We start from the raw sequence: 56,076 nt of genomic DNA on the forward strand, positions 1-56,076 counted from the left end.
ACCCGATCCCATCCCGAACTCGGAAGTGAAACGCAGCTGCGCCGATGGTAGTGTGGCTCAAGCCATGCGAGAGTAGGTCATCGCCAGGGTTTACACCCAAAACCCCGCTGCTCACGCAGCGGGGTTTTTCTTTGTGCGCAGGAAACCCCGGTAGTGCCGGCCACTGGCCGGCAACCCGATGGCGTTGCATTGCCCGGTAGATCCACGCCATGCGTGGGTGCTCCGCGAGGAAGCATGGCGCCAACCAAGGTTGGCCGCTACCAATCGATTGCCGGCCAGCGGCCGGCACTACCGGCAGATCCACACCAACCGTGGATGAGCCGCCGACGGTACACAAAAGAAAAGCGGCGCCCCGTGGGGCGCCGCTCTGCTCTCAACGATGTTCAGTCGAGCATGGCCCGGCTTTACTTTGCCGAAGCCTTGTCCTTCATCATCGCGTCGCGGGCTGCCTTGAACGGGTTACCTTCGTACCAGTTCGGCCAACGATCGCCACCGGCCAGTTCCTTGCCGACGCCGTACATCAGCTGCAGGTCCTCGACAGTCCCGTCCAGCTTCCAGGTGGACGCGTCGAACTCGTCCTTCGGACCGTGGTAGCGGTTGGCGCCGTAGTCCGCCGCGGCCTTGCGGCCGGCGTCCACGCCACCCTCGCGCAGGTCCTCGCCACCATCGGCGTACAGGGCCGGCACGCCGGCCTTGGCGAAGTTGAAGTGATCCGAGCGGAAGTAGAAGCCGCTCTGCACCGAGGTCTCACCATGCAGCGTGCGGTCCTGGGCCGCAGCCAGCGGCTTGAGGATGTCCTCCAGCTCCGAGCTGCCGAAGCCGGTGACGGTCACGTCCTTGGCACGGCCGGCCACCGACATCGCGTCGAGGTTGATCACGCCGGCGATCTTGTCCAGCGGGAAGGTCGGGTGGGAGACGTAGTACTTCGAACCCAGCAGGCCGGACTCTTCCAGGGTCACCGCCAGGAACACCACCGAGCGCTCCGGCTTCGGATCCTGGTGGGCCATGGCTTCGGCCACCTCAAGGATGCCGGCCACGCCGGTCGCGTTGTCGACCGCACCGTTGTAGATGTTGTCGCCGGTTTCACCCTCGTGCTTGCCCAGGTGGTCCCAGTGCGCCATGTACAGCACGGCCTCGTCGGCACGCTTGCTGCCTGGCAGCACGCCCACCACGTTGCGCGACTGCTTCTGCGCGATCTGGCTCTTCAGGTCGACCGTGGCGGTGGCCTTCAGCGGCACCGGCTTGAAGCCGCGCTTGCTCGCATCCTTGTAAGCCTGCGCCAGGTCCAGGCCGGCACCGGCAAACAGCGCCTTGGCGGCGTCGGCGCTCAGCCAGCCCTGCACCGGGATGCGGGCTTCCGGGTCATCCTTGGCCGGCAGGTCGTACTGCGGGCCGGCCCAGGAGTTCTTCACCACGTCCCAGCCATAGGAGGCACCGGCGGTGTCGTGCACGATCAGCGCCGCGGCGGCGCCCTTGCGCGCGGCCTCTTCGAACTTGTAGGTCCAGCGGCCGTAGTAGGTCATGCGCTTGCCGTCGAACAGCTTCGCGTCGTCAACATGGAAGCCCGGATCGTTGACGAACATCACGACCGTCTTGCCCTTCCAGTCCTGGCCGGCATAGTCGTTCCACTTCTGCTCCGGCGCATCAACGCCATAGCCGACGAACACCAGGTCGCTGGCATCGACTTTCACCTCAGCCTGGCCGGTACGGGTGCCGACCACCATGTCGGTACCGAACTTCAGCTCGGTGGTTTTGCCACCCTGGGTGATCTTCAGCACGGTCGATGCGTCGGCCGTGGTCTCGGTCATCGGCACGTCCTGGAACCAGCTGTCACCGTTGCCCGGCTGCAGGCCGATGCGCTGCATCTGGTCGCGGATGTAGTTGACCGTCAGTTCCTCGCCCTTGCTGCCCGGCGCGCGGCCTTCGAATTCATCCGAGGCCAGGGTCTTGACCATCTCGGCGAAGTCGCCGGCGTTGATCTCCGGGGAGAACTGATGAGCCGCCGGCTTCGCGGCAGCGGTGTCGGTGGCTGACGCCGGTGCGGTGGCCGGCGTGTCTTCGCCTTTGCAGGCACTGAGCGCGGCCGCGGCGGCCAGGCACAGAAGGAGTTTGCGGGGCATCGTCGATTCCTGGAAAACAAAGGGCGGCCGCGCGTCGTGCACGGCCGGTGTCAGCGAGTATCACCGAACCCGAAGGCGCGGTGCGCTCAGTCCGCCGGAGCGGTTTCGGTGTCGAACGGGATCGGCTCAGCGCCGGTGACCGGACCGATGCGCGCGGTGCGATGCACATAAAGCACCACCTCGCGTTCGAACTGCAGGGGGCCGTTGACCACGGCATTCGGGCCGACGATCACGCGCGGCTTGCGGCTGGCGGTGAGCGAGACGCTGAAGTTCGGCTTGCGCACGTGCACACCGCCGTTGACCTGGGAACCGATGCCGACGGTGATATCGCCGTTGACGGTCTCCACGTCCTTGCCGACGCGGCTTTCGACCAGGCCGATGCCACCGTTCACGGTTTCGACGCCGCCTTCGATCTGGCTGCCGCGATCGGTGAAGATGCTGCCGTTGACGGTGCTGACGCTGCCGTGTGCAATCACCTCGCGGCCCAGGCGTACGCCGCCGTTGACCGTTTCAATCTTGCCGGTACGTGCACGGTCGGCCACCTTGACCCCGCCGTTGACGGTGTCGATGCTGCCGGTCTCGACGCCTTCACCAACCCGGATACCGCCGTTGACGGTATCCAGCTTGCCGTAGCGCTGGCCAGGCTCGGCGCTGATGCTGCCGTTGACCTTGCTGATGTTGTCCTGGGCACCGGCGGGGCCGGCAACGAGCAGGACGCCCAACAACAGCGGAATGGAAAGAGTTTTCATGGGACCTCGATGGATGTGCGGCTGGCAGGCCGCGTGCGGAGATGTCACCATTCCCCGGTACCCCCTGCAACTGCCTGAAGTCACTGGAAAGCCCTTGCGCGACAACGCCTTCCCATCACGCCGACATCACATCGCCGTCATCCGCGGCGGGCGCTGCCTGCTGTTGGGGCTGGCCATCGCCTTGGCGCTGCCGTTGCAGGGCGCCGCTCAGACCACCCGCGAGACCGAGCGCAAGCTGCAGAAGCTGCGTAGCGAGTTGAAGGGCGTGGCGCAGGAGCGCAGGCAGATCGAGGGCCAGCGGGGCCAGGCCTCGCAGCAGCTGCGTGAGGCGGACGAGAAGGTGGCCCGCACCGGCCGTGCGCTTGCGCAGACTGAAACTGCGCTGCGCGAGCAGGGAAGGGCCCTGGCCGAGGCCGAACAACGCCGCAGCACGCTGCAGGCCAACCTCGCCCAGCAGCATCGCGAGCTGGCCGGCCTGCTGCGTGCGGCCTACCAGCTGGGCAACCATGCACCTCTGAAGCTGCTGCTGTCGCAGGACACGGTGGCCGATGCCAATCGTGCCCTGGCCTACCACCGCTACCTGCAACGCGAGCGGGCACAGCGCATCACCACGCTGACAGCCGACCTGAAAGAGCTGGAAGTGCTGCAGGCGCAGATCGCCGAGCGCAAGCAGAAGCTGCAGGGTGCGCAGCAGGACCAGAAGCAGCAGGCTGCGGCGCTGGAAGCCGACCGTCGCGATCGCGCCAGGACCGTCGCCTCGCTGGATGAGCGCTTCAAGGACCAGCGCGAGAAGGAACAGGCGCTGGGCCAGGACGCCAAGGCACTGGAGACGCTGCTGGCCAACCTGCGTGCCGCTGCGGCAAGGGCCGAAGCCGAGCGCCGCGCCGCGGCGCGGCGAGCAGCCGCTGAAAAGGCCGCCGCCGAGCGTGCCGCACGCCAGGCCGCCGCGCAGGGCCGCCCGCCACCGCCGCCCACCAAGGTCCCGCCTGCCGTGGCTTCCGCGCCGGCGCCGAAGGTCGGTGGCCTGGGCTGGCCGTTGTCGGGAAACCTGTTGGCCCGCTATGGCGGCAAGCTGCCCGACGGCCGCACCAGCAGCGGTGTGCTGATCGGCGCGCCCGCCGGCAGCACCGTCACCGCCGTGGCCGACGGCACCGTGGTGTTCTCCGACTGGATGACCGGCTACGGCATGATCCTGATCGTCGATCACGGCAACGGCTACATGAGCCTGTACGCGCACAACGACACCCTGCTGAAGGATGCGGGTGCCCGGGTCAGCCGCGGCGATGCGGTGGCCAAGGTCGGCAATTCCGGTGGCCAGGGCGTGACCGCGCTGTACTTCGAACTGCGCCGGGGCGGGCAGCCGGTCAACCCGGACAGCTGGCTGCAGCGGCGCTGAATCCGGCGCTGTCGCGTGGCGGACGGATTCAACGGGAATTTAGCTGTGCTTCGCGCATAATCGACGCATGTGCCTTGGGCACCATGCCACCGTCGACAGGAGTGATCCATGCGCGCAGCCCGTACCGCCACCCTCTTGCTGGCCCTGTTGCCGGCGCTGTCCTGGGCGCAGCAGACCGCGCCCGCCCCGAGCCAGGAAACCAGCGGGCAGGCAGCGAACAGCGAGGAGGCGGTGACCTCGAAGGTGCCGCTGGAGGACATCCGCCGCTTCGTGGCGGTGTACAACGCGGTGCGCGCGGCCTATGTCGACCCGGTCGATGACAAGAAGCTGATGCAGTCGGCGGTGCGCGGCCTGCTGCTCGACCTCGACCCGCACAGCACATACTTCAACAAGGAAGACGCGCAGGCCTTCGACGAGCAGGCCAACGGCGCCTACGAGGGCATCGGCGTGGAGCTGCAGCAGCAGCCCGACAACGCCAGCATGAAGGTCATCTCGCCGATCGACGACACGCCGGCGGCCAAGGCCGGCATCCTCGCCGGTGACCTGATCATCGCCATCGACGGCAAGCCGATCAGTGCCATTGATGCGAGCGAACCGTTGCGTGGCCCGGCCGGCAGCAAGGTGGTGCTGACCATCGTGCGCGCGGGCAAGCCGAAGCCGTTCGACGTCAGCCTCACCCGCCAGACCATCCGCGTGACCAGCGTGCGCAGCCGCCTGCTGGAGCCGGGCTACGGCTACATCCGCCTGAGCACCTTCCAGGCCGACACCGGGTCGGACTTCCAGAAGCACCTGCAGCAGCTGCAGAAGCAGTCCGGTGGCCAGCTCAAGGGCCTGGTGCTGGATCTGCGCAGCAACCCGGGTGGGCTGCTGACTGCCGCGGTGCAGGTGGCCGACGACCTGCTCGACAAGGGCAACATCGTCAGCACCCGCGGCCGCATCAGCATCAGTGATGCACGGTTCGATGCGACGCCGGGCGACCTGCTGAAGGGCGCACCGGTGGTGGTGCTGGTCGATGCGGGATCGGCCAGCGCCTCGGAAGTGCTGGCTGGGGCGCTGCGCGACAACAAGCGCGCGCGCGTGGTCGGCAGCCGCACCTTCGGCAAAGGCTCGGTGCAGACCGTGCTGCCGCTGGACAACGGCGATTCGGTGAAGCTGACCACCGCGCGTTATTACACGCCGAGTGGCAAGTCGATCCAGGCCACTGGCATCGTGCCGGAAGTCGAACTGAAGCCTGCGGCGCGCCCGGAAGACGAGGCGCTGCCGGCCAGCCTGAGCGATTACAGCGAAGCGACCCTGCCAGGCCATCTGCGCGGCGATGACGAAGGCACCGAGGGCTACCACGCCGGTGCGGTGCTGCCGGGCGACGGCCCGATCAATGACGCGCTGGCCGAGCTGAAGAACCCGGGTTCGGTGGCTGCACGCTTGAAGGCCGAAGCGGCGAAGGCGGATGCGGCCAAGGCCGCGAAGGCCGCTGCGGCGAAGCCGGAAGCGAAGGTCGAACCTAAGCCGGAAGCACAGCCGGAAGCAAAGCCGGAAGCAAAGCCGGAAGCAAAGCCGGAAGCAAAGCCCGCACCGGCCCCAGCCAAGCCGTGAGGTAGCGCCGGGCCATGCCCGGCGTCGGCTCAAGGGCGGAAGAAGAAACCAAATGCCGGCCAGCGGCCGGCACTACCCGGGCGGTCAGAAGCCGTGGCGCTTGCGCAGCCGGCGGGCGATCGCCGCGCGCACGTAGACCCCGTACACCAGGCCGAACACGAAGCCGCCGATGTGGGCCCACCAGGCCACCATGCCGAAGCTCGGGCCGATATGGGCGAACACCACCTGCAGCGCTGCCCACACCCCGATCAGCAGGTAGGCCGGGGCACGCACGAATTCCAGGAACAGGCCAAGCGGGATCACCACGCCCAGCCGCGCCCCCGGGAACAGGGCCAGGTAGGCACCGATCAGTGCCGAGACCGCGCCGCTGGCACCGATGATGATCTGGTCCGGGCTGCCCATGGTGTAGATGGCCACCAGATTCGATACCGCGCCGCCGACCAGGAACAGCAGCAGCAGGCGCCAGGGCCCCAGCACCCGCTCGGCGGGCAGGCCGAAGATCAGCAGGAACACCAGGTTGCCCAGCAGGTGCGACCAGTCCGCGTGCAGGAACAGGGCGGTGAACAGGCGCAGCACGCTGCCGTCCTGCAGCGTCGCCCACCAGTCGAGCGGGTGGGTCAGGCCGGTGGACAGGGCGCCCCAGTCCAGCCAGAGACTGCCGCGGGCATCGTCCGGACGCGAGATCGACCACAGGAACGCCAGCCACAGTGCCGCAAACAGCACGGGCGTAGCCCAGCGGAGGGCCGCCTTCTTGCGGGACGGGAGGGAGACGAACATGGCACTAGCCTAGCGTGCGGGCGCTTGCGACGGGGATTGTCCTGTTCAGCTTTTGAGACGGAAAAACCGCCTGCGTCGTTATTGTTTCATTAACGGCTCTGGGTAATACTCGCATACGGCGTCGTATGTCGGGAGGGGAATCCGGCGCGCTTCGACGGGCCTCTGGGCCTGCCGGGCGCAGGCGCACTCAGAGCACCATCACCGCTTACCGGAGAGAGAGAACTACGATGCAAACCGCTTCCACCATTGCCCGACTGACCCTGCTGGCCGTCGGCGTTGCCGGTGCGCTGGCCGCCGCCGATGCCAATGCTGCCGCCTTCCAGCTGAAGGAAAACAGCGCCAAGGGCCTGGGCCGCGCGTTCGCCGGCTCCGGCAGCGCCGAAGGCGACGCCTCCATCATCGCCGTCAACCCGGCCGGCATGCGCCAGCTTGATGGCACCCTGATTCAGGGTGACCTGAGCGCCATCAGCTTCAAGGCCGAGTTCAAAGGCCAAGGCCGTAAGCCGACCGGCGCCGCGCAGACCGGCGGTGACGGCGGCGACGCTGGAATGATCGCCCCGGTTCCGGCCGCATACTTCCATATGCCAGTCGGCGAGAAGGCGCACTTCGGTGTGTCGCTGACTGCTCCGTTTGGTTTCAAGACCCAGTACGACAATGGTTGGGTGGGTCGCTACAGCGGCCTGAAGACCGATTTGAAGGCGATCGACCTCGGCTTCGCCGCATCCTATGACGTCAACCCGTACGTTTCCTTCGGTGCGTCGGTGTTCGTCGAGCACCTGACTATCGAGCTGAGCAACAACATCGATTTCGGTACTGCGCTGGCCCAGGCCCGCGTGCCGGGTTACGCCCCGGGCAGCGCCGACGGCAAGCTGACCGTTGAAGGCGACAACAATGCAGTGGGCTGGACGGTCGGTGGTCTGTTCTCGATCGATGAGAATACCCACATCGGCCTGAGCTACCGCTCCAAGGTTACGCACAAGATCACCGGTGGCGATGCCACCTTCCTGATGCCGAACGACAATGGCCGCACCGCGACCATCCTGGGACAGACTCAGCCGGGCCAGTTCGTCAGCACCAGCGGGAAGGCAACCGTAAAGCTGCCGGCGTCGGCAACCCTCAGTGTGACCCACAAGGTCAACGACCGCTGGACCGTGATGGGTGACGTCACCCGCACCGCTTGGTCGACCGCATTCGACGCTGTCACCATCGACTATGCTTCGGCCCAGAAGGACTCTGTGCTGGACTTCGGCTATCGCGATACCACCTTCGTGTCGCTGGGTGCGGACTACAAGCTGAGCGATACCGTCACCCTGCGCGGTGGTGTCGCGCTGGACCAGACCCCGACTACCGACGCTCATCGCGATGTGCGCGTGCCAGATACCAGCCGCAAGTGGCTGTCGCTGGGCGTGGGCTGGACCCCGTCGGCTAACACCGAATACAACTTCGGCTACACCCACCTGTTCACCAGCGACCCGAACGTGAACATCAAGCCGACTACCAACAACCAGGGCAACTCGCTGGCTGGCAAGTACAAGGTTCGTGGCGACGTGCTGGCAGCTTCGTTCCAGTACAAGTTCTGATCCAGGCGATTGCCTGAAGCAAGACACGGAAGGCCCCGCGTAAGCGGGGCCTTCTTTTTGCAGTGCGGCCCAGGGCATCCACGTCGGGCGTGGCTACGCCCGGTTGTGTACGCAGGGGGCGAATCCATGACAATGGCGTCATGAACCTGTCCGATCCGAACTTCCAGCTGGAGCTGGCTGCCAACATCGCCGTCGCTGGCTCGATCCTGCTGGCCGGTCGCAACAACGTGCACACCTGGTGGCTGGGCATCGTCGGTTGTGCGCTGTTTGCTGCGGTTTTCGAGCGCTCGCACCTGTATGCGGACATGGTGCTGCAGTTCTTCTTCATCGCCATCAGCGTGCTGGGCTGGTGGCAGTGGCTGCGTGGTGACCATGGCGCGCCGCTGCCGATCACTGCGCTGCGCCCACGTGCCTGGGCCTGGCTGGCGCCGCTGGCGGTAGTGGCCACCTTCGGCTACGGCTGGATGCTGGCCCGACTGACCAACGCCTATGCGCCCTACATCGATTCGGCGGTGCTGGTATTGAGCGTGATCGCGCAGATCCTGATGATGCGCCGCAAGCTGGAATCGTGGTGGGTGTGGCTGCTGGTGAACAGCGTGGCGGTGCCGCTGTACTACAGCCGTGGCCTGCACCTGACCTCGATCCTGTACATCGGTTTCTGGATAAACGCGCTGGTCGCCCTGCGCCATTGGCGCCATCTGATGCGGACCGAGGCCAAGGCAGCCGATGCCGCCGCCTGAGCGCGTTGCGCGGGGGTTGGTGGTGGGCAAGTTCTGCCCGCTGCACCTCGGCCACGAACGCCTGATCGAGTTCGCCGCCACGCGCTGCCGGCAGCTGCTGGTGATTGGCTGGTCGCAGCCGGGTTTCCCAGGCTACAGCGCCGAGCGTCGCGAGCGCTGGCTGCGAGCGCGCTTCCCGCAGGCGACGGTGGCGGTGCTCGATGATGCGCGCCTGGCGGCATTGTGCACCCAGCACGGTTTGCACGTGCGCTCGCTGCCGCAGGACAGCGACAACGAGCACGTGCAGCGCGAGTTCACCGCCTGGCTGTGCCTGAGCCTGTTCGGCGGGCCGGTGCAGGCGGTGTACACCGGCGAGGAATACGGTGACGGCTTCGCGCAGGCGTTGGCCACGCACTTCGGTGCGCCAGTACGCCATGAGCGGTTCGATCGCGCACTGGACGTCGGGCAGGCGTGTGGCACCCAGCTGCGCGCCGATCCGCATGCGCACCGTCATGGCCTTGCACCGAAGGTCTATGCCGGCTATGTGCAGCGCGTGGCGTTCATTGGTGGCGAGTCCAGCGGAAAGACCACGCTGGCGCGCGTGATGGCCGAGCGACTGCAGACCGCCTGGGTGCCGGAGTATGGCCGCACGCTATGGGAGCAGCAGGGCGGAGAGCTGACGCCAGATGATCTGCTTCGCATCGCAATGGCACAGCCGCAGCACGAAGACGAGACCGCACGGCATGCGCATCGCTGGCTGTTCTGCGATACCACGCCGCTGGTGACGCTGGGCTACAGCGGTTGGATGTCTGGTACGGCGCCGGAGGCACTGCGGCAGGCTGCATTGCGACCGTATGACCTGCTGTTCCTGTGTGCGCCGGATATCCCGTTCGACCAGGACGGCACGCGGGTGGGCGAGGCCTTCCGGGCGCAGCAGCATGCGTGGTACGTGCGCGAGCTGGAGGCGCGGGGAGTCGAATACGTGCTGCTGGAGGGGGGCCTGGAAGCGCGCATCGCGCGCGTGCACGGCGAGCTGGCGAAGCGTGCGGACAATCGGTTCAGTGTGGCCCAGCCTCTGTAGAACGAGCCCACGCTCGGCTGTGCGAGGAAAACCGAGCGTGGGCCCGGCTCTACAGGAAGCAAGGCATAAAAAACCCCGCTTTCGCGGGGTTTTTTCGTTCACTGCATCAACCGGGCGATCAGTCGCCCAGGGTCAGCAGCGAGGCGTTGCCGCCGGCGGCGGTGGTGTTCACCGTCACCGTCTTTTCGGTGGCGAAGCGCAGCAGGTAGTGCGGGCCGCCGGCCTTCGGGCCGGTGCCGGACAGGCCCTGACCGCCGAACGGCTGCACGCCGACCACCGCACCGATCTGGTTGCGGTTGACGTAGACGTTGCCGACATGGACGCCGTTGCTGATGCGGTCGACGGTCTCGTCGATACGCGAATGCACGCCCAGGGTCAGGCCGTAGCCGGTGGCGTTGATCTGGTCGATCACCGCGTCGAGCTGGTCGCCCTTCCAGCGGATCACGTGCAGCACCGGGCCGAACACTTCCTTCTGCAGCTGGCCCAGGTCCTTCAGTTCGTACGCGCGCGGTGCGAAGAAGGTGCCGTTGGCGGCCTCGGCCGACAGCTCGGCGGCGGCGATCAGGCGCGCTTCGCGGTCCATCCGCTCAGCGTGGTCCTGCAGGATCTTCAGCGCATCTGCGTCGATCACCGGGCCGACGTCGGTGGACAGCAGGCCGGGGTTGCCGACCTTCAGTTCCTTCATCGCACCGGCCAGCATGGTCATCACCTTGTCGGCGATGTCGTCCTGCACGAACAGCACGCGCGCGGCCGAGCAGCGCTGGCCGGCGGAGGTGAAGGCCGAACCGATCGCGTCCTTGACCAGCTGTTCCGGCAGCGCCGACGAATCGGCGATGAAGGCGTTCTGGCCGCCGGTCTCGGCAATCAGCACACCGATGGCGGCGTCACGCGCCGCCATCGCGCGGTTGATCGCACGGGCGGTGTCGGTGGAGCCGGTGAAGGCCACGCCGGCCACGCGCGGGTCGGCGGTCAGCGCGGCACCGACGGTAGCACCGTCGCCCGGCAGGAACTGCACCACCTCGGCCGGCACGCCGGCGTCGTGCAGCAGCTTCACCGCGTAGTAGCCGATCAGGTTGGTCTGCTCGGCCGGCTTGGCGATCACGCTGTTGCCGGCGGCCAGGGCGGCAGCGACCTGGCCCAGGAAGATCGCCAGCGGGAAGTTCCACGGGCTGATGCAGACGAACACGCCGCGGCCGTGCAGCTGCAGCTCGTTGGACTCACCGGTCGGGCTCGGCAGCTTCTCGGCGTGGCTGAACTGCTCGCGCGCCTGCTTGGCGTAGTAGCGCAGGAAGTCCACCGCTTCGCGCACTTCGGCGATGCTGTCGGGCAGGCTCTTGCCGGCTTCCTTCACGCACAGCGCCATGAATTCCGGCATGCGTGCTTCCAACTGGTCGGCGGCGTGCTCGAGGATGGCGGCGCGGCTGGCGGCCGGGGTGCGGTTCCAGGCCGGCTGCGCGGCTACGGCGTTGGCCAGGGCCTTCTGCACGGTGGCGGCGTCTGCGGCCAGCCACTGGCCAACCACTTCACGGGTGTCGGCCGGGTTGGTCACCGGCAGCGCGGCGCCGGTCGGGTTGGCACCCGGCACCAGCGGGGCGGCCTGCCAGGGCTTCACAGCCGCGTTGATCTGCTCGGCCAGGGCGCGCAGTTCGTTGTCGTTGGCGAGGTTGGCGCCCATGGAGTTCTTCCTGTCGTGGTTCTGGCTGCGCAGCAGGTCAACCGGCAGCGGGATCTTGGGATGCGGAATCGAAGCGAACGAGGCGACCATCTCGACCGGATCGCGGATCAGGTCGGCGATCGGTACGCGTTCGTCGGTGATGCGGTTGACGAAGCTGGAGTTGGCGCCGTTTTCCAGCAGGCGGCGCACCAGGTACGGCAGCAGGTCTTCATGCGAACCGACCGGTGCATACACGCGGCAGGGCAGGCCCAGGCGGTCAGCCGGCACCACTTCGGCGTACAGGTCGTCGCCCATGCCGTGCAGCTTCTGGTGCTCGTACACGCCGCCGTTGGCGATGCTGCGCACGGCCGCGATGGTGTGCGCGTTGTGCGTGGCGAACATCGGGTAGATCGCGTCGGCATGGGTGAACAGCCGCTTGGCGCAGGCCAGGTAGGACACGTCGGTGTTCTGCTTGCGGGTGAACACCGGGTAGCCCGGGTAGCCTTCGATCTGCGCGCGCTTGATCTCGGCGTCCCAGTACGCGCCCTTGACCAGGCGCACCTGCAGGCGGCGACCGGCGCGGCGCGCCATGTCGGCCAGGTGGTCGATCGTGTACGGGGTGCGCTTCTGGTAGGCCTGCACGACCACGCCGAAGCCATCCCAGCCGGACAGCGACGCGTCAGAGAACACCTGCTCGATGATGTCCAGCGACAGTTCCAGGCGGTCGGACTCTTCGGCGTCGACAGTGCAGCCGATGCCGTAGCTCTTGGCCAGCTGTGCCAGTTCCAGCACGCCCGGTACCAGGTCCTTCAGCACGCGCTCGCGCTTGGCGTGCTCGTAGCGCGGGTACAGCGCCGACAGCTTGATCGAGATGCCCGGGGCATTGTTGACGTCGCCATCCGGACGGCCGCCGCGTGCCTTGTGATCGCCGCCGATGGCGTGGATCGCACGACGGTAGTCTTCCAGGTAGCGCAGCGCGTCCTTCATGGTCAGCGCACCTTCGCCGAGCATGTCGAAGGAGTAGCGGTAGCTGGCGTTGTCGCCCTTGTGCGAGCGCGCCAGCGCTTCGCTGATGGTGCGGCCCATGACGAACTGGTGGCCCATGATCTTCATCGCCTGGCGCACGGCCAGGCGCACCACCGGCTCACCGACGCGGCCGACCAGGCGCTTGAACGCGCTGGGCGCATCGGCGCGGGTGGCGTCGTTCATCTGCACCAGCTTGCCGGTCAGCATCAGGCCCCAGGTGGAGGCATTGACCAGCACCGAGTCGCTGCCGCCCAGGTGCTTTTCCCAGTCGGCATCGGCCAGCTTGTCGCGGATCAGCTTGTCGGCGGTGTCCTGGTCCGGAATACGCAGCAGTGCCTCGGCCACGCACATCAGCAGCACGCCTTCCTCGCTGCCCAGGTCGTATTGGCGCATGAAGGCTTCGATCGCGCCCTGGTCCTTGGCGCGCACGCGCACGCGGCCGACCAGGTCGGCCGCCAGTGCCTGCACCCGGGCCTGCTCGTCGGCGGGCAGGCGGGCCTGCGCCAGCAGCTCGCGCACGTGGGTGGCCTCGTCCTTCAACCAGGCGTCGGTGATGGCCTGGCGGAACGGGTTGGGGGGCGCCGGCAGTTGCGGCGACAGCAACGCGCCGGGACGCGGGGCGTCGTGGGCTGCAGGGGAGGAGGAAGGTGCGTTCATGCCGGTCCGGCCAGTGGAAAACTTGGCGATTTTAATCATTTTTGCGGGTTGCGGAAGTGCCCAGCAGCCACCTTCGTGAAGCGCTGATAGCCAATAGCTGCGGTGGATTCAGCGTGTTCAGCAAGTGCGTAGGAGTTTATGCCGAATTCGTCATTCGTACCGCCGACCTCATGCTGTGTTGCAGCATCGGAAAATGTGTGAATGCACCCTTGCTACCGGCGAGAGGGCGGGGCTACCATCGAGGCGTTTCCCGCGGCAGGAACGCGGTTGCGACATGATCGAGGTGCTTCCAGCTCCGGATGGGTCAGGTACGCAGCTGCGGCTGCGTCCCCCACGGGCGCTCGATGCCCGGCAGTTCGTCCTGTTGTTCACCGTGTTGTCGGGTGCGATGTGGCTGGTGTCCGCCCTCGGGTGGTGGGCCGGCAATGCATTCGCCCCCCTGTTCGCGCTGCTGTACAGCCTGGTGCTGGCGGCCGCGCTGCGTGCCTTGTGGCGCAGCGGTGAACGGCAGGAGGAGATCCGGGTAGTGCCGGCGTACGTGGAGGTCATCCCCGTACCCGGTGGATCGCCGGTGTTCCGGGCCCATCCCCACTGGGTGCGCCTGCTCACCGACGATGAGAGGGTCCGGCTGGCATCCAGCGGCCGGCAGGTGGAGGTGGGGAGTTTCCTCGCGCCGGCCGAACGTCAGACGCTCGCAGAGACACTTGAAAGCTTGCTCGCCGCCAGCGATGGCGGCAACCGACGACGCTAAGGGTCTAGGCAATGAAGCAAAGCAGCAGGTGGGGCACGAAGTGCGTGAACGCGGTCGCCGCGATGCTGGCGACCGGGGGACTGATGCCGGCGTTGGCCTGGGCCCAGGCGGCCGATCCGAAGCCGTGGCAGCTGAACATGGGCAAGGGGGTGACCCAGACCTCGCGCCTGGCCTGGGAATCGAACAACCTGTCGTTGATCATCTGCACGGTGATCGGCGTCATCGTGTTCGGGGCGATGGCCTACGCCATCTTCAAGTTCCGCAAATCCAAGGGCGCGGTCGCGGCCACCTTCAGCCACAACACCAAGGCCGAGATCATCTGGACAGTGATCCCGGTGATCATCCTGATCGTGATGGCATGGCCGGCCACGGCCAACCTGATCAAGATGTACGACACCCGCGATGCCGAGATGACGGTGAAGGTCACCGGCTACCAGTGGATGTGGAAGTACGAATACCTCGGCGAGAACGTCACCTTCACCAGCCGCCTGGACCGCGAGTCCGACCGGGTGCGGCAGAGCGGCATCGTGCCGACCCGCGAAAGCCATCCGCACTACCTGCTGGATGTCGACAACCGCCTGGTGCTGCCGGTCGATACCAAGGTGCGTTTCGTCATCACCTCCGACGACGTGATCCACGCCTGGTGGGTACCGGCGCTGGGCTGGAAGCAGGACGCCATCCCCGGCTTCATCAACGAAGCCTGGACCCGCATCGAGCAGCCGGGTGTCTACCGCGGCCAGTGCGCCGAGCTGTGTGGCAAGGACCACGGCTTCATGCCGATCGTGGTCGAGGCGGTGTCCAAGGAAGAGTTCAAGCAGTGGCTGGCGCAGCGCAAGCCGGCGCCGCCCGCCGAGCCCGCCACGCCTGCGGCACCTGCCGAACCGACTGCACCGACGGGCGAGGCACCGGCTGCGCCTGCTGCTGCAGAAGCGGGCAGCGCGCCTGCCACCGCGGCCAGCGGAGCGTGATGTAAAGCCCGCAGCCGTTCGCGGCCGCGGTGACAACCGATTCTGAGAGGTGTTTTGCAATGGCGCACTCGGCAGTTGGGCACGACGATCACCATCACCACCAGAGCTTCTTCGAACGTTGGTTCTTCTCGACCAACCACAAGGACATCGGCACGCTGTACCTCGGTTTCAGCTTCATCATGTTCATCATCGGCGCGGCGATGAGCGTGGTGATCCGCGCCGAGCTGGCGCAGCCGGGCCTGCAGTTCGTCAAGCCCGAGTTCTTCAACCAGATGACCACCGTGCATGCGCTGGTGATGATCTTCGGCGGGGTGATGCCGGCCTTCGTCGGACTGGCCAACTGGATGATCCCGCTGCAGATCGGCGCGCCGGACATGGCGCTGCCACGCATGAACAACTGGTCGTTCTGGTTGCTGCCGGTGGCATTCAGCCTGCTGCTGCTGACCCTGTTCCTGCCGGGCGGTGCACCGGCCGGTGGCTGGACGCTGTACCCGCCGCTGTCGCTGCAGGGCGGCTACAACGTCGCTTTCAGCGTGTTCGCCATCCACGTGGCCGGCATCAGTTCGATCATGGGCGCGATCAACATCATCGCCACCGTGCTCAACATGCGTGCGCCGGGCATCGACCTGCTGAAAATGCCGATCTTCTGCTGGGCCTGGCTGATCACCGCCTTCCTGCTGATCGCGGTGATGCCGGTGCTGGCCGGCGCGGTGACCATGCTGCTGACCGACAAGTTCTTCGGCACCAGCTTCTTCAATGCCGCCGGTGGCGGTGACCCGGTGATGTACCAGCACATCTTCTGGTTCTTCGGCCATCCCGAGGTCTACATCATGATCCTGCCTGCCTTCGGCGTGGTCAGCGAGATCATCCCGACCTTCAGCCGCAAGCCGCTGTTCGGCTACCAGGCGATGGTGTACGCGACCGCCGCGATCGCCTTTCTGTCGTTCATCGTCTGGGCCCACCACATGTTCACCGTGGGCATGCCGCTGGGCGGCGAGATCTACTTCATGTTCGCCACCATGCTGATCTCGATCCCGACCGGCGTGAAGGTGTTCAACTGGGTCAGCACCATGTGGCGTGGCTCGCTGACGTTCGAGGCACCGATGCTGTGGTCGGTGGCCTTCGTCATCCTGTTCACCATCGGTGGCTTCTCCGGCCTGATGCTGGCGATCGTCGCCGCCGACTTCCAGTACCACGACACCTACTTCGTGGTCGCCCACTTCCACTACGTGCTGGTGACCGGTGCGGTGTTCGCGCTGATCGCGGCGGTGTATTACTGGTGGCCGAAGTGGACGGGACGGATGTACAGCGAGAAGTGGGCCAAGGTGCACTTCTGGTGGTCGATCGTGTTCGTCAACCTGCTGTTCTTCCCGCAGCACTTCCTCGGCCTGGCCGGCATGCCGCGCCGCATTCCGGACTACAGCGTAGCGTTTGCCGACTGGAACCTGATCAGCTCGATCGGTGCGTTCGGCATGTTCGTCACCCCGTTCATGATGGCCGCGATCCTGCTGTCCTCGCTGCGCAATGGCGAGAAGGCCGAGGCCCGCTCCTGGGAGGGTGCACGCGGCCTGGAGTGGACGCTGCCGTCGCCGGCACCGGCGCACACCTTCACCACGCCGCCGACCATCCGCCCGGGAGATCTGGCGCATGACGACATCACGCATTGAGGTGGGGCATGCATAACGAGAGCCCGCTGCCGATCGGTAGAGTCGAGCCAGGCTTGACTGACGAAAAGCAGCCGACCAGCGGTCGGCTCTACCAGGGCGGAAGCATCGAACAGCAACGCCAGCGCGCCAGGCGCACGGCGATGTGGGTCGGCGCCATCGCCGTGCTGGTCTACGTCGGCTTCATCCTCAGCGGGGTGATCGGCCGATGAGCGAGGTACCGGCCAGCACACCGTCACGCAGTGCGGGGCTGCCGCGCCTGATCGGTGTGGCGGTGGCGGTGTTCCTGCTCACGTTCTCGCTGGTGCCGCTATACCGCATCGCCTGCGAGAAGGTGTTCGGTGTGCGCCTGGAGCGCGGTCCCGGTGGCGAAGCCAGTGCGGGTGCGGCGGCCGGCAAGCGCACTGTGCGCGTGGAGTTCGATGGCGGCGTCAATTCGCGCCTGCCGTGGTCGTTCCACCCCGAGCAGCTGACCATGGACGTGGTGCCCGGCGAACTCAACGAAGCGCTGTACTTCGCCCGCAACGACAGCCAGCAGGCGGTGGTCGGCAGTGCGGTGCCTTCGGTGGCGCCGGCGCGTGCGTCGGGCTTCTTCAGCAAGACCGAATGTTTCTGTTTCACCGCGCAGACGCTGCAGGCTGGCGAAAAGCGCGACATGCCGGTGCGTTTCATCGTCGATCCGGACCTGCCGCCGGAGATCAGGACGATCACCTTGTCCTACACCTTCTACCGCAACGACGCGCTGTCCGATCGGCTGGCCCCGGCCGCTACCTCGGAAGGCGCGCACGCCGCACCCTGACCCGGATACCGACATGGCCCAGACACCGACCGACGCCAACGTGTACTTCGTCCCGGCCCAGAGCAAATGGCCGTTCGTGGGTTCCATCGCGATGATGGTGACCATGGTGGGCGTGGCCAGCTGGCTCAACGATGCCAGCTGGGGGCGCTGGACGTTCTACATCGGCATCGCGATGCTGGTACTGACCCTGTTCTGGTGGTTCAGTGACGTGGTGCGCGAATCGCAGGCCGGCAACTACAACCACCAGGTCGATGGCTCCTTCCGGATGGGGATGATCTGGTTCATCTTCTCCGAGGTGATGTTCTTCGGCGCCTTCTTCGGCGCACTGTTCTACACCCGCAACCTGGGCCTGTCGTGGCTCAGTGGCGAAGGCCGCGGGGTGATGACCAACGAGCTGCTCTGGCAGGGCTATTCGGCAGGTTGGCCGACCAACGGCCCGGCCGCGATCGGTGGCGCATTCCAGACCATTCCGGCCTGGGGCCTGCCGCTGATCAATACGCTGATCCTGCTCACCTCCGGTGTGACCCTGACCATCGCCCACCATGCCCTGAAGGCCGGCAACCGCCGCCAGCTGCTGATCTGGCTGGGCCTGACCGTGGTACTTGGCCTGGGCTTCCTGACCCTGCAGGCGGAGGAGTACATCCACGCCTACAAGGAACTGAACCTGACGCTCGGCTCGGGTATCTACGGGTCGACGTTCTTCATGCTGACCGGCTTCCACGGCGCGCACGTGCTGCTGGGCACTATCATGCTGATCGTGATGTGGCTGCGTTCGGCCAAGGGGCACTTCACCCGCGACAACCATTTCGGTTTCGAAGCTGCCGCGTGGTACTGGCACTTCGTCGACGTGGTGTGGCTGATGCTCTTCATGTTCGTCTACGTGCTTTGATCACGCACGCATCGGTGGCCTCAGCCGCCGATGCCGTGCGGTTTGATCCAGCCCATGTAGATGCTCACGATCACCAGCAGGATCAACGCCACCGATACCGCGATGCGGCGGGTCAGTGCGTTGACCGTGCGCTTGGTCTGGCCGCGGTCGACCAGCAGGTAATAGAGGCCGGCGCCCAGATTCCAGACGATGACAATCAGAAACGCGATTACCAGCAGGGTCTTCAACGAATCACTCATGCGCGGCTCGAGGGCAGGGTGGATGGGCCTATCTGACCGCGTTTGCGCGGACTTGTCATGATGCGCCAGCACACGCGCGTGATCGGATGGCTGCTGGCAGTGCTGGCCATGGCCGGTTTCACCGCATTGGGGCTGTGGCAGCTGCAGCGCATGCATGCCAAACAGGCAATGTTGGATGCGCAGGGTCCAGCTGTGGCACAGGCATTGCCGCTGTCGCAGGCACTCGCGGCGACCGGCGCGTTGCACGGCGTGGCCGACCACGGCCGCTTCCTGCCCGGCGTGGTGCTGCTGGACAACCAGACCCGGCATGGCCGCGCCGGGGTGAAAATCTATCGCCCGTTCCGCAGTGACGAAGGCAGCGTGCTGCTGGTCGATCTGGGGTGGCGCGCGCTGCCGCCGGATCGCACGCTGCCGGATGTGCCGTCGCCGCCTTCGCCGGTGGCCGTACGTGGGCTGCTGGCGCCGCCGCCGTCAGCGGGGCTGGCACTGGGCCCGGCGTTCTCCACCACCGGTGAGGCCGGGCGCTGGCTGGCAAGCCGGTTGCCGGCCGAGGGGCTGGCACGCGCGCTGGGGCTGCAGGCATTGCCCGACCGCGTCCTGCGTCTGGACCCGGCACTGCCATTCGGCGATGAGCGCGACCTGGACCTGCTACCGAACACACTGCCGCCGCAGCGTCACCTGGGTTACGCCGTGCAGTGGTTCGGGTTGGCCCTGACCGTGCTGGTGGTCGCGCTGGTGCTGGAACGGCGCCGGAGGCGCGTGATTACCCGGTAGTGCCGGCCGCTGGCCGGCAATCCCTCGGTTTCCTGGCTGCCGGCCAGCGGCCGGCACTACCGGCATCCCTTACCCAACCATGAGAAAATGCCCCGCATGAACACTGCTACGTCCCCGCAGGCGCGCGGCTCCGGCCGCCGGACCCTGGTACTGCTGTTTGCCGTGTTCTTCGGGGCGATGGCGCTGGCCGCCGTGCTGCGCTTCACCGGCTGGCAGCCGACCGGGCACCGCAATGCCGGCCAGCTGCTGAAGCCGCCGGTGGACCTGCGCCAGCAGGCGCCCACCCTGGCCAGCGGCCAGCCTTATCCGTGGAATCCCGAGGCCCGCACCTGGCGCCTGCTGGTGGCCCCATCCGGCGCCTGCGACGCGCAGTGCGTCACTTTGTCGCAGGGACTGGGCAAGGTGTGGCAGCTGTTCGGCCATAACGCCGATAATGTCGAGATTCTGTGGCTGGGAACGCCACCGGCGTCGATCGCCTCGCTGCCCGCGTTGCGGCCGCTGGCTCCGTCGCCAGCCCTGCGCGCGGCGCTGCCTGGCGTCGATGATCCGGCGGGATTGCCGGTCTACGTGATCGATCCGAACGGCTTCGTGATCATGCGTCATGCCCCGGGCACCGACCTGGGTGGCCTGCGCAAGGACATGGCCACGTTGCTGAAACTGAAGTGAGTCCCGTTTGATGAGCCTTTCCGCGCGTCCGGCGCTGCACCGCAATTTCCACCGCCTGGCGTGGTTCGCCATGATCATGACCGCGAGCACGATCATGTTCGGCGCCTTCGTGCGCCTGTCCGATGCCGGCCTGAGCTGCCCGGACTGGCCGACCTGCTATGGCCAGGCCACCTGGCCGCAGCACGTGGAAGAGACCATCGGCCACCCGGCGGCGGAGATCCGCCCGCTGGAGACCCATAAGGCCTGGCGTGAGCAGGTGCATCGCTTCCTGGCCGGCGCGCTGGGCATCGAGATCCTGACTCTGGCGCTGCTGGCCACGCGCAAGCGGCGATTCGGAAGCACGGCGGTAGTGACTGCCTGTGTGCTGGTGGCCGCTGGCATACCGCTGTACATGATGGGCTGGCATGGCACGGCCAGCGTGCTGGCGCTGATCGGCGAGGCGATCCTGCTGATCGCGGCGCTGCGCTGGAGCAATATCGACCTGGCGCGCGCTGCACTGCTGACCCTGGCGGTGGTGATCTTCCAGGCCCTGCTGGGCATGTGGACGGTGACCCTGCTGCTCAAACCCATCGTGGTGATGGGCCATCTGCTGGGCGGCATGTTGATGTTCGGCCTGCTGGTGTGGATGGCCTGGCGCGCAACGCACATGCCGATCACCCTGGCCGAGGCGCCGAAGCTGAAGTGGCTGTTGCGCATCGGTGTGGCGGTGCTGGTCACCCAGATCGCACTGGGGGGCTGGGTCAGTGCCAACTACGCGGCGCTGGCCTGCGGTGGCGGCAGCGCCTCGCTGGACAACTTCCCGCGCTGCGCCAACCAGTGGTGGCCGCAGCACAACTTTGTCGAAGGCTTCACCCTGTGGCGTGGCATCGGCGTGGACTACGAGGGGGGCGTGCTGGATGGCGCCTCGCGTATCGCCATCCAGATGGCGCACCGGCTGTTCGCGGTGGTGGTGGCCGTCTACCTGCTGTGGCTGGGCGTGCGCCTGTTCCGCTTGCCGAGCATGCGTGGCTGGGCCAGCGCGCTGATCGCGCTGCTGGTGCTGCAGGTCACCCTCGGCATCCTCAACGTGAAGCTGGCGCTGCCGCTGGAAGTGGCGGTGGCCCACAACGGCGTGGCCGTTGCCCTGTTGTTCGTGCTGGTCAGCCTGCTGGCCCGCCTGCGCGCCCCGGACTGATTCCATGCTTTCCAATTACCGCCAGTACTGGGACCTGACCAAGCCCAAGGTCGTCGCCCTGATCGTCTTCACCGCCCTGGTCGGCATGGTCCTGGCCATTCCGGGCGTGCCGAGCTGGGAGCAGGTGCGCGCCGGCGTGCTCGGTTTCCTCGGCATCTGGCTGGCGGCCTCGGCCGCAGCCGCCATCAACCAGCTGCTGGACGCGCACATCGATGCGCAGATGGCGCGCACCTCGTGGCGTCCGCTGGTGGTGGGCAAGGTCAAGCCGTGGCAGGTGCTGGTGTTCGCCGGCGTGCTGATCGTGCTGTCGATGACCATCCTGGTGCTGTGGGTGAACCTGATCACCGCCGTGCTGACCTTCGCCTCGCTGATCGGCTACGCGGTGATCTACACCGTGTACCTCAAGCGTGCGACCTCGCAGAACATCGTCATCGGTGGCCTGGCCGGCGCGATGCCGCCGATGCTGGGCTGGGCGGCGGTGACCGGCATGCAGGGTTCGTCGGACTGGGCGTACTCGTCGCTGCTGGTGCTGATCATCTTCATCTGGACCCCGCCGCACTTCTGGGCGCTGGCGATCTTCCGCCGCGAGGACTACGCCAAGGCGGAGATCCCGATGCTGCCGGTGACCCATGGCGTGGTGCATACCCGCAAGCAGATCATGGCGTATTCGGTGGTGCTGGCGCTGGTCTGCCTGCTGCCGTACCTGGTGGGCATGAGCGGTGCGTTCTACCTGGGCGGCGCGATCGTGCTCAACGCGGTGTTCCTCTGGTATGCCTGGCGCATGCTCAACCCGCCGGACGAATTGTTCTCGATGAAGATGTTCTATTACTCCATCGTGTACCTGATGGCGCTGTTCGCCTTCCTGCTGGTGGACCACTGGATCCTGCCCTGGTTGTGAGGGGCTGCCCTTTGTAGAGTCGAGCCACGCTCGACTCAGGCCCGGTCTGATGGCGGGAGCATCCACGCACGGCGTGGATCTACTTGAACCGCGGTTGCTGCGTCGCCATTGCTGTTCCTGACCGCAAAGGAAAGGAAGGCGTAGGGATGCATTCGATCTTCCGTTGGACCACCGCGCTGCTGCTGGCGCTGGGTGTGGCCCTCACCGCGCATGCCGATGACACCGCCGCGCAGATCCGCCAGCATGCCGGTGAGCACCGCCTGCTGGTACTGGGCGAATTCCACGGCACCCGCGAGACCCCGTTGCTGGTACGCCAGCTGGTGGACGACTACAGCCGCAACGGCCCGGTCCTGCTGGCGCTGGAACTGCCACGCGCCGAGAACCCTGTGCTGCGCGACTATCTGGAATCCGATGGCGGGGCCAGGGCGCGCCGGCACCTGCACGGCCGCGCGTTCTGGACCGTGCGCGATGACCAGCATGATGGTCGCCGTAGCCGCGACATGCTGGCGATGATCGAAGGCCTCCGTGTGCTGAAGGCGCAGGGGCGCGTGATCGAAGTGGTTGGCTATGACGTCAATGCCAGCAGTGGCGGCAACCAGACGCGCGATGACTTCATGGCAGCCGAATTGCGACGGCTCTATCGAGGGTTGCCAGACAATGCACGCATGCTGGTGCTGACTGGCAATGTCCACGCCATGCTGCGGCGGCCGGAAGGTATGCCGCCGGAAATGCAGAGGCGGCCGATGGCCTCCCAGCTGCGGGACCTGGATATCTACAGCGTGCGGTTGGGTGCGCTGCGTGGCCAGGCGTGGGCGTGCGCGGACCGTTGCATGGCGCGGCCACTTCCAGAGCAGGTGGCCCCGCGGCTGCGGGGCGATACCCATGCGGAACGGGCGTACGACCTGTGGGTGTGGATGCCGGAGCTGAGCGTCGGCACGCTCGTGGATCCGTAGTGTCAGGCAACCCATCCACGCATGGCGTGGATCTACTGGTGGTTCACGCCATCCGTGGTTTGGAGTAGATCCACGCCATGCGTGGATGGTCTACCCGGAACAACCCGCGTGCCCTGTCAGGGCTTGCGCCGCGCATACCGCTGCGCGATCACGCCGCAGACGATCAGCTGGATCTGGTGGTAGATCATCACCGGCAGCACGATCGCGCCGAGGCTGCCGCCGGCGAACAGCACCTTGGCGATTGGCACGCCGGTGGCCAGGCTCTTCTTCGAGCCGCAGAACACGATGGCGATCTCGTCCTCGCGGTTGAAGCGCAGCCGGCGGGCGATGAAGGTAATCAGCGGCATGGCGATGCCGAGCAGCACGGCAGCCACCACGGCCACGGCCAGCAACGAGAGCAGCGGCGTCTTGCTCCACAACCCTTCGGTCACCGCTTCGCCGAACGCCGAATACACCACCAGCAGGATCGTGCCCTGGTCGGTGTAGCGCAGCAGCGCGCGCTGCTTCTCCACCCAGCCGGCAATCCACGGCCGCAGCAGGTGGCCGGCCACGAACGGCACCAGCAGCTGCAGCATGATGCCGCCGATCGCGTGCAGTGGGTCATGCACGCCGCCGGAGGTGCCGGCCAGCGCGGTCAGCAGCAGTGGGGTCAGGAACACGCCGAGGATGCTCGACAGCGAGGCGCTGCACACCGCTGCCGGCACGTTGCCGCGGGCCATCGAAGTGAACGCGATGGACGACTGCACGGTGGACGGCAGGGTGCACAGGAACAGCACGCCCAGGTACAGCTCCGGAGTCAGCAGCCAGCCCGACAGTGGCTTGAACATCAGCCCCAGCAGCGGGAACAGGAGGAAGGTGCAGGCCAGGATGGTCAGGTGCAGCCGCCAGTGCAGCATGCCGCCGATGATCGACTCGCGCGGCAGGCGCGCGCCATGCAGGAAGAACAGCGCGGCGATGGCGACGGTGGTGACATCGTCGAGCACGATGGCGGCGGCGCCCTTCATCGGCAGCAGCGAGGCCAGGCCGACGGTGCACAGCAGGGCGAGGGTGAAGTTGTCCGGTCGCAGGCGCGACCACCAGCGGGTCATGGTGGGCAGAGTCCTTGGTGCGGAGGGTTGTTCAGGGCGAAGTGACCGGTGTGGCCAGGCGCTGGCGGGTGGCGGCTTCCAGCGACTTCAGGCCGGCGCGCTGGCCGAGCTGAAGCGCCTGCTCCGGGCTGGCATGTTCGTAGTGGGCATTGACCAGGCCGAGCACGGCACCGGCGCGGTTGCCGGAGGCGCAGTGCAGCAGCACCGGCCCCTGGCTCTGCTGCAGGGCCTGGTGCACCGCGCGCACATTGGCCGTATCCAGGCCCTCGGCGCCGGCCACCGGAATGCGCACATAGCGCAGGCCCAGCGATTCGGCCGCGCGGGTTTCATCGAAGCCCCGGTCCTCGTCGGGCTGGCGCAGGTCGATCACCGTGCGTACGCCCCGTGCGGCCAAGGCCTGCAGCTGTGCGGCACTGGGCTGGCCACCGGCATACAGGCCGGGACGGACTTCGTTGAGAGGCACGTCTTCGGCCAGGGCCGCCAGTGGCAGGCAGAGCGACAACAACAGCAGGCAGGTCAGGCGCAGCAGCATGGTCCTCTCCGTGAAAACGTCCTGCCGCTACAAGCGCAGTCCGGCGCGGGCCTTCAACAGCTCGCGCAGTTCGTATTTGTCAGTATCGTCGAGGCCCTGCTGGCGCTGCTTTGCCAACAACTCCTCCAGACGTTGCACCAGCAGCTGTTTCTCCAGCTGGGCCACTGCGTCGTGCAGTTCCTGGGTCCAGCTGGCTTCGGTGCCGGGCAGCGTCTGTGCGGCCAATGTATGCAGCGAGGCCTGTTCCTCGCGGCCGTCGAAGTGTTCCAGCAGGGCGCCGGTGCTGATGTCCGGGCGCTGTTCGACCAGCCCCAGCAGCTCCAGCAGCAGTTCCACACCCGGCAGGCGAAGGCCCTGGAAGTGATGCTTGCCGCCCAGGGTCAGCGCCAGCGACGGCTGCTGCAGCAGCACGGCGATCGCGCCGCGCACCAGGCTGCGCCTGGCCACTGGCTGGATCGTGCGCGAAGGCTGGCGTTGCGGCATCGGCGTGCGTGCAGCCTGGGCGTTGCCGCCGAGCCCGGTCAGCTGCGCCAGCTGCTGCTTCATCAGGTCGCCGAAGGCACCGTCGGGAATCTGCGCCAGCATCGGCTTTGCGCGTTCGGCCAGGCGCGCCTTGCCGTCCAGCGTGCCCAGGTTGATCTCGCGGGTCAGTTCATCGAAGAAGAACTGCGACAGCGGCGTGGCCTGCTTCAGGCGCTCGTTGAAGGCCTCGGCGCCTTCCTTGCGCACGATGGTGTCGGGGTCCTCGCCATCGGGCAGGAACAGGAAGAAGGCCTGGCGGCCGTCCTTCATGCGCGGCAGCACCGACTCCAGCGCCTTCCAGCCGGCGCGTCGGCCGGCGGCGTCGCCGTCGAAGCAGAAGAACACGTCCGGCGCGTTGCGGAACAGCAGCTCGGCATGGTCCGGCGTGGTTGCGGTACCCAGTGTTGCCACCGCCTGGGTGACACCGAACTGGAACAGCGAGACCACGTCCATGTAGCCCTCGACCACGATCAGCCGCTCGATCTTCTGGTTGGCCTGGCGCACCTGCCACAGGCCGTACAGTTCGCGGCCCTTGTGGAACAGCGCGGTTTCGGGCGAGTTGAGGTACTTGGGGCCGTCGTCCTTCTCGAACACGCGGCCACCGAAGGCGATCACCCGGCCACGGCGGTCGAAGATCGGGAACATCACCCGGTCGCGGAACTTGTCGTAGACGTGGCCGCGGTCGTTCTTCGAGAACAGGCCGGCGCGGTCGAGCAGTTTCATGCGCCGCTCGTCCTTGCCCAGTGCATCGCGCAGGCCGCTGTACCCATCCGGGGCGTAGCCGATCTGGAAGCGCGCGCGGTTCTCTTCGTCCACGCCACGCCCATCAAGGTAACTGCGTGCCTTGTCGCTGCCTTCCAGGTTCTTCTGAAAGAACCGGGCAGCGGCATCCAGTGCCGAATACAGCTCGCGACTGTCGTCCTGCTGCTGGGGGCTGCGCGGGTTCTCGTTGCGCGGTACTTCCATGCCCGCGCGCTTGGCCAGCTCATCCACCGCGTCGAGGAACTCGAGGCGGTCGTAGTTCATCAGGAAGCTGATCGCGGTGCCGTGCGCGCCGCAGCCGAAGCAGTGATAGAACTGCTTGGTGGGCGAGACCGTGAACGACGCGGAGCGCTCGTCATGGAACGGGCAGCGCGCGGCGTACTCCTTGCCCTGGCGCTTCAACGGCACGCGGCTGCCCACCACCTCGACGATGTCGGTGCGGGCGAGCAGGTCGTCGATGAAAGCGTCGGGGATACGGGCCATGGGCAACAGGGCAGGGCGCGGTGCAGGACCACGCGACGGAACCGGGGGCGGTCGGCCTAGTTTACCCCCTGTCGGGCACCTGGCTGGCGGTTGCCGGATCAATGCCGGCTGCGGCCAGGTGATGACGCGCGCGCAGGCGCTCATCGATCACCGCCGTCATCAGGGCACCAACGAAGAACACGACGGTGGCGTAGTAGATCCAGACCAGCGAGATCACCAGCGCGCCCATCGAGCCGTAGGCACTGCCGGGGGCCACGGTGGCGATGTAGACGCCGATGCCGTACCGGCCCAGTGCGAACAGTGCCGAGGTGATGACGCCGCCGATGAAGGCCTGGCGCCACGCCACGCGACGGTCGGGCAGGTAGTGGTACATGAAGGCGAAGCCGACTGCGTACAGCAGCAGGCTCGTGACGTACCCCAGCGCGGGCAGGATCGAGGGCAGTTGCGCGAAGGCCACCTGCAGCACCGTGGTGGCGGTCATCGACAGGATCAGCAGGAAGCCCAGCGCCAGCACCACGCCGAACGAGAACACGCGCTTGCGCAGCCAGGCCTTGAGGCCTTCCAGGCGCTCGCCGCTGGTGCGGAAGATCAGGTTCAGTGCGTTCTGCAGCTGGGCGAACACGGCGGTGGCGCCGACGAACAGCAGCAGCGTGCTCCACACACCCGCCAGCGAGCCGACATCCGGCTGGTTGTCGGCGTTCTTCAGAACGGTTTCGGCCACGGTGGCCGCGCTGCTGCCGGCCACCGAGCTGATCTGGTCGATCAGTGCCTGCTGGGCCGGCGGGTACAGCGAGGCGGTCAGCCACAGCAGCAGCACCAGCAACGGTGCCATCGACAGCAGGGCGTAGAAGGAGACGGAAGCTGCCTGGGTCAGCACGTCGACGTCGATGAAGCGCTTGGCCACCGCCATCGGGAAGCTGTCCTGCAGGCGCTTGATGTACTTGCGCAGTGACACGGGAACGTTGGGCTCGGGTTCAACCATGTGTGCGGTTGTAGCAGGCGACCGACGAAGGTGCGGTGAAGCGGGTGCATCAATGGGGTCAGAGCCCTTCCGTGTCGCGGAAGGGATCCGACCGCAAGTGCTGGATTACGCCAGCAGCTGCTTGACCAGCTTGGAAACCAGGCCCATGTCGGCCTGGCCGGCGAGCTTGGGCTTCAGTGCGCCCATCAGCTTGCCCATGTCGGCCGGGCCGGAGGCGCCGGTTTCGGCGATGGCGGCCTGGATGGCGGCCACGATCTCGGCTTCGCCCATCTTGGCCGGCAGGTAGGCTTCGATGACCACGATCTCGGCGCGCTCGATCTCGGCCAGGTCTTCGCGGTTGGCGGCTTCGTACTGGCTGACCGAGTCCTTGCGCTGCTTGACCATCTTGTCGAGCACGGCGATCACGGCGGTGTCATCCAGTTCGATGCGCTCGTCCACTTCGCGCTGCTTGATGGCGGCATTGATCAGGCGGATCACGCCCAGCTTGTGCTTCTCGCCCGCCTTCATGGCGGCCTTCATGTCTTCGGTGAGCTGCTGCTTCATGCTCATGAGGAACCTCGTGGTGGTAGGTGGGGCGGGGGCGGATGCCCGAACCCGGAAACGCAAAAAGCCGGCGACGCTCGCGCGTGCCGGCTTCGGCTCCATCGCGACAGGCAGGCCCGCCGCAATGAAGATGCGTCCGATCAGTACAGGCGCTGACGCTTGGTGACGTCGCGCGACGAGCGGCGCAGCTGACGCTTCACAGCAGCGGCGGCCTTGCGCTTGCGCTCCTGGGTCGGCTTTTCGTAGAACTCGCGCTTGCGGGTTTCGGCCAGCACACCGGCCTTTTCGCAAGTGCGCTTGAAGCGGCGAAGAGCAAACTCGAAGGGCTCGTTCTCGCGGACTTTGACGCTGGGCATGGAATCTCCGGGACACAGTAGAACCGGGTCACGCCCGGCGAGCCGCACATTATAGCGGCGAATAGACAAACTGCAAGCGGCCAACCCTGAATACGGGCCGGAAGTTCGAAAGCAGTGAGATCTGCACATCCCCCGAGGGGGCGGCAGGGGCGTCATAATAGCAGGCATGCGAGTCCTTGGCATCGAATCTTCCTGTGATGAGACCGGCGTGGCGGTGTATGACACCGGCCTGTCCGGCAGCGCGGCCCTGCGCGCCCATGCGGTCTACAGCCAGATCGCCCTGCACGCCGAATACGGGGGTGTGGTGCCAGAGCTGGCCAGCCGCGACCACGTCCGCAAGCTGCTGCCGCTGGTGCGCCAGACCCTGGCCGAAGCCGGTCTGGGGGTAGGTGATATCGATGGCGTGGCCTATACGGCCGGTCCCGGCCTGGTCGGCGCGCTGCTGGTGGGCGCGGGCGTGGCGCGTTCGCTGGCCTGGGCGCTGGAGGTACCGGCCGTGGGCGTACACCATATGGAAGGCCACCTGCTGGCCCCGCTGATGGAAGACGACCCGCCGGAAGCGCCGTTCGTGGCACTGCTGGTGTCCGGTGGCCATACCCAGCTGGTGGCGGTGGATGCGATCGGCCAGTACCGCCTGCTGGGCGAAACCCTGGATGATGCGGCCGGCGAGGCCTTCGACAAGACCGCCAAGCTGATGGGGCTGCCGTACCCTGGTGGCCCGCAGCTGGCCAGGCTGGCCGAGCAGGGCACGCCGGGCGCGTATCGCTTCGCGCGGCCGATGACCGACCGCCCGGGGCTGGATTTCAGCTTCTCCGGCCTGAAGACCCAGGTCCTGATGGCCTGGCGCGACAGCGACCAGAGCGAGCAGACCCGTGCCGACATCGCCCGGGGCTTTGAAGATGCGGTGGTCGAGACCCTGTCGATCAAGTGCGAGCGCGCGCTGGAAGCGGCGGGCACCAACGTGATCGTGGTGGCCGGCGGCGTCGGCGCCAACAAGCGCCTGCGCGCCCGCCTGCAGCAGATGGCCGAGCGCCTGGGCGGCCGCGCCTGCTTCCCGCGGCCGGCACTGTGCACCGACAACGGCGCGATGATCGCCTTCGCCGGCGCGCTGCGCCTGCAAGCTGGCCAGCACAGCCCGCCGAAGGTGGATGTGACCCCGCGCTGGGACATGGCGACCCTGCCGGCGGTGTGAACCGGTAGCGTCGGGCCACGGCCGGCGGACGCATTACCGATGCACTGCCAACGGCGACGCCGCCAGCACGGTTGTCGCCCGCTCATGGCGCTGCAGCCAGCCCAGCGTGTGTGGGCAGCGGGCATGGATCAGCCGCCCGATCGCGGCCAGGTCGGCGCCGATGTCGCGCTCGAGGATGGGCTCGTGATGGGCGATGCGGTTGCGCAGGTGGCGGATGCGGTCGAGGTCAGCGTGGATGTTCGTGCGGACCACGCTGAGAGCATCCTGTGGCGCGTTCGGCAACGCAATCTTCAAGCCCCGCGCCCAGATGGCTCCCTCGAAGCGCCGCGTGAAAAGCTGCTGCCAGAAAGCGAAACGAAGACTGGCGATGATCTCCGGAGTGTCCATCCGAGGATCTGCCTGTCTATGGATATCCTGCAAGGCCGACAACGCGCCATCTGCTGGCATCCGCTGCAGCAGTGCAGGATGCCAGGGCCAGCGCGGCCCGAAGGTATGCGCCAGCGCCGCGGCCACCGCATTGCGGATTACGATTTCACAGACGTGCAGGGGAGATAGCAGCGCGCCGCACATCTGCATGTTCCATACGTAAAGTGAGGCGGCGTCCAAACAGTGCCGGTATGCAATGCGTTTGTACGTCGCCCACCGTGGGCGTGACAGCGCTGCCTGCAGGATTCGTTGCTCTCTCATCAAATACGGGACCACATGGCGGATCACTAGCCTGCGCTGGTTGCCGCAGGCGTGATATCGGGCAATGCCGCCGTGTCAGGCAGCAAAATTCCTGTATCGCCTTGGGCTTCCTCCAGTATGTCGTGATTGACTCTGGACCGTAGAGGAAATGAACGTCACGATCTGCATCGTGTGCTCCGGGACTCGCGGCTGGATTCCAGCTCCCCCCGGGGACGTTGAGAGGTACCAAAGGGCCCCGCTAGCAGGGCCCTTTGTTTTTTCCGGGCCGCCCCACGCCGGTGGCCCGCCGCCCGTTCCGGGCAGGCTCACCGCCGTGCCGGTACCATGGCCGTCTGTATTCGGCTGGTAACCGCAATGGACAAGGTTTTCATCGAGGGGCTGACGATCGACGCCCTGATCGGCATCTACGATTGGGAGCGGCGGATCCGCCAGGACCTGGTGTTCGACCTGGAAATGGGCTTCGACAACCGTCGCCCCGCAGCCACCGATGACATCGCCCACACCCTGAACTACAAGGCGGTGAGCAAGCGCCTGGAACAGTTCGTGCGCGAGTCGGAGTTCGGCCTGGTCGAGACCCTGGCCGAACGTTGCGCGCAGATCGTGCTGGACGAATTCGACGTGAAGTGGCTGCGCCTGAAGCTGAGCAAGCCGGGCGCGGTGCGCGGCGCGCGCGCGGTGGGCGTGATCATCGAACGCACGCGGGACTGACCCGGTCGTGCCGGCCATTGGCCAGCAACCCCGGTAGTGCCGGCCGCTGGCCGGCAACCTTGGCAACAACGAAACAGACAGGAGACAACCGATGGTGGACGCGGTGGTGGCGGTACAGTGGCTGGAACGGCTGCGGAACACACTGGAACCCTATCCTGGCGCCTACCTGGCGTTGATGATCTCGGCGCTGCTGATCGCCGCTGGCCTGGCCAACTGGGTGACCAAGCGCATCCTGCTGCGCGGGCTGCGACGCCTGCTCAGCCGCCTGCCGGGCGCTGATACCGGCCGCGGCAGCCACCTGATGCGGGTGATCTCGCGTCTGTCCAATGTGGTGCCCAGCCAGGTGATCGCCTCGGGCATCCGCATCGTGCCGGACCTGCCGCCGGGGCTGGTGAGCTTCATCATCGGCGCCTGCCAGGCGTGGGCGATCCTGACCGTGGTGCTGGCCATCTCGCATGCGCTGGATGCGGCCAATGATCTCTACGAGCGCCGCCCCGAGGCACGCAACAAGCCGATCAAGGGGTACCTGCAGGTCGCCAAGATCGTCATCTTCGTGATCGCCGGCCTGTCGATCGTTGCCACCCTGGCCGGCGTCGACCTCCGCTATCTGGTCACCGGTCTCGGCGCCGCCACCGCAGTGCTGATGCTGATCTTCCAGGACACCATCCTGTCGCTGGTGGCCAGCGTACAGATCAGTGGCGATGGTCGCGTGCGCATCGGTGACTGGATCGAGATGCCCAGCCAGAACGCTGACGGTGATGTGATCGACATCGCCCTGCACACCATCACCGTGCAGAACTTCGACAAGACCATCACCACCATCCCGACCAAGAAGCTGGTGACCGAGTCGTTCAAGAACTGGCGCGGCATGCAGGAGGCGGGTGGGCGCCGGATCAAGCGCGCGCTGTACCTGGACCAGCACAGCGTCGGTTTCCTGGACGAGGGCGACCTGGCCTTCCTCGGTGAATTCGCGCTGCTGCGCGACTACCTGCAGGCCAAGGAGCAGGAGCTGGGGCAGTGGAACGGGCGCCTGCGCGAGCAGGGCGTGGCCGAGGTCAACAGCCGCCGGGTGACCAACCTGGGTACCTTCCGGGCCTATGTGGAGCGCTACCTGCGCAGCCACCCGGGCATCCATACCGACATGACCCTGCTGGTACGCCAGCTGCAGCCAACCACCGAAGGCCTGCCGCTGGAGCTGTACTGCTTCACCCGCAGCACCGCCTGGGGCGAGTACGAGGCGGTGCAGTCGGACATCTTCGACCACCTGCTGGCGATCCTGCCGGCCTTCGGCCTGCGGGTATTCCAGGCCTCCAGCGACGCCATGTTGATGGCCGGGCAGCGCCAGCTGGCCGGCTCGGAGTAAGCTGCGGTGCCCCCGGCGGGGCCATACGGACCCCGCTGGTGGCTGAAACTGAATGAACAAACCCCTCGCCAAATCGCCCGGGATCGCTAGAATGCCGGGCTTGTAAACGTTTTCATCAAGGACTGCCGGTGGCCTCCGATCGCATCGAATCCCTCATTGCCCAGATGACCGTCGAGGAAAAGGTCGGCCAGCTGGGTGTCTTCGCGGACATGGTCCGCCCGTTCGCCCCGGACGTGAACCCGGAAACCAACGTGCGCAATGCCGACCAGGTGCTGCAGCAGGTGCGCGAGGGCAAGGTCGGCTCGCTGTTCAATGGTGTGGGCGCCGAACTGGGCCGCCGGATCCAGCAGGTCGCCACCGAAGAGAGCCGCCTGGGCATCCCGGTGATCCTGGCGGCCGACGTCATCCACGGCATGCGCACCGTGTTCCCGATTCCGCTGGGCGAGGCCGCCAGCTTCGAGCCGGCGCTGGCCGAGCGCACCGCGCGCGCCACCGCCATCGAGGCCACCGCTGCCGGCCTGCACTGGACCTATGCCCCGGCCGTGGACATCGCCCGCGACCAGCGCTGGGGCCGTGGCGCCGAAGGTGCCGGTGAGGACGTGGTGCTGGGCTGTGCCTTTGCCGCCGCCCGCGTGCGCGGCTTCCAGGGCAGCGACCTGCGCGCCGCCGATTCGCTGCTGGCCACGCCGAAGCACTTCGCCGCCTATGGCGCGGTGATGGCCGGCATGGAATACAACATGGTGGACATCTCGCCGCAGACCCTGCGCGACGTGCACCTGCCGCCGTTCAAGGCCGCCTTCGACGCCGGCGCGATCACCGTGATGTCCTCGTTCAACGACATCAACGGCGTGCCGGCCAGTGCCAACGCCGAACTGCTGACCGACATCCTGCGCGGTGAATGGAAGTTCCCGGGCGTGGTGATCTCCGACTACACCGCCGATATGGAACTGGTCGCGCACGGCTATGCCGCCGACGACCGCGATGCCACCGCCAAGGCGTTCACCGCCGGCCTGGACCTGAGCATGCAGAGCGGCTTCTACGCCGAGCACCTGCCGGGCCTGGTCGAGAGCGGCGAGGTGCCGATGGCGGTACTGGATGAGGGCGTGCGCCGCATCCTGTGGCTGAAGGAAACCATCGGCCTGTTCGACGACCCGTACCGTTCGCTGGATCCGGCGCGCGAAGCCGATACCTCGTACCTCGCCGCGCATGACGAACTGTCGCGCGATGCCGCGCGCCGTTCGATCGTGCTGCTGAACAACCGCGACAACGTGCTGCCGTTGCAGAAGACCGGGCAGAAGATCGCGCTGATCGGTCCGTTCGTGCAGGACCGCGAGAACATTGAAGGCTGCTGGACCCTGTTCGGCGACAAGCAGCGTTACGTGGACCTGGAAACCGGCGTGCGCGCCGCCATCGGCGATGAAGCGCTGCTGGAGATCGTGCCGGGCTGCGAACTGGAAACTGCCATTCCGGGCGGCACCGAAGCAGCGGTGGCTGCCGCGCTGCGCGCCGACGTGGTGGTGCTGGCGCTGGGCGAACCGCAGCGCTACAGCGGTGAAGCGCAGTCGCGCGTGGAGATCACCCTGCCGCCGGCACAGCAGGCACTGGCCGAGGCGGTGGCGATGACCGGCAAGCCGCTGGTGGTGCTGCTGCGCAACGGCCGCGCGCTGGCACTGCAGGGCGCGGTGCGCAATGCGCAGGCCGTGGCGGTGACCTGGTACCTGGGCACGCAGACCGGCCATGCCGTGGCTGATGTGCTGTTCGGCGACTACAGCCCGTCCGGCCGCCTGCCGGTCAGCTTCCCGCAGGTGTCCGGCCAGCAGCCGTACTTCTACAACCACCCGCGCACCGGCCGCCCGGAACTGCCGACCATGTCGGAGTTCAAGGCTCGCTGGCGCGAGATTCCGAACGAGCCGCTGTACCCGTTCGGCCACGGCATCGGTTACACCACCTTCGCCTACGGCGTGCCGCGGCTGAGTGCGGCGCAGCTCGGCTGGGACGACACCCTCACCATCACCACCACCCTGACCAACAGCGGCGACGTGGCCGGCGAGGAAGTGGTGCAGCTGTACATCCACGACCGCGTGGCCAGCCGCGTGCGTCCGGTGCGTGAACTGAAGGACTTCCGCAAGGTGGCACTGCAGCCAGGCGAGTCGACCGACGTGGTGTTCACCCTCACCCGCGAGCAGCTGGCCTTCACCGGCCGCGACGGCGTGCTGCGTGCCGAGCCGGGCCACTTCGACCTGTGGGTCTGCGCGTCCTCGGCGGCCGGCGAAGCCGTGCAGTTCGAGCTGCTGAAGGCCTGATCGAAGAAAAAGGGGACGGAGGGGATTAAGTCGTTTGTGCCACTGACGACTTAATCCCCTCCGTCCCCTTTTTGTTGTCCTCACCGCGGCGGCGCTACCATCGGGCTCCCTGTTTCGATGGAGTGCGCGCATGCGCCGGATGGCTTGTCTGATTCCCGCCCTGGTGCTGGCCGCCTGCTCGCAGCCGGCGGCACCGCCGGCCGAGCCTGCGGCGGATGCACCGCCGCCGATGGAGGCCAGCGCCCCGGCAACGCCTGCGGCATCTGCCACTGAACCCGCTGCTTCGGCACCGGCCGCGCCCGCAGCGGAAGCGCCCGCCGAAGACGCACGCGCGCGCATCGAAACGCTGCTTGGCGATGCGGCGCAGTTCGAGAAGGTCTTCAATGCGTTCAAGGCCGCCGTGGTTGGCGGCGATCGCGCTGCGGTGGTCGAGGAAGTGCGCTTTCCATTGAACGTCGGTGGCGGAAAGAAGATCACCGGCCCCGGTGAGTTCCAGCGCAACTACGAGAAGATCATCACCCCGGCGGTGGTCAAGGCGGTGTCCGAGCAGGATTTCGGCAAGGTGTTCGTCAACCAGCAGGGCGTGATGATCGGCAGCGGCCAGGTGTGGTTGAACGGGCAGTGCCTGGACCAGGCCTGCACGAAGACCGAGGTGAAGGTCATCACCATCCAATGAACGCAGACGGCCCCGCGTGCGGGGCCGTTGCGGACAAACGTGCCGGCCAGCGGCCGGCACTACCTCAGGTGCTCGGGGTGAGCTTCAGCAGGCGCGCCTTGCTGCCGTCTTCCAGCAGCCACAGGGCGCCATCCGGGCCCTGTTCCACTTCGCGGATGCGCTCGCCCATGTTGAAGCGTTCGGCTTCGCGCGCGCTGTCGCCGTCGAAGGCCACGCGCACCAGCGAGGTGGAGGACAGGCCGCCGATGAAGCCGCTGCCCTTCCACTGCGGGAACAGGTTGCCGCTGTAGATCACGAAGCCGGCCGGCGAGATCACTGGCGTCCAGGTCACCTTCGGCGCGGCGAATTCCGGGCGCGTGTCGTGGTCGGGAATCGGCCGGCCGTCGTAATGGTCACCATTGGAAACGATCGGGTAGCCGTAGTTGGCGCCGCGCACGATCAAGTTCAGTTCGTCACCGCCGGCCGGGCCCATCTCGTGTGCCCACAGCTTGCCGTTGGCATCGAAGGCCATGCCGAGGATGTTGCGGTGGCCCAGTGACCACACCTGCGCGGCCACGCCGCCCTGCGAGGCGAACGGGTTGTCGGCGGGCAGGCTGCCATCATCGTTGAGGCGGATGATCTTGCCGAGGTTGCCGCCCATGTCCTGCGCCGGATCGAACTTCTGGCGCTCGCTGGAGCTGATCCACAGCTTGCCGTCCGGGCCGAAAGCAAGGCGATGGCCGTAGTGGCCTTCACCACTCACCTTCGGGCTCTGTCGCCAGATCACCTTCAGGTCCTTCAGCTGACCGGCACCGTTGGCGTCCAGCGCCAGCGTGGCACGGGCCACGGCGGCGCCGCGGGTGTCCAGCGTGCCTTCCTCGGCATAGCTGAGGTAGATCACGTGGTTGCTCGCGAATTGCGGGTGCAGGATCACGTCACCGAAGCCGCCCTGGCCGCCGTAAGCGACCTTCGGAACGCCGGCAATCTCGTGCTTCTGGCCGCTGGCCAGGTCCAGGTGCTGCAGCTTGCCGCGCTTTTCGGTGACCAGCAGGCTGCCGTCCGGCAGGAAGGTCATCGCCCACGGCTGGTCGAAGCGGCTGATTTCGGTGGCGGTGAACGGGCGCTGGTCGGCAGTGGTGGAGGCTGCGGGCGCTGCGGTCTGGGCGCCGTTGGCGGCCGGGTCGGCGGCATTGCAGGCGGAGGTGGCAAGGATCGGCACAAGGCCGAGGGCGAGCAGCAGGGGCGTGCGGGTCATGGGTATCTCCAGGGCGGGGATGCGGATGGCCGGGCTGTCCCTTGTATACCACTGGCGCCGTGAGCGTCGTGGCCTGAAGGTCCTGCGACCCCTGTGCGAGCGCGGCGGGATCGTCTAGGGTGGGCACGCCCGGGCAAAGCGTGCCCGTCTGCCTGCCAAGGATCTGCAATGAACACTGCCATGCCCCACAAGCCCTCCACCGCCTTCATCGCCGCCTCATGGGTGGCCCTGCTGCTGGGTGCGGCGGCCTACCTGATCGGTCTGTTCAACGCCACGATGGCGCTCAACGAAAAGGGCTACTACCTCACCCTGCTGCTGTTCGGCCTGTTCGCGGCGGTGTCGCTGCAGAAGAGCGTGCGTGACCGCGTCGAGGGCATTCCGGTGAGTGGTCTGTACTACGCGCTGTGCTGGTTCGCACTGCTGTCGGCGTTGATGCTGCTGCTGGTTGGCCTGTGGAATGCCACGCTGGCACCGAGCGAGAAGGGCTTCTACGGCATGGCGTATGCACTGTCGCTGTTCGGCGCGGTGGCGGTGCAGAAGAACACCCGCGACCTGATCGCCGCCGGTGGCGGTGAGAGCAAGCGTAGCGCGGTCGTGCCGCCGCTGCCGGAACAGGAGTGAATGTGTAGAGCCGGGCCCATGCTCGGCTGTCCTGCGGCGTTTGTGGAGTCGAGCCGAGCGTAGGCTCGGCCCGACAAAAGCGTGGCGCTATCGCTCCAACAGCGGATCCGCCTGCTGCGCGTCCTCCCAGCCACGGCGCACGGCATTGCGTGCCTGCGCCCATTCCAGCCGGCTGCGGCCACGCTCGCTGGCCCAGCGCGACTCCAGTTCAGCTTCGACCTGTTCGTAGGCGCGGATCATGTCCTGCGCACGCGCGGCATGGCCGATGCGGTAGGCTGGTTCATAGTCCTCGAAGAACAGCTGGTCGTCGTAGTACGGTTCGGCGGTGTAGCGTTCGCGCCAGTAGCTGCTGACCGCATCGCGCGGCGTGCTGTCGTCCGGTACGCGGCCGGGGATCTGGTACTCGGTCATGGAAGGCTCCGTTGTGGACGAAGCCTGATCCTGCCTGTGTGGCGGTTAACGGCCCGGTCCGGCAGCGTGATCACCAGATCAATCCGCCGGGCATGGCCCGGCGCTATCGGTCATCCGGCGTCGGCATCTTTTCGCGGCAGCTTGTAGATCACCGCGCCGATGGCGAAAGCCACCAGCGCAGCAGCGATGTTCTGCCAGCTGGCACTGGCGAACAGCGCCAGGCACAGCAGCAGCGCCAGTACCGGAATCAGCGGACCACCCGGCAGTTTCAGTGCGCCCGGCCGGTCCGCATAGCGCTTGGCCAGCACCAGTACTGCAGCGGCCGTTCCGATGTAGGCGAACAGGCGCGTGGTCATCGACAGCAGGGCCAGCTGCACGAACGAACCGGACAGGGCCAGGCCCAGCGCGATCACGCCTTGGCACAGGATCGACGCGGCCGGCGTGTGGAAGCGCGGATGCACCTGCGCCAGGATCTTCGGCCCATAGCCATCGCGGGCCAGTGCGAACAGGAAGCGCGGGCCCATCATCATCGTGTTGCTGTTGGTGCCGAGGATGGAGATGGTCGCGCCTACGGTGAGGATCAGCGCCAGTGCTTCGCCGCCGAAGCCGGCAGCGGCATCGGCCAGCGGCGTGGCCGAGCTGGCCAGGCCGGCCAGCGTGCCCTGTGCCACCACCTGCACCGCGCCGTAGATGACGGTGACGGTGATGATCATGGTGATCAGCGCGAACGGAATATCGCGACGCGGATTACGGTACTCGCCGGCGGCGGCCGGGATGTTCTCGAAGCCGGCGTAGGCGTACAGCAGCAGCAACGCGGCCTCGCCCATGCGCTGCAGGTCGTGCGGGTCGGGGCGCTGGCCGGAGAAGGCCAGCTGCGGGTCGATATAGAACGCACCGATGGCCACGAACAGCAGCAGCGGCAACATCTTGCCGATCACCAGCACCACGCCGGTGCGCGCGGCCGAGCGCACGCCGATGATGTTGACGCCGGTGAGGAAGCCCAGCGACACCACGATCACCGCGATGCGCCCCATGCCGGCACCGGCCCACGGCCAGAAACGCGCGACCGCATCGGCCAGCGCGTTGCTGAGTGCGGCCGCCGAGCTGATGCGGGTCAGCCAGATCATCCAGCCGATCTCGAACCCGGCGAAGCGCCCGAACGCCTCGCGTGCATACAGGTAGCTGCCACCGGGCTCGTCGAAATAGCTGGCGGCCTGCGCGTAGCACAGCACCAGCAGCGCCACGACGATACCGGCGGCGACCACGCCCCACAGGCTGAAGGGGCCAAGCAGGGCGACGGTGGCGGCCGGCAGCAGGTAGATGCCGCTGCCGATCACATCGTTGATCGACAGGCCGACGATCTGCCAGCGGCTGACCGCGCGCTGCAGCTGCGGTTCGTCCTGCGCGCTCAACGGGCGTCTCCGCGCAGTGCGGGCAGTTGCCACTGGGCCTGCAGGCGCGTGTACTCGGCGCGCGGCAGCAGCACGAAGCGCGGCGCATCCTGCGGCCGCAACCAGTCCAGCAGGGCCTGCATGCGGGCCTGCGGCATGGCGGTGCAGCCGGCCGTGGCCTCACCGGGTTGGCGCCACAGATGGGCGAAGATGCAGCTGCCCTTGCCGGGCTGGTTGTCCGGGTTGTGGGCGATCACGAAGCCTTCCTGGTAACGCACGTCGCCCCTGTTGTGCAGATCCAGCCGCATCGGCTCGGTGGAGCCTTCCACAGCTGCCTTGCCGACCTTCTTCTCATCGACGATGCGGTTGTAGAACGGCGAACCGGACACATCCATGCAGTAGCTGCTTTCGAGCATCGGCTGGTAGGCCATGGCCGTGCCTGGTCGTGTGACGGCATAGCCGAACGCGCTGCCGAGCGCGAACACGCCTGCCGGGCTGCGGCCATCGCCTTCCTGCTTCTGCGGGCCATCGGCCTGCGCCGGGTGCAGGCCCAGGCCCCAGGCGCTGCCGGTGCGGCCCAGTGCCACCGGGAACGCCTCTCCATGTGCGTGCCAGCCCTTGCCATCACGCACGTAGGCCTGCAGCTGGCCCTGTGTGCTGTCCCAGCTTTCGCTGGTGACCACGATCAGCTGGCGCGCACCCTGCAGCGGCGCAGCGTGGACGGATGCCGCCGCGGCAAGCAGCAGTGCAGCGGTAGCGAGACGGACCAGGGATTTCATCAACAGGTGCTCCGGTCAGGAATCCAGCAGGTGGTCGATCCGCTCCAGGTTCACCGCCAGCTGCTGCTGACGGTCCGGATTGGTGTGGCAGAGCAGCACGAACAGGAAATCGAGCAGGGCGTGCATGGCGCTACGGTACAGCAGCTGCGCGACCTGCGGCGTGCGCTCGTGCGCGCACACCACCAGCGCTGCGTCAGCATGCGCGCGCAGCGGGTTGGCGGTATGGCGGGTGATGGAAATCACCTTGCCACCCATGTCCTGGAACTGGCGCGACAGCTGCGAAAGCTGAGGCAGGTTGCCGAATTCGGAGAACACCAGCAGCGCATCACCGGGGCGCGCGGCCGACAGGTTGGCCAGCATCAGGATCGGGTCGGTATGCGGCACCACCAGCAGGCCGAGCAGCGACAGCCGCATGGCGAACTCGCGGGCATACAGGCCGTCGTCACCCAGGCCGTACACGAACAGCTTGGGCGCGCCGTCGAGCAGCTGCACGATGCGCTCGATTTCCTCGCGTGGGTTGGCCTGGCGGGTTTCCTCTTCGGCCTGCGCCTTGCTGCGGCGCAGGGTGTCGCCCAGGCGCAGGTAGTCGTCGCCACTGTCGGGTTCGCTGGGGGCCTGCTGCGGATCGGCGCCAGCACGGGCGACATCCTGGCCGATGGAGTACTTCAGGTCCGGGTAACCCTTGAAGCCGAGCTTCTGGCTGAACTTCACCACGCTGGACTGGCTGATGCCCAGCGCGCTGGCCAGCTGCTGGGACGAGTAGTCGCGCAGCAGGTGGGCGTTGTCGAGGATGAAGTCGGCGATGCGGCGCTCGATGGCCGACATCTGCCCGCGCTCGGAACGGATCTTCAGCAGGGGCGGCATGCGGGGTGTCCGAGCATGTGTAGGCGCGTTGTGGTTGGCAGCGTAGAGCGTGCCATGGAATGGGTCGGGCGGGTTCCAGCCGCGAAGAGGTTACGGAGTGCAGTTGTTGCCTTTGACGTCGAGTCCGCCTTCAAGCGAGCCGAGCACCGCAGGTCCGGCGAGGGCGAAGAGGCGCGGGTGTCTGAGCGCAGCGAGTTCCGCGCCGTCCCTCGGCGGACCGAGGAGCGCAGGGCACCGACGTGCGCAGCACGTCGGCTCGCGGCCGGCGGAGCGTTTCTTTTGGTTACTTTTCTTTTCGCGAAAAGAAAAGTAACGCGCGACCCAGCGTCAGTGGCACGCAACGTCGGCCGCAAGGCAGAAATCACCCCAGCATCTCCAGCCCACGCACCTCAGTAATGCCCAGCCCCGGCACGTCGCTGATGCTGATCTCCGATTCGTTGAAATGCACGCCGCCGCTAACCGGGTCGAACTGGCCCAGCGAGGGACCGTCGAGGTCAACCTTGGTGATCACATCACTCTTGGCCACGGCCAGGTGCACGGCGGCGGCCACGCTGATGCTCGACTCGATCATGCAGCCGATCATGCACGGCACGCCGTAGATGCCGGCGATGTCGGCGATGCGGATCGCGTTGGACAGGCCGCCGGTCTTCATCAGCTTGATGTTGATGATGTCGGCCGCGCGCTGCTGGATCAGGTCCATCACCTGGCTGGGACTGAACACGCTTTCATCGGCCATCACCGGCGTGTTGACGCGATCGGTGACGTACTTCAGGCCGCTGATGTCAGCCGCCTTCACCGGTTGCTCCAGCAGCTCCAGCACCACGCCGGCCTCTTCCAGCGTACGCATCGCATGCACCGCCTGCTTGGCGGTCCAGCCCTGGTTGGCATCCAGGCGCAGCAGGGCACGGCCTTCCACGGCGGCATGGATCGCCTTGACCCGTTCGATGTCCAGGCCGATGTCCTTGCCGACCTTGATCTTCAGCGACTCGAAGCCGCGTTCGATGGCCGACAGCGAATCGGCCACCATCTTGTCGATGTAGTCCACGCTGATGGTGATGTCGGTGGTGATCACCGGGTCGCCACCACCGAGCATCTGGTACAGCGGCGCACCGTGCAGCTGCGCCCACAGGTCGTACAGCGCGATCTCCACCGCCGCCTTGGCGCTGGTGTTGCGCTCCATTGCGGTCTGCACCAGCGTGCACAGATGGTTGAGGTTGACCACGTCCTGGCCGATCAGGCGCGGGGCGATGAAGTGGCGGATCGCTTCGATGATCGAGCCGTGCGTATCGCCGGTGATCACCGCGGTGGCCGGGGCTTCACCGTAACCGGTGTTGCCGGTGTCGGTGCGGATCAGTACGACCACATCTTCCACGGTTTCCACCGTGCGCAGGGCAGTCTTGAACGGCGTCTTCAGCGGCACGCGCAGCATGCCCAGTTCGATGGCAGTGATCTTCATTCAGGGGGTCTTGGCCCGCAGGCGCTGGATGTTGGTGATGCGGTCGATGTAGCGGACGGTATCGCTGGCCATCATCGGCTCCAGCGGCGTGACCGAAACACCATTGAGATGGGCCTGCACACGTCTGCCGTCGGCACCGAACCAGCTGCCGCCCGCCGTATCGTGGATCACCCAGGTGCGGCCGTCGACGTGGCCGATGGCCATCATCACGTGGCCGGGGATGTAGACCAGGTCGCCGGCCTGTAGTTCGGTGACCGCACGGTCGCGCGCGGCCTTGCCGACCTTGTCGGTGAACGGCAGGCGATCCAGTGCCGGGCTGACCGCCTGCGCACTGGTATTGCGCGGCAGCAGCACGCCGAAGCTGCGGTAGATCTCGGAAACGAACCCGCTGCAGTCGCGGGTGTCGTAGTCGTGGCCCCAGCCGTAGCGTTCGCCCAGGAACTTGAAGGCCTGCTGCAGCAGCAGGCGCGGGGTCAGTGGCAGGTAGTCGGCGGCGGTGTCCTGCGAGCGCGGCAGCAGCGCCGGTACGAGCTTCAGACGCCCATCGGCCTCGCGCACCGGCAACTGCACCACCCACGAGGCATGCGCCTGCTGGCCGTTCACGGGTTCTGAAGCGGGCCAGTCGGCCAGCACCGGCAGGCGTACGCCCATGTCCAGCTGCAGGCGCGATACGCGCGGTTCCTCCGGGGTGTAGGCGGTCTGCGCGGTGGCGCCGGTGATGATGCGGTACGGGCCCTTCGCGCCATAGCCGAGCACCGTGGCTTTGTCGCCGCTGGCGATGGCGTCGGCTTCGATCCACGCGCTGTAGCGCTCGCTGTGCACGAACAGCCAGCGGCCGTCGGCACTGCGGTGAACCACCGCGACCTTGTCGCCGGGGAACAGCGCCGATTCCTGGAAGCGGTCGATGTCGGTGTCACCGGCGGTGCTGAAGACGCGCTCGCGGGTGGGGAAGGTACGCAGTGCCGCGCGCTTCACCACCAGCCCATAGGCCGGTGCCACCTGGGCAGGAATCGCATCGAGGCCGAGGTTGGCTTCGATGCCGCTGCGCAGCGCGGGAGCGATGGCCTGGCCCGTCTCGTTGAACAGTGCACGCGTGGGCCAGCTGGACAGCGCGCTGATGCTGGCACGCACCGTCGCCGCATCAAGCTGGGCGGGCAGTGTGGCGATGTCCTGGATATGGTTGTCCTGCACCCGCATCCGCGCGTTCTGCGCCTCGATCTGCGCGCGATCCAGAATCGGCGCATCAGCGTTGTCCAGGCGCGCGGCCCAGTACTGCGGGGTGAGGTAGGCCTCGTGCAGGCCGATCACATAGGGCAGCGGCGCACCCGGGTCGGGCGGTGGTGCCGCCTGTGCAAAGGCTGGTGCGGCCAGCAGGCACAGGGCCAGGGTCAACCGGCGCGGCCAACGCCGGTGCGGTTCGCGGGAAGCCAGGCTCATGCGGTGCACACCCTCCTCGAATGCCTGTTGGAATATTTATTCCTTTTGGCATCGAAAGCAAGAATAAATTATTGACCGGCATCCCGGCCCGTGTTACACAGCCGTTACCACCCGCGCTGGGGAAGTGTCGCTGTGGATCCTGCCGTTCGCAAACCGCGTCTGCCTGCTGCTGCCGGCCTGTGTGCCGCGCTGCTGCTGTGGGCGTCGGCCACGCAGGCGGCAGACGGGCGCAGCAGCCAGCAGCGTGCGCGCGAAACGCAGGTGATCGACCTGATCGACAGCGGCCGCTTCAGCGACGCCGATGCGCTGCTGGCGACCGGGAGCGATGCTGCCGAAGGCACGTTCCAGCGTGAGCGCATGCGCCGCATCCGCTTGGATTTTTCCCTCGATGAATCCGCCGCCAAGTCTGCCGTGCGTCGCTGGATTCCGGACCTGACCGACGAGGAATTCGCGCGCTGGGACCAGCTCGGCCTGATCGAGCATCTGGATATCGATGGCACGCGTTGGTATTTCAAGCGCGCACCGTCGAACCTGTTCCTGCTCAGTGACGAAGCACGCGCACGCCGCCGCGCGGATGCACCGATGTCACCGCCGGGCCCGAACGAAGTGCTCAACGCGCACCACGCGCGCGTGCTTGCCGCAGCCGAACAGAGTGGCCAGGCGTCCGTACTGCCGCAGCGCATTGAGTTCACCCAGTCGCTCACGGTGAAAGCCGATGCCGTCCCGGCGGGTGAAACCGTACGCGCCTGGATTCCATACCCGCGCGAGATCCCGGGCCAGCAGGAACAGGTGCAGTGGCTGGGCAGCGCCCCGGGCAAGGCACGGGTGGCACCGGCCAGTACCCTGCAGCGCACCGCCTACCTGGAAGCCAAGGCCGTAGCCGGCAAGCCGACCCGGTTCGAGATACGCTATGCGGTAACGGTCTTCGCGCGACACACCGCGATCGATCCCGCGAAGGTGCTGGCCACCCCGAATGATCCCGCATTGAAGCCCTATCTGGCCGAGCAGCTGCCGCATGTGCGCTTCACCCCGGCGCTGAAGCTGTTCTCCGACCAGGTGCTGCAGGGCGAGACGCGCCCCTATGAAGTGGTGCGCAAGCTGTTTGCCGCCGTGGACCGCATTCCATGGGCCGGTGCGCGCGAATACTCGACGCTCAGCAACATCAGCGATTACGCGCTGCGCGCCGGCCATGCGGATTGCGGGCAGCAGACCCTGCTGCTGATCGCGCTGCTGCGCATGAACGGCATTCCTGCACGCTGGCAGTCGGGCATGGTGTTCTCCGACGATGGCAGCGGCTACAACAACCTGCATGACTGGGGACAGGTCTACCTGGCGCCATACGGCTGGTTGCCGATGGACGTGACCACCGGCGCGCTTGCCAGCGATGTGCCGGCCCTGCGCGATTTCTATCTGGGTGGCCTCGACGGCTACCGCATTGCTTTCAACGACGATTTCGGCCAGCCCTTGGTGCCGGCCAAGCAGCACTTCCGCTCGGAAACGGTCGACTCGCAGCGCGGCGAGGCCGAGTGGGCAGGCGGCAACCTGTACTTCGACCAATGGACCTACGACTTCCAGTGGCGGGTACTGCCAGCCAGGCAACGCTAGCGCGACACATCGCATTCCACACCATTCAATTCTTGCAGGAGAGAGCAGGGGATGAAGGCTTACAGCATCAAGCGGGCGGCGTTGTGCGTCGCCCTCGGGGCGTGTCTGGGCGTAGTGCTGCCCGGCATCGCGATGGCACAGAACGTGAGCGGTGCAGTCGCCGGCCGTGCAACCGCCGGTGACCAGGTGACCGTGGTCAGCAGCAGCACCGGCCTGACCCGTACCGTCACCGTAGGCGCCGATGGCAGCTACCGCCTCGGCCAGCTGCCGGTGGGCGACTACCAGCTGCAGCTCAGCCGCGATGGCCAGAAGCTGGGCGACCAGGTATCGGTGAGCGTTGCCGTCGGCGGTACCACCACGGTCAACCTGGGCAGCGGCGGCGGTGTCACCAACCTGGATGCACTGCAGGTGGTTGGCACCCGCGTGGTCAACCGCGTGGATGTGTACTCCACCGAAACCTCGTTCAACATCAACCGCCAGGAGATCTCGCGGCTGCCGGTGGCGCAGGACCTGTCCGCGGTCGCGCTGATGGCGCCGGGCGTGGTCGGCGGCAACTCGTCATTCGGAGGCCTGTCGTTCGCCGGTTCATCGGTGGCCGAGAATGCGGTCTTCATCAACGGCCTGAATGTCACCGACATGTATACCCGTCGTGGCTTCAGCACCGCGCCGTTCGCCTTCTTCAAGGAATTCCAGGTCAAGACCGGTGGCTACTCGGTCGAGTTCGGCCGCTCCACCGGTGGCGTGATCAATGCAGTGACCCGTTCGGGCAGCAACGAGTTCGAAGGCGGCGTTGAAGTCACCGCCGAGCCCAGTGCGTGGCGCGCCAGTGGCGGCGATCATTTCCACCGCGATGGCACCCCGCATTCCTACGGAAGCCGCGACAACAACTCGTTCCTGAAGACCAACGTCTGGGGCTCGGGGCCGATCGTCAAGGACAAGCTGTTCCTGTTCGCGATGTACGAGGACCGCAGCGACAAGGGCCACAACACCTCGTCAGATGGCAGTACCTGGTTCAAGAACGACTCCGGCAACGGCTTCTGGGGCACCAAGCTGGACTGGAACATCAACGACAACCACAGCCTGGCGCTGCTGGCGTTCTCCGACGAGGGCGATGTCACCAACGCGTCGTACGGCTACAACTGGAATGCGGACCGGATCGGTTCCTGGGGCGGCGACTCGGTCACCGAGACCGGCGGCCGCAACTGGTCGGCCACCTACACCGGCCACTTCGGCCAGAATTTCACCGCGCGCGCCATGGTCGGCCAGAACAAGCAGCGTGCCTTCACCAATTCGTCGCTGGACCAGGCCTGCAGCCCGGTGTTCACCGACAGCACCTACGGCCCGCGGCTGGGCAAGCTGCAGGGGCTGCGCGCGGGCTGCCACCCGACCGGCGCGGCGGTGGCCGAGCGCGATGACACCCGCGATGTCGCGCGCCTGGATTTCGAATGGCAGCTCGGTGATCACCTGCTGCGCTTCGGTGTCGACCGCGAACTGATGACCACCAAGCAGTCCACCCGTTATCCAGGGCCGACCGAGCTGAGCTACACCGCCTACGTGGCGCGCCCCGGCGATGAAGTGTGGGATGGCGCAAACGCCTACGTACCGGCTGGCGTCACCGAGATGCTGCGCGCTCGCAACCGCCGCTCCGGCGGCACCTTCGAGACCGAGGCCAATGCCTTCTATCTGGAAGACATCTGGAACATCACCCCGAACCTGATGCTGAACCTCGGCGTGCGCTGGGACCGCTTCGAGAACCGCACCGCCGCCGGCAAGGCGTTCATCAAGATGGACGACCTGATCGCGCCACGCGTCGGCTTCTCGTGGGACATGCGCGGTGATGGCAGCACCAAGCTGTTCGGCAACGCCGGCCGTTACTACCTGCCGGTCACCAACAACATCAACGTGAACTTCGCCGGTGGCCTGACCGACGAATACAGCTATTACGTGCTGAACGGCTGGGAGCAGAAAACCTCGCCGACCGGTTCGCCGTACATGGCACCGATCGTCGGCCAGCAGATCGGGCCGACCGACACCCGCATGAACACCGGCGGTGCCGACCTGCGCCAGAGCGTGGACCGCGACCTGAAGGCGGTCTACCAGGACGAATACATCCTGGGCTTCCAGAACATGATCAACCAGGCCTGGTCGTGGGGCGTCAATGCCACCTACCGGCGCATGACCCGCGCACTGGATGACATCCGCATCAACTACACCCCGTGCGGCCCGACCCCCAGCACGCTGTGGCCGATCGCCAACCCGGGCGAGAGCCTGACGATCTGGGGCGACAAGAGCATCGGTTGCGCCAACGAAGGCTGGATCACCATCGACACCGCCAACAGCGGCTATCGAAAGGGCGGCAGTGGCGAGGTGATCGGTTACTCCAAGCCCAAGCGCACCTACAAGGCGCTGGAGTTCCAGATCGACCGCGCCTGGGACGAGAAGTGGATGTTCAACGCGTCCTACCTGTGGTCGAAGAGCGAGGGCAACTTCGAAGGCCCGGTAAATTCCGATACCAACTACGGCGACACCGGCATGGTGCAGTTCTGGGACCACCCGGCCACCAATGAACGCTATGGTGTTCTGTTCAACGATTTCCGCCATCAGTTCAAGCTGCGTGCCGCGTATGCGCTGAACAAGCAGTGGTCGTTCGGCACCACGCTGCAGGTGCAGTCCGGTGGCCCGATCACCGCCTACGGCGTGATGTGGCCGAACGACTCCATCGCCGGTGGCAGCACGTCCAGTGAAGGCAGTGGTGGTGGCACCGGTTGGCTGTGCGTGGCCAACTGTTCGGGCCCGTACAACCAGCGCCAGTTCGAGTACAGCCCGCGCGGCGCGTTTGGTCGCCTGCCGTGGACCTGGACCATGGGCGCCAACGTGACCTGGCGCCTGCCGGTGGAGGGCATCGACCTCAGCGCCCGGTTGTCGGTGTACAACCTGTTCAACAACCAGAAGACCATCAACGTGCACCAGCGCTACGAGGCGCAGCCCGGCCAGTATCGCGAGGCGACGTTCGCTACCGGTACGCGCTGGCAGGCACCGCGCTACACCCAGCTGGTGGTGACCTGGAACTTCTGAGGCCACGATCCGCGCCGTCCACCGTGACGGCGCGGGCAATGGAGGGGCTACCCGCATGCACCACCTGCTGATCCTCGCGGCGGCACTGGCCGCACCGTCCGCTTCGTCGGTCGACAGTCCAGCCATCGAGGCCGACATCGCGACCGTGGTCCGGGCCGAGCATCTGCCCGGGCTGGCCATGGCGGTGGTCGACAACGGGCAGGTGGTCTATCGCCACGCCGAGGGCGCGCGTGGCGATGGCGGCCGCATTGACGAGGACACGCTGTTCAAGATCGCCTCCAACAGCAAGGCGATGACCGCCGCGCTGCTGGCGCGGCTGGTGCAGCAGGGCACGCTGCGCTGGGATGATCCGGTGCAGCGGCACCTGCCGGGCTTCCGCATGCACGATGCGTGGGTGGGCGAGCAGATGCAGGTGCGCGACCTGCTGATCCACAACAGTGGCCTTGGCCTGGGCGCCGGTGACCTGATGCTGTGGCCGGAGCCGAACGCGTTCACCCGTGCCGACATCATCGCGGGGCTGGCGCACCTGAAACCGGTCAGCAGCTTCCGCAGCCACTATGCCTACGACAACCTGATGTATGTGGTGGCCGGCGAAGTGGCGGCGGCAGCGGGTGGCAAGCCGTATGACCAGCTGATGCGCGAGCAGGTGTTCGAACCACTGGGCATGACGCGCTGCCAGGTGGGTGCGTGGTCGGTGAAACGCGTGGGCAACGTGGCACAGCCGCATGCCTGGCGTGGTGAGCGCAACGAGGTGGTGAACGCCGATGCTGCGATCAGCCCGGACCTGCCCTCGATGGCGGCGGGAGGCATCCGTTGTTCGCTGCGCGACATGACACGCTGGATGCAGGTGCTGCTCGATCCCGCGCTGGTGCCGGACTGGCTGGACAGCGAGCAGCGGCGCACGCTGTGGACCCTGCACATGCCGATGCCGTTGGGTGAACGCCAGAGGCGCTGGGACAACGCGCATTTCTACGGTTATGGATATGGCTGGCGGGTGTCGGACATGGACGGGCAGTGGAAGGTGGCGCATACCGGCACGTTGTCGGGCATGTACTCGTCGCTGGCATTGCTTCCTGACCGCAGGGTCGGCGTGGTGATGCTGATCAACGGCGAAGGCGAGGATGCACGCACGGCGCTGATGCAGGCCACGCTCAAGCGCTTCACCGCACCAGACGATGCGCGCCCTGCGATGGAGTACCTGGCCGAACTGAAGGCTGACCGGGCAGCGCAGTCAGCATCTGGCCATCAACGGCCAGCGACCACCGCCGCACAGCCGGCACGCGGCAATGACCTGCCGCATTGGCAGGGCCGCTACTCCGACCCCTGGCTGGGCCCGGCTTCGCTGTGCCCGGGCAAGGATGGCCTGCGCTTCAGCGTGGACAAGTCGCCCAGGCTGCAGGCCACGGTGCTGCAACTGCAGGGGCGCTGGCTGCTGCGCTGGGATACGCTGGGTGAGGAGGCGCAGGCGTGGCTGCAGCCGGGCCAAGGCCCGGCGCCGACACTGGACCTGCGCGCCATCGATCCTGACATCGACTTCAGCTATGACTTCCAGGACCTGCATTTCACTCGTACTGGCGACTGCTCTGGCGGCGACCGCCAACGCCGCTGAGCCACCGCGCGTTTCGCCGGCCACCGATGCGGCCAGCGCCGGATTGGTGGAGATCCGCACGTTGTCGCCAGGCATCGACATGGACATCCGATACGCCAATGCCAACAACTTCACCGGCGCGCGCGTGCCCGGCTATGAGGCGCCATCCTGCTACCTGCTGGCGCCCGTGGCGAAAGCGCTGGCGCAGGTAGAACAGGATCTGCGCGCGCAGGGCTTTGGCCTGCGCCTCTACGACTGCTACCGGCCGGTGCGCTCGGTGCAGGCCTTCATGGCCTGGGTGAACGATCCGCGCGAACTCTCGCGCAAGGCACAGCAGTACCCGGACCTGGACAAGCCACGGCTGCTGGCCGACGGCTACATCGCCGAGCGCTCTAGCCATAGTCGTGGCGCCACGGTTGATCTTGGCCTGCTGGATTGCCGCACTGGCGCCTGCACGCCGCTGGACATGGGCACCGACTTCGATTTCTTCGGCCCGCGCGCGCATACCCGGACGAGCGGGTTGAGCACTGTGCAGCAGGCGAACCGCCAGCAGCTGGTGCAGGCGATGGCGCGCCGTGGCTTCGTCAACTATCCGCAGGAGTGGTGGCATTACACTCTGCAGCCCGAACCGGATCCCGGCACCGCGTACGACGTGCCAGTGCTTTAGGTGGTATCGGCAGGGCTGCGCCCTGCACCCGCGGTAGTGCCGGCCGCTGGCCGGCAACATCAGACGCAACAGCAACAGCGTGCGTTCCGTGGGTTGGCTGGGCGGTGCCGGAGTGCGGGGACGCCGTAAATCCGTCCATGGAGGCTTGGCAGCCGCATCCATGCGGCTGACACCCCGCACTCCGGCACCGCCCAGCCTCTGACAGTTTCCCGCGCGGTCCGTTGTAGAGCCGAGCCCATACTCGGCTGCTCTTTGTTCGTCGGCTGCTTCTTGTTCAATCGTCGCGATATTCGATCTCGATGGAGATTCATCCACGCATGGCGTGGATCTACTGTGGCTACCGGATTGGGTCCGGGGCAGATCCCTTACACTGGCCGCCTCTTCATCCCTGCCCACCCGATGAACCTTCCTCTGCACTTCGGCCTGCTCGGTACCCTGGAAGCCGGCGCCATCGCCCTGCTGGTCGGGCTGCTGGTGTACTCCCTGTGGTCGCAGCTGTGCCGGCTCCTGCACTGGACAGCGGGTCACGCGATCGGGTGGTCCTGTGTCATCGCCGTGATCATCTCCGCCGGCATCGATGCATGGAAGCTGTTCTACATGGGCATCGTGCGGCTGGAGTCGCCGCTGTACGCGCGCCTGTTCCTGGCAACCATCCACGATCCGAACGAACTCGGCAGCCGCGTGGTGCTGGAAATCGCCGGTGCGCTCGCCGGTGTTGCGCTCGGCTGGGTGTTGTTCAGTTCGCGGTCATCGGAAAAAACCGTCGACTGACGCAGGTTTTTCGTTGGTTGCCGGTTAAATCCGGCAGCGCTGAATGCGCATCTTATGAGCTGCTCACTTGCTGCTAACCACCGTGCTAATGCATGCGCGGGGGCGAGTGGTTAATGGTGCGTGTTGACGCGGGTCGCGGGGCAAAATCGATTCAGAAACGGGGTGGCAGGGTAGGTGCCGTGCGGAGACAACACGCCGCGCAACACCACCCAATTGGCAGGAGACACCCCTGATGACTATTCGCAACCGCAAGCCCCTGATCGCCCTGATCGTCGCCGCTGGCAGCGTGCTGGCCATTCCGGCGATGGCCCAGTCGGCCAAGCAGCAGGCGGCGCATGCGCAGAACGAGGCCGCGCAGGCCCAGCAGGCGGCTGCACAGGCCGGCCAGGCCGCCGACCAGGCGACCAACGCTGCCGCAGCCGCATCGGCGCAGGCCAACGGCGGTGGCCAGACCTGGGCCAGCATCGATACCGATGGCAACGGCACCATCAGCAAGACCGAGGCGCAGGTGAACGCGGGCCTGGCCCAGGTGTTCGACCAGGCTGACACCAACAAGGACGGCGAGCTGAGCGCCGATGAGTACAAGGCCTATGTGGCCGCCCAGCAGGCCGGCGCCGGCGGCGCAGCGCAGGGTGCGCAGGGCAGGTAAGACCTGTATCGGGGCGTATGGGAACCCGGGCGGCTTCGGCCGCCCGGGTTTTTTTCGTCATCGCCACCCCTGTATCCTTGGCCGATGAACACCTCCACGCCTGCGCCGTCGCGCGCCATCGGCCTGGTCGGTTTTGACGGTGACGATACGCTGTGGAAGAGCGAGGACTACTACCGCAAGGCCGAGCAGGATTACCTTGACCTGCTGTCGCGCTACGTCGACGTGCATGACACCCAGACCGCGCGCCACCTGCTGGAAGTGCAGCAGCGCCACCTGGGCACCTTCGGCTACGGCGTGAAGAGCATGACCCTGTCGATGATCGAAGCGGCCATCGACATCACCGGCCAGCGCATCGAAGCGAAGGACATCCAGCGCATCCTCGATATCGGCCACGACACCCTGCGCCACCCGGTCGAGCTGATCGACGGTGTGCGCGAAGCCGTGGCGGCCATCGCCGAGCACTACCCGGTGGTGCTGATCACCAAGGGCGACCTGTTCCACCAGGAAGCGAAGATCAAGGTCGCCAACCTGGGCGAGCTGTTCCCGCGCATCGAGATCGTCTCGGAGAAGGACCCGCAAACCTACGCCCGCGTGCTGGCCGAATTCGACCTGCCGATGCAGCGCTTCGTGATGGTCGGCAACTCGCTGCGTTCGGACATCGAGCCGGTGGTTACCCTGGGTGGCTGGGGCGTGCATACCCCGTACGCGGTGACCTGGGCCCACGAGACCCAGCACGGCGTGGCCGACGATGAACCTCGCATGGTCACCGCCGATACCGCCCACGACTGGCCGGCCGCACTGGCGGCGATCGAAGCCAAGGCCGCTGCGGCGGCCTGACAGGGCCCGGCGGCTGCGGCAGAATCGGGGCATGAATTACCGACTGCGCGTGTTGCTGTTGTCCCTGCTGCTGGCGCCGGCCACCGTGCTGGCCCAGCAGACCGCCGAGCGTTCGGCTGCGTATGAGGTGGCAACCGGCGACAGCTGGGTTGATGCCCAGCTGCAGGACATCAACCATTACGCCGAACGCTACCCGGATGCCTTTCTCGATGAGGTATCGCGCTATGCCGACGTGCCCCGTGGCTACATCAGCGCGCTGTTCACCACTCATGGCTGGCAGGCCGGGGATATCTATTTCGCCTGCTTCTGGGCCAAGGCCAGTGGCCAGACCTGCCGCGACAGCGTGCGCGCCTTCAGCCAGGACCCGGACGGCGGCTGGGAAGTGGTGGTAAAGCGGATGCCCACCAGGCCGGACAACCTGCATTACCGTGCCGTGCGCCACGCCATCGTGGCCAGTTACCAGCACTGGGACCGTCCGATCACCCTGGATGCCACCCTGAAGCGCCAGCTCAAGCGGTAGTGCCGGCCGCTGGCCGGCAATTGCACCCTTCCAGGCATCCGGAGATTGCCGGCCAGCGGCCGGCACTACCGGTTTGTTTCATGTTGCTCTGCATATCGCCGCCACCGCGCGCTCCGGCGACAATACGGGTCCGAGCTGTTCCCCCGTTCCCGTAATCGAGTGACTGATGAGCGCCTCTTTGGTTTCGCCTGATGTGATCCGCCGCCTGTTCGCACAGGCCATGTCCCGCATGTACCGCACCGAAGTGCCGCTGTACGGCACGCTGGTGGAACTGGTGGAGCGGATCAACGCGCAGGTGCTGGAGCAGGATCCGGCGCTGGCCGCGCAGCTGCAGCGCAACGACGAGCGTGCGCGCCTGGACGAAGAGCGCCATGGCGCGATCCGCGTCGGCACCGCGCAGGAGCTGGCGACGCTGCGCCGCCTGTTCGCCGTGATGGGCATGTACCCGGTCGGCTACTACGACCTGTCGGTCGCGGGCGTGCCGGTGCATTCCACCGCGTTCCGCCCGCTCACCGGCCTCGCGCTGGCGCAGAATCCGTTCCGCGTGTTCACCTCGCTGCTGCGTCTGGAGCTGATCGAAGACGCAGCGCTGCGTGCCGAATCGGCGAAGATCCTTGCGCGCCGCCGTATCTTCACCGAGGGCGCGCTGGCGCTGATCGACCAGGCCGAGCGTGACGGTGGCCTGGCGCAGGCCGATGCCGAGCGCTTCGTCGAGCAAGCACTGGAAACCTTCCGTTGGCACGGCGATGCCACGGTCGACCTGCCGACCTACCACGCGCTGCACAACGCGCATCGGCTGGTGGCCGACGTGGTCAGTTTCCGCGGCCCGCACATCAATCACCTGACCCCGCGCACGCTGGACATCGACGCTGCGCAGGCGGCGATGATCGAACACGGCATGGCGGCCAAGGCGGTGATCGAAGGCCCGCCGCGCCGCGCCTGCCCGATCCTGCTGCGCCAGACCAGCTTCAAGGCGCTGGAAGAGGCAGTGCATTTCCCGGACGCGGAAGGTGGCGATGCCGGCACGCATACCGCGCGCTTCGGCGAGATCGAACAGCGCGGCCTTGCGCTGACCCCGAAGGGCCGCGCGCTGTACGACCAGCTGCTGTCGCAGGCACGCGATGCCGGTGGCGAAGGCAGCACCGGCGGCGACTACGGCCAGCGCCTGCAGGCGGTGTTCGCCAGCTTCCCGGATGACCATGACACGTTGCGCCAGGAAGGGCTGGGCTATTACCGCTACCAGCTGACCGACGCCGGCCGTGCCGCGCCCGAGCGCGTGGCGGATCTGCCGGCTGAAGTGCTGGTGGCCGCGGGCCTGGCGACGGCCGATCCGATTGTCTATGAGGATTTCCTGCCGGTCAGCGCCGCAGGCATCTTCCAGTCGAACCTGGGCGGTGAAGAACAGCGCGCCTATGCCGCACACGCCAACCGCGAGGCCTTCGAGCAGGCGCTGGGCGTGGCGGTGAATGACGAGTTCGAGATCTACGAGCGGCTGCAGGCGGAATCGCTGGCGGCGCTGCGCGGGTAAACGGCTTGCCGTGAAGCCGAGCCATGCTCGGCTGCACAGGGAAGGAGAGTCGAGCATGGCTCGACTCTACAGACGCGGGCCTCAGCCCTTCATCGTTCCGGTATCCAGCCAGCGCTGGTGCCACGACAGCGCTTCCGGCAGCAGGTGCGGGGTGTGCTTGCCGTAGCTTTCGCGGCTGGCACGGTCGAAGTAGTCCTGCAGCTGCGGGCGGAAATCCGGGTGCGCGCAGTTGTCGATCAGCACCTGCGCGCGCTTGCGCGGGGTCAGCCCACGCAGATCGGCCAGGCCCTGTTCGGTGACGATCACCGACACGTCGTGCTCGGTGTGATCGACATGGCTGGCCATCGGCACGATCGCCGAGATGGTGCCGTTCTTGGCGGTGGATGGGCTGAGGAACGCCGACAGGAAACCGTTGCGGGCAAAGTCACCCGAACCGCCAATGCCGTTCATGATCCGCGTGCCCATCACGTGCGTCGAATTGACGTTGCCATAGATGTCCACCTCGATCATGCCGTTCATGCCGATGCAGCCCAGGCGGCGCACCAGTTCCGGATGGTTGGAGATTTCCTGCGTGCGCATGATGATGCGCTCGCGGTAGAAATCGATGTTTTCCTTGAACGTCTCGTTGGCCTGCGGGCTCAGCGCAAAACCCGTGCACGAGGCATAGCTCAGCACGCCGTCGCGCAGCAGGTCGAGCATGCCGTCCTGGATCACTTCGGTGAACGCGGCCAGGTCGCGGAAACCACTCTTGGCCAGGCCGGCCAGGACCGCATTGGGAATATTGCCCACGCCCGACTGCAGCGGCAGCAGGTTCGGCGGCAGGCGGCCCTTCTTCACCTCGTGCTTGAGGAACTCGATCAGGTGCGAGGCGATCTGTTCGCTGGTCGCATCGATCGGGCTGAACGGGCTGTTGCGGTCCGGGCCGTTGGTACGCACCACGGCCACGATCTTGTCCGGGTCGCAGCGCAGCGCGGTATCGCCGATGCGGTCGTTGGCGTTCACCAGCGGAATCGGCTTGCGGTGCGGCGGCAGCGCGGTGCCGTAGTAGATGTCATGCATGCCGTCGACGCCAGCCGGCTGCCATTCGTTGACCTCGACGATCACCTTCTTCGCCAGGTCCAGCCAGGTCTTGTTGTTGCCGACCGAGGTGGAGGGCACCAGCGAGCCATCTTCGCGGATGGCCGAGACTTCGATCACCGCAGTATCGATCTCGCCGTAGAAGCCGAACCACACGTGCTGGGCAACGTGGCTGAGGTGGATGTCGATGTAATCCAGCTTGCCCTCGTTGATGCGGTTGCGCGCATCCGGGTCGCTCTGGA

The 56,076-nt window shown here is 66.7% G+C and carries 51 protein-coding genes and 1 rRNA gene (1 of these 52 only partly in view); 32 read left to right on the forward strand and 20 right to left on the reverse strand.

Annotated elements, in window-relative coordinates; genetic code table 11:
- Positions 1-89: ribosomal RNA gene (rrf, locus tag AC5P60_RS18270) — 5S ribosomal RNA — on the forward strand; the annotation flags it as partial.
- Between the two features lie 315 nt (positions 90-404).
- On the opposite strand, the gene AC5P60_RS18275 is transcribed toward rrf, so the two are convergent.
- A complete protein-coding gene (locus AC5P60_RS18275) occupies positions 405-2,120 on the reverse strand; it encodes a M28 family metallopeptidase (protein WP_033834984.1) in 1,716 nt (571 codons plus the stop codon).
- A gap of 86 nt (positions 2,121-2,206) precedes the next feature.
- Positions 2,207-2,869 (reverse strand): DUF4097 family beta strand repeat-containing protein, encoded by a 663-nt coding sequence (locus AC5P60_RS18280; RefSeq protein ID WP_005407780.1) that lies wholly within the window; start codon positions 2,867-2,869, stop codon positions 2,207-2,209.
- A gap of 94 nt (positions 2,870-2,963) precedes the next feature.
- Between AC5P60_RS18280 and AC5P60_RS18285 the strand changes: the two genes are divergently transcribed.
- Together AC5P60_RS18285 and AC5P60_RS18290 are read left to right on the forward strand one after the other, a co-directional pair.
- Entirely contained in the window at positions 2,964-4,265 is a 1,302-nt protein-coding gene (locus AC5P60_RS18285) for a murein hydrolase activator EnvC family protein (protein ID WP_049454744.1), read from the forward strand.
- A 108-nt stretch (positions 4,266-4,373) separates the two neighbouring features.
- Positions 4,374-5,858 (forward strand): S41 family peptidase, encoded by a 1,485-nt coding sequence (locus AC5P60_RS18290; protein WP_495201797.1) that lies wholly within the window; start codon positions 4,374-4,376, stop codon positions 5,856-5,858.
- Between the two features lie 84 nt (positions 5,859-5,942).
- Here the strand turns inward: AC5P60_RS18290 and AC5P60_RS18295 are convergent, their stop codons facing one another.
- Positions 5,943-6,635: a rhomboid family intramembrane serine protease gene (locus AC5P60_RS18295; protein ID WP_005407784.1), complete on the reverse strand. Its 693-nt coding sequence runs from the start codon at positions 6,633-6,635 to the stop codon at positions 5,943-5,945.
- Positions 6,636-6,862: 227 nt separating this feature from the next.
- Between AC5P60_RS18295 and AC5P60_RS18300 the strand changes: the two genes are divergently transcribed.
- The 3 genes from AC5P60_RS18300 (at position 6,863) to AC5P60_RS18310 (ending at position 10,015) form a co-directional block, all read left to right on the forward strand.
- Positions 6,863-8,215, forward strand: coding sequence for an outer membrane protein transport protein (locus AC5P60_RS18300; RefSeq protein WP_049417761.1), 1,353 nt, complete (start codon positions 6,863-6,865; stop codon positions 8,213-8,215).
- A gap of 140 nt (positions 8,216-8,355) precedes the next feature.
- Positions 8,356-8,955 (forward strand): nicotinamide riboside transporter PnuC, encoded by a 600-nt coding sequence (pnuC, locus tag AC5P60_RS18305; protein ID WP_049431233.1) that lies wholly within the window; start codon positions 8,356-8,358, stop codon positions 8,953-8,955.
- Positions 8,942-10,015: an AAA family ATPase gene (locus tag AC5P60_RS18310; protein WP_049431231.1), complete on the forward strand. Its 1,074-nt coding sequence runs from the start codon at positions 8,942-8,944 to the stop codon at positions 10,013-10,015. The genes pnuC and AC5P60_RS18310 overlap by 14 nt, the downstream gene beginning before the upstream one ends.
- 118 nt (positions 10,016-10,133) lie before the next feature.
- On the opposite strand, the gene putA is transcribed toward AC5P60_RS18310, so the two are convergent.
- On the reverse strand, positions 10,134-13,352 hold the full coding sequence (putA, locus tag AC5P60_RS18315) for a bifunctional proline dehydrogenase/L-glutamate gamma-semialdehyde dehydrogenase PutA (RefSeq protein ID WP_483693840.1): 3,219 nt from the start codon (positions 13,350-13,352) through the stop codon (positions 10,134-10,136).
- A 274-nt stretch (positions 13,353-13,626) separates the two neighbouring features.
- On the opposite strand from putA, the gene AC5P60_RS18320 reads away from it, so the two are divergent.
- The 6 genes from AC5P60_RS18320 to AC5P60_RS18345 are packed head-to-tail and all read left to right on the forward strand — an operon-like array spanning position 13,627 to position 18,423.
- Positions 13,627-14,103, forward strand: coding sequence for a DUF2244 domain-containing protein (locus AC5P60_RS18320; protein WP_021202927.1), 477 nt, complete (start codon positions 13,627-13,629; stop codon positions 14,101-14,103).
- A gap of 11 nt (positions 14,104-14,114) precedes the next feature.
- Positions 14,115-15,071 carry a cytochrome c oxidase subunit II gene (gene coxB / locus AC5P60_RS18325; RefSeq protein WP_049453411.1) on the forward strand — a complete coding sequence of 319 codons (957 nt, stop codon included), beginning with the start codon at positions 14,115-14,117 and terminating at the stop codon, positions 15,069-15,071.
- Positions 15,072-15,130: 59 nt separating this feature from the next.
- A complete protein-coding gene (gene ctaD, locus AC5P60_RS18330) occupies positions 15,131-16,738 on the forward strand; it encodes a cytochrome c oxidase subunit I (RefSeq protein ID WP_005407790.1) in 1,608 nt (535 codons plus the stop codon).
- Positions 16,739-16,746: 8 nt separating this feature from the next.
- Positions 16,747-16,947: a hypothetical protein gene (locus AC5P60_RS18335; RefSeq protein WP_111173227.1), complete on the forward strand. Its 201-nt coding sequence runs from the start codon at positions 16,747-16,749 to the stop codon at positions 16,945-16,947.
- A complete protein-coding gene (locus AC5P60_RS18340) occupies positions 16,944-17,534 on the forward strand; it encodes a cytochrome c oxidase assembly protein (protein ID WP_483693838.1) in 591 nt (196 codons plus the stop codon). Before AC5P60_RS18335 ends, AC5P60_RS18340 begins: the two co-directional genes overlap by 4 nt.
- A gap of 13 nt (positions 17,535-17,547) precedes the next feature.
- On the forward strand, positions 17,548-18,423 hold the full coding sequence (locus AC5P60_RS18345; protein ID WP_005412024.1) for a cytochrome c oxidase subunit 3: 876 nt from the start codon (positions 17,548-17,550) through the stop codon (positions 18,421-18,423).
- 20 nt (positions 18,424-18,443) lie between these two features.
- Here AC5P60_RS18345 and AC5P60_RS18350 read toward each other — a convergent pair whose 3' ends face one another.
- On the reverse strand, positions 18,444-18,662 hold the full coding sequence (locus AC5P60_RS18350; RefSeq protein ID WP_005412025.1) for a twin transmembrane helix small protein: 219 nt from the start codon (positions 18,660-18,662) through the stop codon (positions 18,444-18,446).
- Between the two features lie 57 nt (positions 18,663-18,719).
- Between AC5P60_RS18350 and AC5P60_RS18355 the strand changes: the two genes are divergently transcribed.
- From AC5P60_RS18355 to AC5P60_RS18375, 5 genes are all read left to right on the forward strand, one after another.
- A complete protein-coding gene (locus tag AC5P60_RS18355) occupies positions 18,720-19,436 on the forward strand; it encodes an SURF1 family protein (RefSeq protein WP_483693837.1) in 717 nt (238 codons plus the stop codon).
- Positions 19,437-19,532: 96 nt separating this feature from the next.
- Entirely contained in the window at positions 19,533-20,102 is a 570-nt protein-coding gene (locus AC5P60_RS18360; protein ID WP_251103146.1) for a redox-active disulfide-containing membrane protein, read from the forward strand.
- A gap of 10 nt (positions 20,103-20,112) precedes the next feature.
- Positions 20,113-21,276: a COX15/CtaA family protein gene (locus AC5P60_RS18365; RefSeq protein WP_032129725.1), complete on the forward strand. Its 1,164-nt coding sequence runs from the start codon at positions 20,113-20,115 to the stop codon at positions 21,274-21,276.
- Between the two features lie 4 nt (positions 21,277-21,280).
- On the forward strand, positions 21,281-22,174 hold the full coding sequence (cyoE, locus tag AC5P60_RS18370; RefSeq protein WP_111173225.1) for a heme o synthase: 894 nt from the start codon (positions 21,281-21,283) through the stop codon (positions 22,172-22,174).
- Positions 22,175-22,320: 146 nt separating this feature from the next.
- Complete coding sequence (locus AC5P60_RS18375; protein ID WP_033833637.1) at positions 22,321-23,127, forward strand: hypothetical protein; 807 nt, start codon at positions 22,321-22,323, stop codon at positions 23,125-23,127.
- Between the two features lie 116 nt (positions 23,128-23,243).
- On the opposite strand, the gene AC5P60_RS18380 is transcribed toward AC5P60_RS18375, so the two are convergent.
- The 6 genes from AC5P60_RS18380 to rpsU form a co-directional block, all read right to left on the reverse strand.
- Positions 23,244-24,215: a bile acid:sodium symporter family protein gene (locus tag AC5P60_RS18380; RefSeq protein ID WP_005407800.1), complete on the reverse strand. Its 972-nt coding sequence runs from the start codon at positions 24,213-24,215 to the stop codon at positions 23,244-23,246.
- A 31-nt stretch (positions 24,216-24,246) separates the two neighbouring features.
- Positions 24,247-24,747, reverse strand: a complete 501-nt coding sequence (locus tag AC5P60_RS18385) for a protein tyrosine phosphatase family protein (protein ID WP_483693835.1) — start codon at positions 24,745-24,747, stop codon at positions 24,247-24,249.
- Between the two features lie 27 nt (positions 24,748-24,774).
- A complete protein-coding gene (dnaG, locus tag AC5P60_RS18390) occupies positions 24,775-26,514 on the reverse strand; it encodes a DNA primase (RefSeq protein WP_033833640.1) in 1,740 nt (579 codons plus the stop codon).
- A 61-nt stretch (positions 26,515-26,575) separates the two neighbouring features.
- Positions 26,576-27,496: a YihY/virulence factor BrkB family protein gene (locus tag AC5P60_RS18395; protein WP_049402636.1), complete on the reverse strand. Its 921-nt coding sequence runs from the start codon at positions 27,494-27,496 to the stop codon at positions 26,576-26,578.
- 105 nt (positions 27,497-27,601) lie between these two features.
- On the reverse strand, positions 27,602-28,045 hold the full coding sequence (locus AC5P60_RS18400) for a GatB/YqeY domain-containing protein (protein ID WP_005412032.1): 444 nt from the start codon (positions 28,043-28,045) through the stop codon (positions 27,602-27,604).
- A gap of 134 nt (positions 28,046-28,179) precedes the next feature.
- Positions 28,180-28,395: a 30S ribosomal protein S21 gene (gene rpsU, locus AC5P60_RS18405; protein ID WP_002808376.1), complete on the reverse strand. Its 216-nt coding sequence runs from the start codon at positions 28,393-28,395 to the stop codon at positions 28,180-28,182.
- A 166-nt stretch (positions 28,396-28,561) separates the two neighbouring features.
- Between rpsU and tsaD the strand changes: the two genes are divergently transcribed.
- Positions 28,562-29,587 carry a tRNA (adenosine(37)-N6)-threonylcarbamoyltransferase complex transferase subunit TsaD gene (gene tsaD / locus AC5P60_RS18410; RefSeq protein WP_032966370.1) on the forward strand — a complete coding sequence of 342 codons (1,026 nt, stop codon included), beginning with the start codon at positions 28,562-28,564 and terminating at the stop codon, positions 29,585-29,587.
- 33 nt (positions 29,588-29,620) lie between these two features.
- Here the strand turns inward: tsaD and AC5P60_RS18415 are convergent, their stop codons facing one another.
- On the reverse strand, positions 29,621-30,274 hold the full coding sequence (locus tag AC5P60_RS18415) for a hypothetical protein (RefSeq protein ID WP_049396178.1): 654 nt from the start codon (positions 30,272-30,274) through the stop codon (positions 29,621-29,623).
- A gap of 354 nt (positions 30,275-30,628) precedes the next feature.
- On the opposite strand from AC5P60_RS18415, the gene folB reads away from it, so the two are divergent.
- The 4 genes from folB (at position 30,629) to AC5P60_RS18435 (ending at position 35,324) form a co-directional block, all read left to right on the forward strand.
- Entirely contained in the window at positions 30,629-30,982 is a 354-nt protein-coding gene (gene folB / locus AC5P60_RS18420) for a dihydroneopterin aldolase (RefSeq protein ID WP_005407807.1), read from the forward strand.
- A gap of 91 nt (positions 30,983-31,073) precedes the next feature.
- The gene (locus tag AC5P60_RS18425) at positions 31,074-32,345 is read left to right on the forward strand and encodes a mechanosensitive ion channel family protein (protein WP_033833643.1); all 1,272 of its coding nucleotides are present in this window, start codon (positions 31,074-31,076) and stop codon (positions 32,343-32,345) included.
- A 128-nt stretch (positions 32,346-32,473) separates the two neighbouring features.
- Positions 32,474-34,648 (forward strand): glycoside hydrolase family 3 N-terminal domain-containing protein, encoded by a 2,175-nt coding sequence (locus tag AC5P60_RS18430; RefSeq protein ID WP_483693832.1) that lies wholly within the window; start codon positions 32,474-32,476, stop codon positions 34,646-34,648.
- A 130-nt stretch (positions 34,649-34,778) separates the two neighbouring features.
- On the forward strand, positions 34,779-35,324 hold the full coding sequence (locus AC5P60_RS18435; protein WP_049433369.1) for a hypothetical protein: 546 nt from the start codon (positions 34,779-34,781) through the stop codon (positions 35,322-35,324).
- Positions 35,325-35,388: 64 nt separating this feature from the next.
- Here the strand turns inward: AC5P60_RS18435 and AC5P60_RS18440 are convergent, their stop codons facing one another.
- Positions 35,389-36,558, reverse strand: a complete 1,170-nt coding sequence (locus AC5P60_RS18440; RefSeq protein ID WP_483693831.1) for a PQQ-dependent sugar dehydrogenase — start codon at positions 36,556-36,558, stop codon at positions 35,389-35,391.
- Between the two features lie 168 nt (positions 36,559-36,726).
- On the opposite strand from AC5P60_RS18440, the gene yiaA reads away from it, so the two are divergent.
- Positions 36,727-37,179: an inner membrane protein YiaA gene (yiaA, locus tag AC5P60_RS18445; RefSeq protein ID WP_005407812.1), complete on the forward strand. Its 453-nt coding sequence runs from the start codon at positions 36,727-36,729 to the stop codon at positions 37,177-37,179.
- Between the two features lie 87 nt (positions 37,180-37,266).
- Here the strand turns inward: yiaA and AC5P60_RS18450 are convergent, their stop codons facing one another.
- The 6 genes from AC5P60_RS18450 to AC5P60_RS18475 all read right to left on the reverse strand — a co-directional run bounded on the left by AC5P60_RS18450 (position 37,267) and on the right by AC5P60_RS18475 (position 43,517).
- A complete protein-coding gene (locus AC5P60_RS18450) occupies positions 37,267-37,590 on the reverse strand; it encodes a hypothetical protein (protein WP_483693830.1) in 324 nt (107 codons plus the stop codon).
- A gap of 110 nt (positions 37,591-37,700) precedes the next feature.
- Positions 37,701-39,002, reverse strand: coding sequence for an APC family permease (locus AC5P60_RS18455; protein WP_483693829.1), 1,302 nt, complete (start codon positions 39,000-39,002; stop codon positions 37,701-37,703).
- Positions 38,999-39,760 (reverse strand): L,D-transpeptidase family protein, encoded by a 762-nt coding sequence (locus AC5P60_RS18460; protein ID WP_033833648.1) that lies wholly within the window; start codon positions 39,758-39,760, stop codon positions 38,999-39,001. Before AC5P60_RS18460 ends, AC5P60_RS18455 begins: the two co-directional genes overlap by 4 nt.
- A 15-nt stretch (positions 39,761-39,775) precedes the next feature.
- Positions 39,776-40,624: a MurR/RpiR family transcriptional regulator gene (locus AC5P60_RS18465; RefSeq protein WP_005407816.1), complete on the reverse strand. Its 849-nt coding sequence runs from the start codon at positions 40,622-40,624 to the stop codon at positions 39,776-39,778.
- Positions 40,625-40,985: 361 nt separating this feature from the next.
- On the reverse strand, positions 40,986-42,080 hold the full coding sequence (locus AC5P60_RS18470; RefSeq protein WP_005412042.1) for a dipeptide epimerase: 1,095 nt from the start codon (positions 42,078-42,080) through the stop codon (positions 40,986-40,988).
- Positions 42,081-43,517, reverse strand: coding sequence for a C40 family peptidase (locus AC5P60_RS18475; RefSeq protein ID WP_483693827.1), 1,437 nt, complete (start codon positions 43,515-43,517; stop codon positions 42,081-42,083).
- A 132-nt stretch (positions 43,518-43,649) separates the two neighbouring features.
- Between AC5P60_RS18475 and AC5P60_RS18480 the strand changes: the two genes are divergently transcribed.
- The 9 genes from AC5P60_RS18480 (at position 43,650) to hglS (ending at position 54,757) form a co-directional block, all read left to right on the forward strand.
- On the forward strand, positions 43,650-45,122 hold the full coding sequence (locus AC5P60_RS18480; protein ID WP_483693826.1) for a transglutaminase-like domain-containing protein: 1,473 nt from the start codon (positions 43,650-43,652) through the stop codon (positions 45,120-45,122).
- 51 nt (positions 45,123-45,173) lie between these two features.
- On the forward strand, positions 45,174-48,197 hold the full coding sequence (locus tag AC5P60_RS18485; protein ID WP_012478953.1) for a TonB-dependent receptor: 3,024 nt from the start codon (positions 45,174-45,176) through the stop codon (positions 48,195-48,197).
- Positions 48,198-48,252: 55 nt separating this feature from the next.
- Positions 48,253-49,806: a serine hydrolase domain-containing protein gene (locus tag AC5P60_RS18490; RefSeq protein WP_483693825.1), complete on the forward strand. Its 1,554-nt coding sequence runs from the start codon at positions 48,253-48,255 to the stop codon at positions 49,804-49,806.
- A complete protein-coding gene (locus AC5P60_RS18495; protein WP_483693824.1) occupies positions 49,739-50,452 on the forward strand; it encodes a M15 family metallopeptidase in 714 nt (237 codons plus the stop codon). The genes AC5P60_RS18490 and AC5P60_RS18495 overlap by 68 nt, the downstream gene beginning before the upstream one ends.
- Before the next feature lie 399 nt (positions 50,453-50,851).
- Positions 50,852-51,223 (forward strand): hypothetical protein, encoded by a 372-nt coding sequence (locus tag AC5P60_RS18500; RefSeq protein ID WP_049403718.1) that lies wholly within the window; start codon positions 50,852-50,854, stop codon positions 51,221-51,223.
- Between the two features lie 232 nt (positions 51,224-51,455).
- A complete protein-coding gene (locus AC5P60_RS18505; RefSeq protein ID WP_005407824.1) occupies positions 51,456-51,872 on the forward strand; it encodes an EF-hand domain-containing protein in 417 nt (138 codons plus the stop codon).
- An 84-nt stretch (positions 51,873-51,956) separates the two neighbouring features.
- Positions 51,957-52,709, forward strand: a complete 753-nt coding sequence (locus AC5P60_RS18510; protein ID WP_033833656.1) for an HAD family hydrolase — start codon at positions 51,957-51,959, stop codon at positions 52,707-52,709.
- A gap of 31 nt (positions 52,710-52,740) precedes the next feature.
- A complete protein-coding gene (locus tag AC5P60_RS18515) occupies positions 52,741-53,229 on the forward strand; it encodes a hypothetical protein (protein WP_184014264.1) in 489 nt (162 codons plus the stop codon).
- A 166-nt stretch (positions 53,230-53,395) separates the two neighbouring features.
- Positions 53,396-54,757 carry a 2-oxoadipate dioxygenase/decarboxylase HglS gene (hglS, locus tag AC5P60_RS18520; RefSeq protein ID WP_483693820.1) on the forward strand — a complete coding sequence of 454 codons (1,362 nt, stop codon included), beginning with the start codon at positions 53,396-53,398 and terminating at the stop codon, positions 54,755-54,757.
- Positions 54,758-54,838: 81 nt separating this feature from the next.
- Here hglS and scpC read toward each other — a convergent pair whose 3' ends face one another.
- On the reverse strand, positions 54,839-56,076 hold the 3' portion of the coding sequence (gene scpC, locus AC5P60_RS18525; RefSeq protein WP_012509864.1) for a succinyl-CoA:acetate CoA-transferase ScpC. 277 nt of this gene lie beyond the right edge of the window; 1,238 of the gene's 1,515 nt are visible here — the last part of the coding sequence; its start codon lies beyond the right edge, outside the window; its stop codon occupies positions 54,839-54,841.

The sequence above is a fragment of the Stenotrophomonas sp. YJH_SMC_120 genome (assembly GCF_059368675.1).

Bases quoted from the DNA above. Each gene is read 5' to 3' on its own strand.
- AC5P60_RS18275 (WP_033834984.1), bottom strand. From the start codon at position 2,120: ATGCCCCGCAAACTCCTTCTGTGCCTGGCCGCCGCGGCCGCGCTCAGT.
- AC5P60_RS18280 (WP_005407780.1), bottom strand. From the start codon at position 2,869: ATGAAAACTCTTTCCATTCCGCTGTTGTTGGGCGTCCTGCTCGTTGCC.
- AC5P60_RS18290 (WP_495201797.1), top strand. From the start codon at position 4,374: ATGCGCGCAGCCCGTACCGCCACCCTCTTGCTGGCCCTGTTGCCGGCG.
- AC5P60_RS18295 (WP_005407784.1), bottom strand. From the start codon at position 6,635: ATGTTCGTCTCCCTCCCGTCCCGCAAGAAGGCGGCCCTCCGCTGGGCT.
- AC5P60_RS18300 (WP_049417761.1), top strand. From the start codon at position 6,863: ATGCAAACCGCTTCCACCATTGCCCGACTGACCCTGCTGGCCGTCGGC.
- pnuC (WP_049431233.1), top strand. From the start codon at position 8,356: ATGAACCTGTCCGATCCGAACTTCCAGCTGGAGCTGGCTGCCAACATC.
- AC5P60_RS18310 (WP_049431231.1), top strand. From the start codon at position 8,942: ATGCCGCCGCCTGAGCGCGTTGCGCGGGGGTTGGTGGTGGGCAAGTTC.
- putA (WP_483693840.1), bottom strand. From the start codon at position 13,352: ATGAACGCACCTTCCTCCTCCCCTGCAGCCCACGACGCCCCGCGTCCC.
- AC5P60_RS18320 (WP_021202927.1), top strand. From the start codon at position 13,627: ATGATCGAGGTGCTTCCAGCTCCGGATGGGTCAGGTACGCAGCTGCGG.
- coxB (WP_049453411.1), top strand. From the start codon at position 14,115: ATGAAGCAAAGCAGCAGGTGGGGCACGAAGTGCGTGAACGCGGTCGCC.
- ctaD (WP_005407790.1), top strand. From the start codon at position 15,131: ATGGCGCACTCGGCAGTTGGGCACGACGATCACCATCACCACCAGAGC.
- AC5P60_RS18335 (WP_111173227.1), top strand. From the start codon at position 16,747: ATGCATAACGAGAGCCCGCTGCCGATCGGTAGAGTCGAGCCAGGCTTG.
- AC5P60_RS18340 (WP_483693838.1), top strand. From the start codon at position 16,944: ATGAGCGAGGTACCGGCCAGCACACCGTCACGCAGTGCGGGGCTGCCG.
- AC5P60_RS18345 (WP_005412024.1), top strand. From the start codon at position 17,548: ATGGCCCAGACACCGACCGACGCCAACGTGTACTTCGTCCCGGCCCAG.
- AC5P60_RS18350 (WP_005412025.1), bottom strand. From the start codon at position 18,662: ATGAGTGATTCGTTGAAGACCCTGCTGGTAATCGCGTTTCTGATTGTC.
- AC5P60_RS18355 (WP_483693837.1), top strand. From the start codon at position 18,720: ATGATGCGCCAGCACACGCGCGTGATCGGATGGCTGCTGGCAGTGCTG.
- AC5P60_RS18360 (WP_251103146.1), top strand. From the start codon at position 19,533: ATGAACACTGCTACGTCCCCGCAGGCGCGCGGCTCCGGCCGCCGGACC.
- AC5P60_RS18365 (WP_032129725.1), top strand. From the start codon at position 20,113: ATGAGCCTTTCCGCGCGTCCGGCGCTGCACCGCAATTTCCACCGCCTG.
- cyoE (WP_111173225.1), top strand. From the start codon at position 21,281: ATGCTTTCCAATTACCGCCAGTACTGGGACCTGACCAAGCCCAAGGTC.
- AC5P60_RS18375 (WP_033833637.1), top strand. From the start codon at position 22,321: ATGCATTCGATCTTCCGTTGGACCACCGCGCTGCTGCTGGCGCTGGGT.
- AC5P60_RS18380 (WP_005407800.1), bottom strand. From the start codon at position 24,215: ATGACCCGCTGGTGGTCGCGCCTGCGACCGGACAACTTCACCCTCGCC.
- AC5P60_RS18385 (WP_483693835.1), bottom strand. From the start codon at position 24,747: ATGCTGCTGCGCCTGACCTGCCTGCTGTTGTTGTCGCTCTGCCTGCCA.
- dnaG (WP_033833640.1), bottom strand. From the start codon at position 26,514: ATGGCCCGTATCCCCGACGCTTTCATCGACGACCTGCTCGCCCGCACC.
- AC5P60_RS18395 (WP_049402636.1), bottom strand. From the start codon at position 27,496: ATGGTTGAACCCGAGCCCAACGTTCCCGTGTCACTGCGCAAGTACATC.
- AC5P60_RS18400 (WP_005412032.1), bottom strand. From the start codon at position 28,045: ATGAGCATGAAGCAGCAGCTCACCGAAGACATGAAGGCCGCCATGAAG.
- rpsU (WP_002808376.1), bottom strand. From the start codon at position 28,395: ATGCCCAGCGTCAAAGTCCGCGAGAACGAGCCCTTCGAGTTTGCTCTT.
- tsaD (WP_032966370.1), top strand. From the start codon at position 28,562: ATGCGAGTCCTTGGCATCGAATCTTCCTGTGATGAGACCGGCGTGGCG.
- AC5P60_RS18415 (WP_049396178.1), bottom strand. From the start codon at position 30,274: ATGAGAGAGCAACGAATCCTGCAGGCAGCGCTGTCACGCCCACGGTGG.
- folB (WP_005407807.1), top strand. From the start codon at position 30,629: ATGGACAAGGTTTTCATCGAGGGGCTGACGATCGACGCCCTGATCGGC.
- AC5P60_RS18425 (WP_033833643.1), top strand. From the start codon at position 31,074: ATGGTGGACGCGGTGGTGGCGGTACAGTGGCTGGAACGGCTGCGGAAC.
- AC5P60_RS18435 (WP_049433369.1), top strand. From the start codon at position 34,779: ATGCGCCGGATGGCTTGTCTGATTCCCGCCCTGGTGCTGGCCGCCTGC.
- AC5P60_RS18440 (WP_483693831.1), bottom strand. From the start codon at position 36,558: ATGACCCGCACGCCCCTGCTGCTCGCCCTCGGCCTTGTGCCGATCCTT.
- yiaA (WP_005407812.1), top strand. From the start codon at position 36,727: ATGAACACTGCCATGCCCCACAAGCCCTCCACCGCCTTCATCGCCGCC.
- AC5P60_RS18450 (WP_483693830.1), bottom strand. From the start codon at position 37,590: ATGACCGAGTACCAGATCCCCGGCCGCGTACCGGACGACAGCACGCCG.
- AC5P60_RS18460 (WP_033833648.1), bottom strand. From the start codon at position 39,760: ATGAAATCCCTGGTCCGTCTCGCTACCGCTGCACTGCTGCTTGCCGCG.
- AC5P60_RS18465 (WP_005407816.1), bottom strand. From the start codon at position 40,624: ATGCCGCCCCTGCTGAAGATCCGTTCCGAGCGCGGGCAGATGTCGGCC.
- AC5P60_RS18470 (WP_005412042.1), bottom strand. From the start codon at position 42,080: ATGAAGATCACTGCCATCGAACTGGGCATGCTGCGCGTGCCGCTGAAG.
- AC5P60_RS18475 (WP_483693827.1), bottom strand. From the start codon at position 43,517: ATGAGCCTGGCTTCCCGCGAACCGCACCGGCGTTGGCCGCGCCGGTTG.
- AC5P60_RS18485 (WP_012478953.1), top strand. From the start codon at position 45,174: ATGAAGGCTTACAGCATCAAGCGGGCGGCGTTGTGCGTCGCCCTCGGG.
- AC5P60_RS18490 (WP_483693825.1), top strand. From the start codon at position 48,253: ATGCACCACCTGCTGATCCTCGCGGCGGCACTGGCCGCACCGTCCGCT.
- AC5P60_RS18495 (WP_483693824.1), top strand. From the start codon at position 49,739: ATGACTTCCAGGACCTGCATTTCACTCGTACTGGCGACTGCTCTGGCG.
- AC5P60_RS18500 (WP_049403718.1), top strand. From the start codon at position 50,852: ATGAACCTTCCTCTGCACTTCGGCCTGCTCGGTACCCTGGAAGCCGGC.
- AC5P60_RS18505 (WP_005407824.1), top strand. From the start codon at position 51,456: ATGACTATTCGCAACCGCAAGCCCCTGATCGCCCTGATCGTCGCCGCT.
- AC5P60_RS18510 (WP_033833656.1), top strand. From the start codon at position 51,957: ATGAACACCTCCACGCCTGCGCCGTCGCGCGCCATCGGCCTGGTCGGT.
- AC5P60_RS18515 (WP_184014264.1), top strand. From the start codon at position 52,741: ATGAATTACCGACTGCGCGTGTTGCTGTTGTCCCTGCTGCTGGCGCCG.
- hglS (WP_483693820.1), top strand. From the start codon at position 53,396: ATGAGCGCCTCTTTGGTTTCGCCTGATGTGATCCGCCGCCTGTTCGCA.